At 27.4% G+C, this 57671-nt stretch carries 50 protein-coding genes (1 of these 50 running past the window's edge); 14 read left to right on the plus strand and 36 right to left on the minus strand.

Annotation, left to right across the window (positions count from 1 at the left end; all coding sequences use genetic code 11):
• A partial coding sequence (locus I4V51_RS08785; RefSeq protein WP_195988060.1) for an InlB B-repeat-containing protein occupies positions 1-676 on the plus strand: 676 nt, incomplete at its 5' end.
• Between the two features lie 126 nt (positions 677-802).
• Here I4V51_RS08785 and I4V51_RS08790 read toward each other — a convergent pair.
• From I4V51_RS08790 to I4V51_RS08815, 6 genes are all read right to left on the minus strand, one after another.
• Positions 803-2302: a DUF362 domain-containing protein gene (locus tag I4V51_RS08790; RefSeq protein WP_195988061.1), complete on the minus strand. Its 1500-nt coding sequence runs from the start codon at positions 2300-2302 to the stop codon at positions 803-805.
• A 170-nt stretch (positions 2303-2472) separates the two neighbouring features.
• Positions 2473-3582: an anaerobic sulfatase maturase gene (locus tag I4V51_RS08795; protein WP_195988062.1), complete on the minus strand. Its 1110-nt coding sequence runs from the start codon at positions 3580-3582 to the stop codon at positions 2473-2475.
• A gap of 66 nt (positions 3583-3648) precedes the next feature.
• Complete coding sequence (locus I4V51_RS08800) at positions 3649-5139, minus strand: sulfatase-like hydrolase/transferase (RefSeq protein ID WP_195988063.1); 1491 nt, start codon at positions 5137-5139, stop codon at positions 3649-3651.
• 51 nt (positions 5140-5190) lie between these two features.
• Positions 5191-6567 carry a sulfatase-like hydrolase/transferase gene (locus I4V51_RS08805; protein ID WP_195988064.1) on the minus strand — a complete coding sequence of 459 codons (1377 nt, stop codon included), beginning with the start codon at positions 6565-6567 and terminating at the stop codon, positions 5191-5193.
• A 286-nt stretch (positions 6568-6853) separates the two neighbouring features.
• Complete coding sequence (gene codA / locus I4V51_RS08810; protein ID WP_195988065.1) at positions 6854-8101, minus strand: cytosine deaminase; 1248 nt, start codon at positions 8099-8101, stop codon at positions 6854-6856.
• A 36-nt stretch (positions 8102-8137) separates the two neighbouring features.
• Positions 8138-8875, minus strand: coding sequence for a creatininase (locus tag I4V51_RS08815; RefSeq protein ID WP_195988066.1), 738 nt, complete (start codon positions 8873-8875; stop codon positions 8138-8140).
• Positions 8876-9180: 305 nt separating this feature from the next.
• Here I4V51_RS08815 and I4V51_RS08820 point away from each other — a divergent pair, with 305 nt between their 5' ends.
• Together I4V51_RS08820 and I4V51_RS08825 are read left to right on the plus strand one after the other, a co-directional pair.
• Positions 9181-10368, plus strand: a complete 1188-nt coding sequence (locus tag I4V51_RS08820; protein WP_195988067.1) for a PucR family transcriptional regulator — start codon at positions 9181-9183, stop codon at positions 10366-10368.
• A 165-nt stretch (positions 10369-10533) separates the two neighbouring features.
• Positions 10534-10884: a DUF6568 family protein gene (locus I4V51_RS08825; RefSeq protein ID WP_195988068.1), complete on the plus strand. Its 351-nt coding sequence runs from the start codon at positions 10534-10536 to the stop codon at positions 10882-10884.
• 164 nt (positions 10885-11048) lie between these two features.
• Here the strand turns inward: I4V51_RS08825 and I4V51_RS08830 are convergent, their stop codons facing one another.
• From I4V51_RS08830 to I4V51_RS08855, 6 genes are all read right to left on the minus strand, one after another.
• On the minus strand, positions 11049-11957 hold the full coding sequence (locus I4V51_RS08830) for a Ppx/GppA family phosphatase (RefSeq protein ID WP_195988069.1): 909 nt from the start codon (positions 11955-11957) through the stop codon (positions 11049-11051).
• Positions 11958-12104: 147 nt separating this feature from the next.
• Positions 12105-13232, minus strand: coding sequence for an ABC transporter permease (locus tag I4V51_RS08835; RefSeq protein WP_195988070.1), 1128 nt, complete (start codon positions 13230-13232; stop codon positions 12105-12107).
• Positions 13225-14376 carry an ABC transporter permease gene (locus I4V51_RS08840; protein ID WP_195988071.1) on the minus strand — a complete coding sequence of 384 codons (1152 nt, stop codon included), beginning with the start codon at positions 14374-14376 and terminating at the stop codon, positions 13225-13227. Before I4V51_RS08840 ends, I4V51_RS08835 begins: the two co-directional genes overlap by 8 nt.
• Before the next feature lie 14 nt (positions 14377-14390).
• The gene (locus I4V51_RS08845; RefSeq protein ID WP_195988072.1) at positions 14391-15320 is read right to left on the minus strand and encodes an ABC transporter ATP-binding protein; all 930 of its coding nucleotides are present in this window, start codon (positions 15318-15320) and stop codon (positions 14391-14393) included.
• A 122-nt stretch (positions 15321-15442) separates the two neighbouring features.
• Positions 15443-16063 (minus strand): response regulator transcription factor, encoded by a 621-nt coding sequence (locus I4V51_RS08850; protein ID WP_195988073.1) that lies wholly within the window; start codon positions 16061-16063, stop codon positions 15443-15445.
• On the minus strand, positions 16053-17207 hold the full coding sequence (locus I4V51_RS08855) for a histidine kinase (RefSeq protein WP_195988074.1): 1155 nt from the start codon (positions 17205-17207) through the stop codon (positions 16053-16055). The genes I4V51_RS08850 and I4V51_RS08855 overlap by 11 nt, the downstream gene beginning before the upstream one ends.
• Positions 17208-17584: 377 nt before the next feature.
• Here I4V51_RS08855 and I4V51_RS08860 point away from each other — a divergent pair, with 377 nt between their 5' ends.
• Positions 17585-18619 (plus strand): low specificity L-threonine aldolase, encoded by a 1035-nt coding sequence (locus I4V51_RS08860; RefSeq protein WP_195988075.1) that lies wholly within the window; start codon positions 17585-17587, stop codon positions 18617-18619.
• A gap of 238 nt (positions 18620-18857) precedes the next feature.
• Positions 18858-20597 (plus strand): ABC-F family ATP-binding cassette domain-containing protein, encoded by a 1740-nt coding sequence (locus I4V51_RS08865; RefSeq protein WP_195988076.1) that lies wholly within the window; start codon positions 18858-18860, stop codon positions 20595-20597.
• Positions 20598-20659: 62 nt separating this feature from the next.
• Here I4V51_RS08865 and I4V51_RS08870 read toward each other — a convergent pair whose 3' ends face one another.
• From I4V51_RS08870 to I4V51_RS08900, 7 genes are all read right to left on the minus strand, one after another.
• On the minus strand, positions 20660-21496 hold the full coding sequence (locus I4V51_RS08870) for a hypothetical protein (protein ID WP_195988077.1): 837 nt from the start codon (positions 21494-21496) through the stop codon (positions 20660-20662).
• Between the two features lie 19 nt (positions 21497-21515).
• Positions 21516-23462 carry a ribosomal protection-like ABC-F family protein gene (gene abc-f / locus I4V51_RS08875; RefSeq protein ID WP_195988078.1) on the minus strand — a complete coding sequence of 649 codons (1947 nt, stop codon included), beginning with the start codon at positions 23460-23462 and terminating at the stop codon, positions 21516-21518.
• 537 nt (positions 23463-23999) lie between these two features.
• Positions 24000-25172, minus strand: coding sequence for an MFS transporter (locus tag I4V51_RS08880; protein WP_195988079.1), 1173 nt, complete (start codon positions 25170-25172; stop codon positions 24000-24002).
• A 69-nt stretch (positions 25173-25241) separates the two neighbouring features.
• Entirely contained in the window at positions 25242-26906 is a 1665-nt protein-coding gene (locus I4V51_RS08885; RefSeq protein ID WP_195988080.1) for an alpha-glucosidase, read from the minus strand.
• Positions 26907-26969: 63 nt separating this feature from the next.
• Positions 26970-27869 (minus strand): helix-turn-helix domain-containing protein, encoded by a 900-nt coding sequence (locus I4V51_RS08890; protein WP_195988081.1) that lies wholly within the window; start codon positions 27867-27869, stop codon positions 26970-26972.
• Positions 27870-28144: 275 nt separating this feature from the next.
• On the minus strand, positions 28145-29638 hold the full coding sequence (locus I4V51_RS08895; protein WP_195988082.1) for an NAD(P)H-hydrate dehydratase: 1494 nt from the start codon (positions 29636-29638) through the stop codon (positions 28145-28147).
• A gap of 94 nt (positions 29639-29732) precedes the next feature.
• On the minus strand, positions 29733-30359 hold the full coding sequence (locus I4V51_RS08900; RefSeq protein WP_195988083.1) for a sugar O-acetyltransferase: 627 nt from the start codon (positions 30357-30359) through the stop codon (positions 29733-29735).
• 175 nt (positions 30360-30534) lie between these two features.
• Between I4V51_RS08900 and I4V51_RS08905 the strand changes: the two genes are divergently transcribed.
• Positions 30535-31431 carry an AraC family transcriptional regulator gene (locus tag I4V51_RS08905; RefSeq protein WP_195988084.1) on the plus strand — a complete coding sequence of 299 codons (897 nt, stop codon included), beginning with the start codon at positions 30535-30537 and terminating at the stop codon, positions 31429-31431.
• A 74-nt stretch (positions 31432-31505) separates the two neighbouring features.
• Here the strand turns inward: I4V51_RS08905 and I4V51_RS08910 are convergent, their stop codons facing one another.
• From I4V51_RS08910 to I4V51_RS08925, 4 genes are all read right to left on the minus strand, one after another.
• Entirely contained in the window at positions 31506-31796 is a 291-nt protein-coding gene (locus I4V51_RS08910) for a hypothetical protein (RefSeq protein ID WP_195988085.1), read from the minus strand.
• A gap of 44 nt (positions 31797-31840) precedes the next feature.
• Positions 31841-32173: a DUF1622 domain-containing protein gene (locus I4V51_RS08915; protein WP_195988086.1), complete on the minus strand. Its 333-nt coding sequence runs from the start codon at positions 32171-32173 to the stop codon at positions 31841-31843.
• A 105-nt stretch (positions 32174-32278) separates the two neighbouring features.
• Positions 32279-34438, minus strand: a complete 2160-nt coding sequence (locus I4V51_RS08920) for a YhgE/Pip domain-containing protein (RefSeq protein ID WP_195988087.1) — start codon at positions 34436-34438, stop codon at positions 32279-32281.
• 9 nt (positions 34439-34447) lie between these two features.
• Complete coding sequence (locus I4V51_RS08925; RefSeq protein ID WP_195988088.1) at positions 34448-36616, minus strand: YhgE/Pip domain-containing protein; 2169 nt, start codon at positions 36614-36616, stop codon at positions 34448-34450.
• Positions 36617-36811: 195 nt separating this feature from the next.
• Between I4V51_RS08925 and I4V51_RS08930 the strand changes: the two genes are divergently transcribed.
• From I4V51_RS08930 to I4V51_RS08945, 4 genes are all read left to right on the plus strand, one after another.
• Positions 36812-37477 (plus strand): hypothetical protein, encoded by a 666-nt coding sequence (locus tag I4V51_RS08930; protein WP_347708653.1) that lies wholly within the window; start codon positions 36812-36814, stop codon positions 37475-37477.
• A gap of 191 nt (positions 37478-37668) precedes the next feature.
• On the plus strand, positions 37669-39099 hold the full coding sequence (locus I4V51_RS08935; RefSeq protein ID WP_195988089.1) for a choice-of-anchor A family protein: 1431 nt from the start codon (positions 37669-37671) through the stop codon (positions 39097-39099).
• Positions 39100-39258: 159 nt separating this feature from the next.
• The gene (gene mscL / locus I4V51_RS08940; RefSeq protein WP_195988090.1) at positions 39259-39672 is read left to right on the plus strand and encodes a large-conductance mechanosensitive channel protein MscL; all 414 of its coding nucleotides are present in this window, start codon (positions 39259-39261) and stop codon (positions 39670-39672) included.
• Between the two features lie 128 nt (positions 39673-39800).
• Positions 39801-40448 carry a hypothetical protein gene (locus I4V51_RS08945; protein WP_195988091.1) on the plus strand — a complete coding sequence of 216 codons (648 nt, stop codon included), beginning with the start codon at positions 39801-39803 and terminating at the stop codon, positions 40446-40448.
• Between the two features lie 52 nt (positions 40449-40500).
• Here the strand turns inward: I4V51_RS08945 and I4V51_RS08950 are convergent, their stop codons facing one another.
• The 4 genes from I4V51_RS08950 to I4V51_RS08965 all read right to left on the minus strand — a co-directional run bounded on the left by I4V51_RS08950 (position 40501) and on the right by I4V51_RS08965 (position 43508).
• The gene (locus I4V51_RS08950; protein WP_195988092.1) at positions 40501-41472 is read right to left on the minus strand and encodes a Gfo/Idh/MocA family oxidoreductase; all 972 of its coding nucleotides are present in this window, start codon (positions 41470-41472) and stop codon (positions 40501-40503) included.
• Between the two features lie 161 nt (positions 41473-41633).
• Complete coding sequence (locus tag I4V51_RS08955) at positions 41634-42461, minus strand: SDR family NAD(P)-dependent oxidoreductase (protein WP_195988093.1); 828 nt, start codon at positions 42459-42461, stop codon at positions 41634-41636.
• 132 nt (positions 42462-42593) lie between these two features.
• On the minus strand, positions 42594-42875 hold the full coding sequence (locus tag I4V51_RS08960; RefSeq protein WP_195988094.1) for a hypothetical protein: 282 nt from the start codon (positions 42873-42875) through the stop codon (positions 42594-42596).
• Positions 42876-42959: 84 nt separating this feature from the next.
• Complete coding sequence (locus I4V51_RS08965) at positions 42960-43508, minus strand: CPBP family intramembrane glutamic endopeptidase (protein ID WP_195988095.1); 549 nt, start codon at positions 43506-43508, stop codon at positions 42960-42962.
• A gap of 284 nt (positions 43509-43792) precedes the next feature.
• Here I4V51_RS08965 and I4V51_RS08970 point away from each other — a divergent pair, with 284 nt between their 5' ends.
• The gene (locus tag I4V51_RS08970; protein ID WP_195988096.1) at positions 43793-45208 is read left to right on the plus strand and encodes a spore germination protein; all 1416 of its coding nucleotides are present in this window, start codon (positions 43793-43795) and stop codon (positions 45206-45208) included.
• A 75-nt stretch (positions 45209-45283) separates the two neighbouring features.
• Here I4V51_RS08970 and I4V51_RS08975 read toward each other — a convergent pair whose 3' ends face one another.
• The gene (locus tag I4V51_RS08975) at positions 45284-45787 is read right to left on the minus strand and encodes a hypothetical protein (RefSeq protein WP_195988097.1); all 504 of its coding nucleotides are present in this window, start codon (positions 45785-45787) and stop codon (positions 45284-45286) included.
• Positions 45788-46069: 282 nt separating this feature from the next.
• Between I4V51_RS08975 and I4V51_RS08980 the strand changes: the two genes are divergently transcribed.
• Positions 46070-46252: a transcriptional regulator gene (locus tag I4V51_RS08980; RefSeq protein WP_195988098.1), complete on the plus strand. Its 183-nt coding sequence runs from the start codon at positions 46070-46072 to the stop codon at positions 46250-46252.
• A gap of 115 nt (positions 46253-46367) precedes the next feature.
• Here the strand turns inward: I4V51_RS08980 and I4V51_RS08985 are convergent, their stop codons facing one another.
• Positions 46368-47024 (minus strand): NAD(P)H-dependent oxidoreductase, encoded by a 657-nt coding sequence (locus tag I4V51_RS08985; RefSeq protein WP_195988099.1) that lies wholly within the window; start codon positions 47022-47024, stop codon positions 46368-46370.
• 118 nt (positions 47025-47142) lie between these two features.
• Between I4V51_RS08985 and I4V51_RS08990 the strand changes: the two genes are divergently transcribed.
• Together I4V51_RS08990 and I4V51_RS08995 are read left to right on the plus strand one after the other, a co-directional pair.
• Positions 47143-47562: a ribonuclease Z gene (locus I4V51_RS08990; protein WP_195988100.1), complete on the plus strand. Its 420-nt coding sequence runs from the start codon at positions 47143-47145 to the stop codon at positions 47560-47562.
• Positions 47562-48536 carry a DNA/RNA non-specific endonuclease gene (locus I4V51_RS08995; protein WP_195988101.1) on the plus strand — a complete coding sequence of 325 codons (975 nt, stop codon included), beginning with the start codon at positions 47562-47564 and terminating at the stop codon, positions 48534-48536. The genes I4V51_RS08990 and I4V51_RS08995 overlap by 1 nt, the downstream gene beginning before the upstream one ends.
• 64 nt (positions 48537-48600) lie before the next feature.
• Here I4V51_RS08995 and I4V51_RS09000 read toward each other — a convergent pair whose 3' ends face one another.
• From I4V51_RS09000 to I4V51_RS09030, 7 genes are all read right to left on the minus strand, one after another.
• Positions 48601-49230, minus strand: a complete 630-nt coding sequence (locus tag I4V51_RS09000; RefSeq protein ID WP_195988102.1) for a histidine phosphatase family protein — start codon at positions 49228-49230, stop codon at positions 48601-48603.
• Between the two features lie 55 nt (positions 49231-49285).
• Positions 49286-49822, minus strand: a complete 537-nt coding sequence (locus I4V51_RS09005) for a hypothetical protein (RefSeq protein WP_195988103.1) — start codon at positions 49820-49822, stop codon at positions 49286-49288.
• A gap of 348 nt (positions 49823-50170) precedes the next feature.
• Complete coding sequence (locus tag I4V51_RS09010) at positions 50171-52123, minus strand: beta-galactosidase (RefSeq protein WP_195988104.1); 1953 nt, start codon at positions 52121-52123, stop codon at positions 50171-50173.
• Positions 52124-52276: 153 nt separating this feature from the next.
• Positions 52277-53647: a melibiose:sodium transporter MelB gene (melB, locus tag I4V51_RS09015; protein ID WP_195988105.1), complete on the minus strand. Its 1371-nt coding sequence runs from the start codon at positions 53645-53647 to the stop codon at positions 52277-52279.
• 282 nt (positions 53648-53929) lie between these two features.
• Positions 53930-55996, minus strand: coding sequence for an alpha-galactosidase (locus I4V51_RS09020; RefSeq protein WP_195988106.1), 2067 nt, complete (start codon positions 55994-55996; stop codon positions 53930-53932).
• Positions 55997-56093: 97 nt separating this feature from the next.
• Positions 56094-57062, minus strand: a complete 969-nt coding sequence (locus I4V51_RS09025; protein WP_195988107.1) for an alpha/beta hydrolase — start codon at positions 57060-57062, stop codon at positions 56094-56096.
• A 136-nt stretch (positions 57063-57198) separates the two neighbouring features.
• Positions 57199-57671, minus strand: partial view of a LacI family DNA-binding transcriptional regulator gene (locus I4V51_RS09030; protein WP_195988108.1) — the end only. Its footprint extends 541 nt past the window's final position; the window shows 473 of its 1014 coding nt (coding positions 542-1014); its start codon lies off the right edge, out of view; it ends in the stop codon at positions 57199-57201.

A 57671-nucleotide genomic window follows, 5' to 3' on the forward strand; every position in this document is an offset into this window, starting at 1 on the left:
TGTTACTGTTTTAGGTAATATTAATAACCTTGCCAAAACTGGTTATACATTTATCGGTTGGAACACCTCTCCTTTAGGTACTGGTACTAATTATCTTCCTGGTAATACTTTTCCAATGGGTATTAATAATGTTGCTTTATATGCTATGTGGAAAGCTCTTCCTACTTATACTGTAACTTATAATGGTAATGGCAATACTTCTGGTTCCGCTCCTATTGATAATAATCATTACCTTACCGGTAATCCTGTTACTGTTTTAGGTAATATTAATAACCTTGCCAAAACTGGTTATACATTTATCGGTTGGAACACCTCTCCTTTAGGTACTGGTACTAATTATCTTCCTGGTAATACTTTTCCAATGGGTATTAATAATGTTGCTTTATATGCTATGTGGAAAGCTCTTCCTACTTATACTGTAACTTATAATGGTAATGGCAATACTTCAGGTTCCGTTCCTATTGATAATAATTATTATTTTGAAGGTGGTACTGTAACTGTATTAGATAATCCATATTCATTAGCTAAAAATGGATTTAGTTTTGCTGGATGGAGTATCTCTCCTTTAGGCAATGGAAAGATATATCATGAAGGTAATACTTTTATAATTGGAAATTCTGATGTGGTGTTTTATTCTATATGGTGTAGAATAATTCGTGGTATTAAAATATTTTAAATAATTTATATTTATTATACTTCTCCTTTTTGTATTCATAGTATATTACTCATGAAGGAGAAGTATATTTTATTTAATGATACTTCTATATATAATAATTAACCTAAGCTAACGACCTTAAAACAATTATACTTTTAATAAATATTCATTAGACTCCTTAGAATTAAAAAGCCTGTCATATATTATTACAGCAATATCAATTATATATCCCTTAGGATAAGTATACTTTTCTATATCTAAAATAAACATATTTGTATCACTTATAAAATCTTCCCCTGATTTAATTACCTTGTAATCTATAAGACTACCATTTATCCTTAATTCAGCTCTTACTATAGGTGTACCTTTGCTGTTTACTCTATTGATTTTATACCCTATAACATATTTACTCTCGCTAATCTTTTTTGCTCCAATACAATTGACTTCATATCCCAAATTTTGTCTATTAGCTACTCTTGCTCCTCCAAAACCATCAGGAAATGGATATCTACCATCTTTGTAAATATTACATAAATATTGCCTGTGCTTAAAAAAATCATTACTCTCTCCAACTCTAATATAACTTGGATCCATTGTTCCTAAACCATTTTCATAAGCTTTCTCCAATAAGCCTATTGACCTTGGATCATACCCTCCTAATACAGCCTCAACAGTATCTATTGCTACACTATCCTTTGATGCCATTATTGCATTTGTTACAATATAATCTACTGGGCTATCAGAAAAATAATTTTCACCTATATGCCCTGTATTATTTAAAGGACCTTGTCTATTTCCAGTTAAACAATCCATAATAACAAAATCATAACTTCTAATTAAATGCTGAGCACATAAATATTGATAAAGACCTTCCTTATTATGAACTCCAGTCTCATCAATATATAATCCATTATGTCCTAATCTCCCACTGTCACCATCTATATAATTTCCATGCCTTATCCCATAATGTAGCTTAATTGCACCTGTCATTCCAGCTAATCCATGACTCTTAAATATCGGAAGTCCAATAAATATATCACAATATTCATCTGGATATAAACCTGACTTTTCTGCTTCCTCCTTTGTTCTTAAGAAACAAGGAAAACTAACTATAATATCATTTGAATCTTTAACCTTTACACTATAAGTCTTGCGATGTAAATTAGGATCCTCTAGATTTACTAATTTAGCCACAGAAGTTCCATCAAGATAACCATCAGCATTTGAGTCATAACACACATCCCCTTCATCTACTGAATTATCTCCTGTTCTCTCAAGTCTTGCCCAATAAAAGCTTTTTGAGTTGTACTTAGATGATGGATTTGCTTCTGGGTAAAAAACAGTATCAATAACCTTCAAGTCTGCAGTACCTTCTGTACCTATTATTTCTCTTATCTTTTCAGCTACATACCTTGTAATTCTTGCATCTGTATTGCATCCTCTACCTTTATCACCATATGCCCCTATATCGCTACCAAGTACATTTACCTTTATTACAACCTTGTCCCCTTTTTTTATAATTGAATTTAATCCAGCATTACCTAATACCTGATAAATAGCTTTATCAATCATATCACATACTTCTCTATCATTAGGCTCTGCCTGTTGTGCTGCAAATCCAACCTGTACTAACTTCTGCTTATCCATGAACTTTTTCCTCCATCACAATATTAATCCTTGTATTTTTAATGATTTACAATACATTAATATTCTCTACATAATACTTTTGTGTATAAAATAAATTATTATATATTTATAAAGGAGCTTAAACTGAAAAATATTAGGAGCCTCAAAAACGTTGAAGCTCCCTTTTCCTTTTAAAATCTTAAATTTTTAACTACATCATAAAACTTATCTAAATTTTTTGAGAAAAATTCATAATATGCTTCACAATAATAATTGCTATTTTCCTTATTATTTTCTCTATTTCTTCTACATCCACCTCTACATATATTTTTAAACCTGCATAAATTACACTTTGGACTTTTATTTAAAGATTCCTTAATAAAGTTTATAGTAATTTCTTTTTTGTGGATATCATCAAAACTTTCTTCTAATATATTTCCTATTGCATATTTTTCATAAGTATAAAAATCACATGGATACATAGACCCATCACTTTCAATAATATGTTGACATGAACATACTCCCCTCATATCACAGGATTCATATTCTCTACCTAAAAGTAATGATAGTATATTATCAAAATATCTTATGCTTACATAATTACCTTCCATAGCATCCTTATACCAAAGATTAAATAGTTTACATAAAAACTGTGAATACTCTTGTGGTGTTAATGAATAACTACTTGTCCCATTATCATTTTCTAATGGATCTAAACAAGGTATAAACTGTAAATACTTAAAATTATTTTTCTTAAAAAATTTATAAGTACTATCAATCTTCTTGCTCATAACAGATGTTACAACTGTAAGAATATTAAAATCAACATCATACTTCTTTAAAAAATTAATACCCCTCATTACATCATTGAAAGTATCTCTCTTTAACGAATCAACTCTATTTAAATTATGAATATCCTTATTACCATCAAGTGAAATACCTACTAAAAAGTTATTTTCCTTAAAAAATTGTGCTATTTCATCATTTATAAGAGTTCCATTAGTCTGAATATGATAATTAAATTTAGTTTTATTCTTAGTTTCGCTAGTACACCTTACTAATTCTTTATAATAATCTAGCCCAACTAAAAGAGATTCTCCACCTTGAAAGCCTATTGTACAGCTTCCACCGCTACAATATTCATCAACTTTTTTTATTACTTCTCTTAATGTTTCCTTACTCATAAATCCATAATCTCTAACATCACGTGCATCTGCAATAGAATTATAAAAACAGTATTTACATCTTAAGTTGCACTTGCTGGATGATGGCTTTATCATTAAACTTATATTTTTTTTCATCTGCATATACCTCTCATTTGATTTTTAAATTTACTCTTTTATATGCCCTTAACTACTTTATATTATTTATTTTTCTCTTGTAGCATCTACCATAGTAAGTCCTGTTGCATAATCTAACTGACGATTTTCATCATAATCTTCTTCTCTCTGTCTTGTTACTCCAGTATAAGCCCAAGTTGCTTCTCTAGCATCCTTTCTCCAAGGCCTTTGTTCCCAATAATATCCTCTAAATGGATCTCTAGTTTCATTCATCCATTGTAAAATATCATTATGAAGAGAATCACGAATCTCTTTCATACTATCATCTAATATTAAATTATTCATTTCAGCAGGATCTTTTTCTAAATCATATAACTCATCTGAAGTTAATAAATTAATTACTAATTTATATCTTCCATCAAATACACATCTAATAGGCTGGAATCCTCCAAAACCATCATGGTCCACTTCATACCTTCCGAACTCTAAGAATACTTTATCATTTATTTTAACTGATACGTCTTCCGTTAATGGCATTAATGACTTACCAGGCATCATCTTATATTTCTCTATTCCAAAGAAATCTAGAATAGTTGGTGCTAAGTCAATATGAGAAATAGGATGTTTATAAAGTGTGTTTTTATCCTTAATAGACTTTCCAGACATTATAAATGGTATGTTAACTATTTCTTGATACATTGATGGCCCCTTATTATCTAATTGATGTGAATGTAAATGATCACCATGGTCTGATGTATAGCATACTAAAGCATCTGGCGCATAGTTTCTATAGGCATCTAAAATTCTTCCTATCTCATAATCTACAAATGTATTACTTCCAAAATATACAGGCACTTTAATTTGAAGTTTTTCTCTATCTACTTCACTCTGATCCTTTGCCCATACTTTATGATGTTCTGGCTTATTCTCTAAAGTGTCATATATATTCTCACTTTTAGGGAATTCATAATCCTCATATAATTCAGCATACTCTTTTGGACAAATAAAGGGATGATGTGGTTCATCATATGATACAACTAATAAAAAATCTTTATCTTTATTTTCTTCTAAAAACTCTATAGCTCTGTTAGAACATCTATGAGCAAAAGTAAAATCCACCTTATATCCTTCCCCTTCATAAATTGTACTAGGAATTCTTGATTTAACTCTTTCCTCTTCTGTTAATTCATCTAAATAATTTTTCATATCATACCAATAATCTGGATTCCATTCTTCAGGACATTTTCCCTCTCCAAAATAATCTCCTCCATCTAAGTGCCATTTTCCTATATACCCATTTGCAATTCCGGAATCTTTAATTCTTTTTCCTATAGTCTTAACCGTTTTATCTATACCCACACAGTTTGTCCACGCTCCACTTGAATGAGGATATAATCCTGTAAACAATGCTGCTCTTGCTGGTCCGCAAACTGGTTGAGCTGTATAAGCATTTTCAAATAAGATCCCTTCTTCACTTAATTTATCAAGATTAGGTGTCTTCATATCTTTATTACCATAACAGCCAACCATATCTTTTCTTTGGGTGTCTGTCATTATAAATATAAATTGTTTTGCCATAAAACTCTCCCCTTTATACTCCCATAAATTCAAATTTTTATACTATGTTATCTAATTTTCAACATGTTCTTTTGCCGGTACTATTTTCGGGGCTTCTTCTCCGGCTTCTATCATATGCCTGCATAAACTTTCTGCTAATTTTGCACGTATATCCTTGTAACTTTCATCTCTTACTAGATTATTTAGTTCATATGGATCATTTTTCAAATCATATAAAAAGTCTTCTTCATATAGGTCACTTCCTGAAAACTCCCAACCATTTTTATTTGGTGCGTAAACACTATACAGATAATCTTCTGTACGAATACATCTACCTACACGACTTTCGCTTATTTGTGCAAATACTTCATTTACACGATTTTCAGTTTGTCCATTTGCTACACTTTTTAAATCTTCTCCAGCCATATCTTCTCCAACATTTACTCCTGCCATTGATAAGAATGTTTTTGGAAGACTTACTGTACTTACTAAATCTTTAACCCTATTTCCACCTCTAAATCCTGGTCCTGATATTATTAGAGGTACATGTAAACAACCTGAATGACATGAACGCTTATAATCATCATGTCCATTTAAATTTTCATCTGTATTTCTTGTTTTGAAATGAGAACCATGATCGGAAGCATATACTATTATAGTATTTTCATATATTCCCATATCTTTTAACTTATCTACTAATCTCCCTAAATTATCATCTAAGCTCTTACAGCAACCTAAGTAATCTGGATATTCTTCTCTTGCATTTCCACCTAAAGCTTCTAAATCACCTGGTAATTTACAATTATTGTATATTTCTTTAGAACCATCTGGTCCTTCATATCTATCTCTATCATTTTGATGATGTGGTTCAATATGAGATATTGTCATAAAGAAAGGCTTTTCACCTTTATATCCATCTAAAAATTCTAAAGCATAATCAGTTATACAATCTACACGGTACCCTTTAAATTCACATTTATTCATATTTTCATCAAAAACATAACCATCATATCCATGAGAAGTAAATTCTAAAACATCTGAAGCTCTCCAGAAACCATTATATCCTCCTCTTCTATCTAATGGCACCGCCACTGTTGTATAATCCACTTTAGGTGTTTCTTCAAATCCACCATTACTTGCTAAATGCCATTTACCAATATATGCAGTATCATAATTTGCTTCATTAAAATAATCAGCCAAGGTCTTTATATTCCTTGGTAACTCTATATTATTTCTGAAACATCCAATTTGAGTTGGATATTTTCCTGTTTGGAATATTGCCCTACAAGGTCCACATACCGGTTGAGCTGTATAAGCTTCTTCAAACAATACTCCATCTTCTGCTAATTTATCTAAATTAGGTGTTATATCTAGTTCTTGTCCATAAGCACCTATAGTATCCCACCTTTGTTGATCCGAAAAATAAAATATAATATTTGGTTTATTCATAAAAACTCTCTCCTCTTTCTATTATCCCCTTAATTTCTATACCTCTTCAACCTTACTTATCATCTCTCAACTTAATTGTAACATAATACTCTTTTGTCTTAAATTAACAATACCTACTTTTTAAATTTTAAGCTTATTATGAAATCTTTTTTAAAATATATTCACCTTATATTTTTATAATAATAAACAATTAAAAGGTGTAAAATTAAATAAAAGAGGAGCCTCAAAATATTGAAGCTCCCACTTTATTCATACTATAATTTAAATTATAGTCCATACATCATATTTATTTTAATATTTCAACCTCAGTTTTAACTACCTGTGGTTCTTTCCAAAATAAAGTTTTTCCATTTCTTATAGATGCTAATACTCCTGCCCTTTCACATACTGCTTCAAATTCTGATTTTGCATTTAAAACTATAAAATTAGCAGGCTTTCCTTCTTCTATTCCATATTGATCTTGAATATTCATTGTTATTGCACCATTAGTTGTTATTAAATCTAAAGCATTATCTATTTCTTCAAAAGACATCATTTGAGCTATATGAATTCCATGATCTAAAATCATCATCATATTTCCATTACCTAAAGGATACCATGGATCTGACATTGAGTCTTGAGCAAAACAAACATTAATATTTGCATCATTTAATTCCTTTACTCTTGTTAATCCTCTACGCTTTGGATAAGTATCTTGTCTTCCTTGCAGATAAATATTTTCTGTTGGGCAAGCTATGAAGTTTACTTTAGATTGTTTTAATAACTTCATAAGCTTAAAAGCATAAGCATTATTTACTGAACCAAAAGAACAGGTATGGCTAGCAGTTGTTAAGTGCCCAATATCATTCATATATGCTAAAGCTGCTAAAAGCTCTAAAAATCTTGATTGATCATCATCTGTTTCATCACAATGAACATCTATTAATTTATTATACTTTAATGCAAGCTCTACAGTTTTGTGTATTGATTTTTCTCCAAACTCTCTTGCGAACTCAAAATGTGGAATAGCTCCTACACAATCAGCCCCCATTTTTAATGCCTCTTCTACTAATAAATCTCCACCTTTATATGCGTACATACCTTCTTGTGGAAATGCTACAACTTGTATAGTAACTATATCTTTAAGCTCTTCTCTTAACTCTAATAATGCTTTAAGAGATGTTAATGATGGATCTGTTACATCTGCATGAGTTCTTATAAACTGAACACCATTTAACATTTCCTTCTTTATTCCAAGCCTTGCTCTTTCTTTTATTTCTTCTATTGTTAAATCTGATTTTGTTTCACTCCATCTTTGAATCCCTTCAAATAATGTTCCTGTTCCATTTAATGCCCCATCTTTCCTTGCTGTAAAAACATAATCTAAATGAATATGTGGATCAACATAAGGTGGAAGTACTAAATTTCCTTTTAAATCAACTTCTTTATCACCTTGAATATTATTGCCTATTTTTTTAAATACACCATCTTCTACTAATATATCAATTAAATCTTTTTTACCCTTTAATCTAACATTTTTATATACACAATTCATAAATATCCCCCTTAAAATCAAATTTTCATAAGAATTTTATTTAAACTCTCTTTTACATATCTTAATTAACTCTGGAATAACATTATCTACTATTACTTTACCCTTTTCACTTGATGATGATTTTGCACTAGCTAAAGCTCCTGTTTCTGGTACATCATCCTTATATAATGGATATCTAAAGTACGGAAGAGCTTCTGTTTCTTCAACTTCAACATTTCTTTCGAACTTAACTAATTCTGGTGCAAAATACATCATTAATGATGTTTCTGTAACTGCAGCATGTTCGAAAGCCCATCCTGGAAATGGTACTTCATTAAATATTTCATCAATAGCTTTCTTTGGTAGTGGATCCCACCAATTTGAAGCAACCATTGTAGCTTTACCATTAGTATCTCTATTTACTAAATCCATTGCTTCTACTACAAATGCTTCGTTTTCATAGTGAGCATTCATAATAAAAATCTTTGTAAATCCATCTTTGACTATTTCCATTAAAATATCATAAACAAGTCTTATTACTGTTTCTCCATTTAAATCTATAGTTCCTGGAAATAAAGGGCCACCCCCACTTAAAGGTTTTGATTTGTACCCATAGCTTAAAGTTGGCATAATTACTCCATCAATCTCTTTTGCTAAACTTAATGCAAATCCTTCTGCTATTTTGCTATCTGTACATAATGGAAGATGCATTGCATGTTGCTCTGTTGCACCTATAGGTAAAATAATAACCTTATCCTTACTTTTATCAAATTCACTCCATGTCATATCATTCATAAAATAACTCATTGCTCTTCTTATCTACCTTCCGTATATTTTTAATCTCCACTTTTTGTTTTTACTTTTTAATTGATTAAATGAAAAAGGCTCTAAGCGAATAAATCACTTAGAACCAAATTGTTCTTTCTTTATAATTTATATGATAATTAAATTAAGTAACATAGTCAAACTTATCACTATTTTTGTTCATTTATTACAAAAATGATATTATTTTTTATCATTAAGTACCATAGAAATATTTATAAATACATTATAAAATAAAAGCAATAATTAATATAAAATTTGTACTAGGAGGCTTACTAATGTTTCAATGTAAAGATTTATTCACTCTACCATCTTTATTTAATATTAAATTAATTTGTGGCAATAATGGTCTTAATAACATAATCCGCTGGGCATATAAAGCGGAAAGTCTTGATTTATCTAACTGGGTTAAAGGTGGCGAGCTTCTTATAGTTAGTGGTGCTGTTATTGAAAGAAATGATTTTAATCTATCAGCTTTAATAAATTTAGCAATTAATTTAAAACTAAGTGGAGCTTTGTTACTAGTAGGTGATAATTATATTAAATCAATTCCTAAGCAATTACTAAATCTTTGCAATAAAAATAATTTTCCTATTTTTATAATTCCCTGGAGTACTCCTCTTGTAAATATTTTTGAGGAATTAGGTCATGCAATTGTAACAAGCAATATGAATAAAAATAATGAAAACTTTGTTGCTAATATTGTTTTTGGAAAAGAATATTCAAAAGAGGAGCTTTTATTAAAAGCTGATAATTTAAATTATAATTTAGAAAATCCTCAAACTGTTTTTTTAATTCGCTTTCATGATAATATTAATTCTAAACTTAATAAAATATCCTTAAATGAATTTGAAATAAATGAATTTACTTCTTATCTTACCTCTTTATTTGAAAGTAATGATATGAATATTATTATTTCATCTTATGGAAATAACATAATAGGACTTTTTTCCTCTAATAAAGGTACTAATATCTTAAATAGCATTTTTAATTCCTTTATTTTAGATGTCACAAAAAAAATTCAACAGCTATCAATTACTATAGGTATTGGTAAAACCTATAACAGTGCTTCAAATATTCAAAAAAGTTTTAAAGAAGCTTCAAAATGTATGGAAATAGCAGCTAAACTAAACAAATCAAATAATATACTTTATTATGAAGAACTCGGTATACTTTCTTTATTCTTTGAATTAGATAGAAAAGATCTTCTAAAGGAATTTTCTAATCAAGTGTTAGGTGGATTAATTGATTATGATAAAAAGCATAAAGGCGAGCTTCTAAAAACAGTTGAAGTTTATCTTAATAACAATTGTAATATTATTAAAACTTCTGAAGAATTATCTACCCATAGAAATACTATAAAATATAGACTAAAGAAAGTTGAAACTATTTGTGAGTCTTCTTTAAACAATCATTTATTTAGAGTTAATATTCAAAATGCATTATTAATTCATACTTTTATATAATTAACCTTTAACCAATTTAATAACCTTATACTATAAATAAGTAGTAGAGATATTAATTTTCAAACTCCCCTTATTTATTAAATAATTATTGTAATATTATATTTCAAGGTTGATTGGGAATATTAATTTTGATATGATAGTCTAAAAAAACTAGGAGGTTTTTTTATGTTTGAAGAAAATTCATATAAAGAAAATGTAGAACTATTTGAAAATATTCTTTCTGAAGAAGCAGATAAACTACTATCTAATGAAAATTTAGCCATTGTTTATATAGGTAGAGAAACATGTCCATACTGCCGTAAATTTGCTAAAAAGCTAAGCGACTTAGTTAATGAAATTAATACAACTATTTATTATATAGATAGTTCTAATAGTTCAGATAATTATATTAATTCTTTTAGAGAAAAATATAATATTGTAACTGTTCCTGGATTTATTGTTGGTAAAAATGGAGATATTCAAGTTCGTTGTGATTCTTCAACTCCTGAAGAGGAAATTTTAGAAATGATACAATAAATATAATTTATCTTTAAATTTAACATTAAAAACTAGCTATGCGTAAAATCTATACATAGCTAGTTTTATTATTCTCACTTAAAAATTTAATAAATATACTACTAAATACAATAGCAATAATACTCATAATTGTAAATAGTAATGCTACATGATAAAAATAATATTTATGAAAGTAAGCTTTCGTAAATTATACCTTCCCTAAGTCCTACTGCACTTATAATATACTTTTCTGAATTTAAATATTGTATTATTGTTAAAATAGCTCCAAGTGGTGCTGCAAATATATCTGCTCTATTTCTTGATAAGCCCTTTAAATTATATCTTTCATTAATTGATAGTTTTAAAAATTCATCATATATTTGTGAAATTTCAGCTTTTGTCATACTATAGCTATGAAGCAATTGCTTTGGATAATTTTCATCACCTTTAGATACTCTTCCTATATGCTTTGCAATGCCACCAATACCTATTACATTCATTTTATTATTTTTCTTAATCCAAGGTATCTCTTCAAGTTTATTATTGATAAATGAATTAAGTTCTATATTTTTCTCCTCTGTCTCAATATTATTAAACATATTAGTAAGAGGAATACATCCTAATGATAAGCTTATACTATCCTTTAACTCTCCATTTTCCATAAGAGTAATTTCCATACTTGAGCCACCTAAATCTAATAATATAGCATTCTTTTCTATCATAGAATTTTTAATTGCTAAATATCCATATCTAGCCTCTTCTTTACCTGATAAAATATTTACTGAATATCCAAGCTCTCTTTTAATTTTATTACATACCTCTTCTCCATTAGTTGCTCTTCTAACAGCCTCTGTTGCAACTACATAATTATCTATAACTTTATAATTTTCACAAATAATCTTAAAATTACTTAATACATCAAGAGCTATATCTGTTCCTTCATCAATCAAATAATTATCTTCTGTTAAGTAACTACCTAATCTAATAGTTTTTTTTGATTCATTAATTATTTTAAATATTGAGCCGTCATTTATTTCATAAATTATTAACCTTAAAGAATTTGATCCAATATCTATTATTGCTCGTCTTTCCACTTTAATTACCCCCATATTCCTCAAAATTAAATAGATTATATAACTCTTCTTTATAAATATATTATACCACTTACATACATATCATTATAAAATTAAAGCGTCTCCTATAAAATATAGAACACACTTTAATATTTTTGAATATTAACTTTATTTCAATTCCCTCACTAATATAATTTTATTTTTAGTACAGAAAACACTTAATAAGAACAACACTAATGTTAATAATAATAGACATGCTATTAATGGCACTATACTTATAAAGCCTTCATTTGCCATTAGCTTTTCAAATATTATATAAAGCCATCTTATTGGCAAGGCATTTCCTAGCTTTTGCATTCCTTCACTCATCATTTCAAAAGGCCAATATGATCCACTTAGCATAAATACAGGTATAGTAAATGTAGTCATTACAAGAGTAAATATCATTTTATTTTTTATTATGGATGATAAGAATAAACCTAAAGAAATAGCCATTAATACTAAAATTAACATTAATAACACTACAATAAAGTCATATTTAAATCCAAAATCAAAATTAGCTACTTTGCAAATAATATAATACTCTATTGCTGGTATACAGCTTACTAAAAAATACACTATTAATTGTGCTCCATAATATTGCCTTTCACTTACTTTGCTTAATAATATTCTTTCCTTAGTATTTTGTCTTTCATCTTCTAATATAAACCCACAACTCATAGCAGCTGTAATAAATATAATATATAAAACCATCCCCATAGAATTATATGGATCTTTACTTTTATTAACTTCACTTATAATATTATATTCTGGTTTAGAATTGTTAAAAGTGTCTAAAACTTTATCTATACCATCTTTTTCAACATCTACATTGTTACATATCATTGCTAAAGAAGAAACTTCACCTTCTAAATATGCTGTTACTATAGGAGCAGCTTCTCCAGCACTTATTGATTTTACTTTTATTATATTTTCTTTTCCATTTAAAATATCTTCAGTAAAATTCTTATCTATTATTACAACTACTGAACATTCCTCAAAAATCAGATTACTAGTATACTCTTCCTCACTATCTACAAAGCTAATATTGGCTCCACTCATATTACCTAATTTTTCTTCTATAGCTTTACCAAACTCACCATTATCTTTATTATAAATACCAATATTTATTGAGCCCATTGATTCACCAAATGATGTAAAGAAAAATATTAAAATAGCAGGTAAAATAAAAGTTATAAATAAAAAGCTTTTTCTCTTAAGTAATATTTTTAATGTATTTTTTATTATTCTAAACATCTATTGTTGCACCTCTCTTCTTCATAACTATGCTATATAAAATTAACAGTAAAATTGATAATACAATTGGAATAATTATTGCTACTAAATATAAATTAGATTTTAATCCGCATATCATTGAACTTGTAGCTGTATTAATCCAGTAAATTGGACTTAAATACATTAACTTATTAAGCACAGGAACTGTAGTAATCATTGCTCTTGTAGTATAACATCCCCCTAATGCACAAATTGCAAAAGTTGCACCATTTAATATTCCAGAAACTGCAGTATCAGTTTTGCAAGTTATACCTATAATAGCTCCAAACATTGATGAAAATAATCCAAATACCACAAATAACAATATAAATTTCAATGTGTTTTCTCCCCAATTAACCTTTAATATTAAGCTTGTATAAATATAAACTAATATTATTTGTAAAATACTAATTATAGTTCCTAAAGCAACCTTAGAAAGTATCATTGTTCTTTCAGTAGCCTTTGACATTTTTATTCTATTAATTGTGTTTAATTGTCTTTCTTTATATACCAACTCACCAATTACTGCTGCCCCATTTAAAATAATTAATGCTAGCTCTGCAAAAGTATAATATTCAGCAGCAGTTACAGTTCTTTTACCACCAACATCTTCACTAACTACATATTCATCATAAGCATTTTCAACTAAATTACTAAAGCTTTGTGGACTTAAAACTCCTATGGTTTCATAAGTAGCATATTGATTAAATAATGATTCCAACATACTTTTAAAAACTTTAGATTTCATAGTGTCACCACTTTTAGAAGTATATATGTCAAATTTATCTTTTTTTAAATCTATATAAGCAATAGCCTTCCTTTTATCTACTTTATCTTTAACTTCTTCTAAGTCATTAACTTCTTTAAAATCTATATTAATTTCTTTTTTAATTCCTTCCATAAATGCAAAAAATCCATCTTTATATTTTGAATCCTCACTTATTGTATAGTAAACTATTGAATCTTTATCCTTGTCTCCAAATATCTCTACTTCTGTGCTCATCATATTTTTTAAACTTAAACTTAAAGTAGTTATTAATATTATTGGAAAAAGAAATAGCATCATTATATTTCCTTTTGACCTAAAGAACATTTTTAGCTCTTTTTTTAGCATTACTAAAAACATAGTCTCACCCCCTCCTAATCTCTAAGTTTTTTACCTGTTAATGCTAAGAATACATTTTCTAAAGTTGGCTCTGAATTTTCAATATTACTAATTTCGCCGCCTAAGCTTAATGTAGTTTCTATTATTTTAGTAAGTAAATTACTATTTTTTATTGTCGATATTTTATACTCATTTTCACTATTAACTACTTTTTCTATACCTGTTATTTCTAATAATTTGTCTTCAAATCCATTTATTTTTTCTTTAACCTTTATATTAAAAATTCTCTTATTTCCTATTAAATTTTTAAGCTCTTCACTTGTCCCTTCTGCAATTACATTTCCTTTATCAACTATTGCAATCCTATCACAAATTTCATCTACTTCTTGCATATAGTGAGACGTATATATTACAGTTGCCCCCTCATCTCTTAACCTTAATACAGATTTTAAGATATGATTTCTTGATTGTGGATCAATTCCTACAGTTGGTTCATCCATAATTATTAATTTTGGAGAATGTGCTATAGCACAAGCAATATTTAATCTTCTTTTCATTCCTCCTGAAAATTCTGATGCTTTTTTACTTCTAACATCAGTTAAACCAACAAAATCTAAAACCTTGTTAACTCGTGCTTTTAAATCTGCTCCTCTAAAACCATATAATGAACAGAAAAATTCAATATTTTCTTCAGCTGTTAAATCCCAATAAAGAGCAAAATCCTGCGGTACTATTCCTATATTTTCTTTAAACTTTCTTGTTTTAGTTTCCTTTTCTTCATAAATTATTTGCCCTGAAGTTCTTTTTATTAGGCCGCATATCATTCCAATAAGTGTGCTTTTACCAGCTCCATTAGGACCAAGTATTCCAAAAATTTCTCCTTTATTTACTTCTAAATCAATATCATTTACTGCTATCATATCCCCATATTCTTTAGATATCTTTTTTATTTCAAGCATTTTCATACACCTAAACCTCCATTTTCTTTATACTTTTATTATATAAAAAAAGGTAATATCCCCCTACTGAAGAATATCACCTTCTATATATTACATTTGTCATATTTATCTGTTGTCTAAAAATCAATTTATAAATTTCCCTTTAAATAATTAACAGCAATGGCTGTTCTATGATCTAAATCTGTTTTATCTAATATCATAGTTATATAATTTCTAATAGTTCCTTCAGAAATAAATAGCTTTTTACTTATTTCTTTATTACTAAGCCCTTCGCTTATTGCAATAATAATATCCTTTTCCCTATCTGTAAAATCATATTTAGTAAACTGTGGACCACTTGCTTTACCTTGAAATTTATTTAATACATTTTCATTCATTACAATAGTGTTACTATAAACTGAAGTAATACTTTGAGCAATTTGATCTGGAGTACTATTTTTTAAGATATATCCTTTAGCCCCATATTCCATTGCTTCATTAATATAATCTTCTTCGTCAAAAGTAGTTAAAATCAAACATTTAGTATCTGTTTTGTTCACAATTTCTTTTACTGCTTCAACTCCAGACAATTTCGGCATTCTAATATCTAAAAGTGCTACATCTATTTTTTCTTTCATGCATATATTTATAGCCGCTTGTCCATCTTCAGCTACCGCAGTAATCTCAATATCACCTTTTAATGGTAATAATACCTTTAAGCTTTCTCTTATTAAACTATCATCATCACATATCAATACTTTAATGCTCATTTTTTCTCCTCTTATTTATAATCATATTTACAACAAAACCATTATCGTTATAATATTCAACTCTGCCATTAATCTCTTCTAATCTTTCTTCTATTCCTCTTAGTCCTAATCCCTTTGATAATTTTTCAAATCCATTACCATTATCTCTTATTTCAACTCTATAAAACATATTAAATACTAATATAGCTACAGTTATCTTAGTTGCATTTGAATACTTCGCCGCATTAGTTAATGTTTCTTTAATGTTTTCTTCCATAATCCTAAGATCTATCAACTTAATAGTGGAAGTATCGCCCTCACATAAAAAAGCTGTTTCTATTCCACTTACATATTGAAATTTTAATACAAGCTCCTTTATTGTCTCAATTCCTATAACTGATTGTCCTGGTTTCACTTGCCTCAAGAACTCACGTATTTCTTCCATTCCCTGTCTTAAATTAGTCATAGATGTTTCTAATGACTTCTTTGCAATTTCATCTTCCTTTCCTATCATTTCTTTAGTTACTTCTAATTGCATAATAGAGCTTGTTATCCTATGACCTAAATGATCATGTAGCTTTTGTGCTATAAAATTACGCTCCTTTAGAACCGTTATAATATTATTTTGATCTAAGTACTTTTCTAACTCATCAATCTTTTTTTCCATAACTATTTTACTATTACTGCTATCTTTATTTAACTTCTTATACTTTTCTTCTCTAACAAATTTATCTTTAATTTCGCATAAATACAAATTCGTAATAACAATAATTATGCTAATTATTGTTAACTCTTTAATACTAATATATTCTAAACTAGTAATAAATAAAATGGATATTGATATTACCATATTAATATATGGCATAAGCTTATCTTCAAATAAATCAAATAATAATGCTGTTAATAATAATGCTGTATATGTATATCCTATAAACATGCTAATAATTACTAGTATAATCTCCACTACTGTTATTACCTTATAATTTACTTTAATTATATTTTTTGTTAGTTGAATACAATCTATTAAAAGTATAAATAATATTGCATAAATAATATGATCAAATCTTTTCCATGATACGCCTGTTAATATTATAATTCCTATAGACACTAAAATCATAAATATAGTTATTGTCTTTTTTATATACCTCTCCTCCTTTTGAAACAAATTTCCAATATATCTCTATTACAAGGATTTTTTCATTCCCGATATATATTTAAATTCATATACTCTATCTATACGTCTTAATCTTTATTAATTATAACATATTTAAAAAATTCTACTGTTAAGTCTAAATCAATATGCAATGTATATAAATTTATATACATTTATTATTTCAAATCCAACTACTTAAATCATGAAATTTTATATATAAAAACTAATAAAACTTTAATTTATATACTGGTTTCTCACTATAAATATCATTTAAACACTGACATTTTATAACTATTACCAATCTACTCTATATACAATAACTATCAATTCATGTATAGTATAATAAGTATAATTATACATTATATATACACACTAAGGAGGATATACCTATGATAAGATTTGAATGCGATTATTTGGAAGGTGCTCACCCTAAAATTTTAGAACTTTTATTAGAAACAAATTTTGTACAAGCACCTGGCTATGGAAAAGATGTATACTGTGAAAAAGCACGCTCTATTATTAGAGAAAAATGTGATTCACAAGATGCTGATATTCACTTTCTAGTTGGTGGAACTCAAACTAATAAAACAGTTATTGACTCTATCCTTCGTCCATATCAAGGCGTTTTATCTGCAAATACTGGACATATAAATGTACACGAGACCGGTGCAATAGAAAGCTCTGGACATAAAGTTTTATCTCTACATAGTGATAATGGTAAAATCACAGCAACTCAAGTAAAAGATGCATATGATGAACATTTTAGCGATAGTAGTCCTGAGCATCTTGTTCAACCTGGAATGGTTTATATTTCACATCCAACAGAAGTTGGAACACTTTATACAAAAAATGAATTAGAAGAATTAAGCACAACATGTAAAGCTTTAGGTCTACCTTTATTCTTAGATGGGGCTAGACTTGGATATGGACTTACTGCAGAAGGTACTGATTTAACTTTATCTGACATTGCTAGATTATGTGATGTTTTTTATATTGGAGGTACTAAAGTAGGTGCATTATTTGGTGAGGCTATTGTTATAACTAATCCTAAACTAAAAAACGATTTTAGATATTACATAAAACAAAATGGTGGACTTCTTGCTAAAGGAAGACTTCTTGGGCTTCAATTTTTAGCTTTATTTGAGGATAATCTTTATTATGAAATTTCAGTTCATGCAAATAAACTTGCAATGAAAATTAAAAATGCATTTATGAATAAGGGATATTCTTTCTTTATTGATTCATCAACGAATCAACAATTCCCTATTATTCCAAATGATAAAATTAGAATACTACAAGAAAAATATTCTTTCTCATTCTGGGAAAAAATAGACGATAACCATAGTGCAGTTCGTTTCTGTACCTGTTGGGCAACAAAACATGAAGATGTAGAACAACTAGTTAAAGATATTGAAAATTTATAATCTTAAATATTAATGGAAAGTGAGAATTTACAATAAGGAATATATACTATTGTAAATTCTCATTTTTTTACTTATATGAAATCATTGAACTTAGTCAAAAAAGGTGTTATTCTATCAATATTAAAATCAATAAATTTTTACTAAAGAAAATCAACTAGAGAGTTTAAATTGATAAAATAATAATATTGAGGAGCTTATTTTTATAGGCTCTTTTTTACTGATAAAGAGAGGTACTGACATGATAAAAATTGATAAATTATCCTACTCATTTCCACAAAAAAATTTATACAATGATATTTCCTTTACATTAGAAGAAGGTCACCATTGTGCATTTATAGGATCAAATGGTACTGGTAAAAGTACACTTATAGATATAATTATGGATTCTGAAAAATATATGTATGATGGTCTATTAGAAATAGCACCAAATTGTAGAATGGGCTATGTACGTCAATTCCAAGAAGTAGATAAAACAAAAGACATTACAGTTTTTGAATATCTAGCAGAAGATTTTATTAAATTACAAAATGAAATAGCAGCTATATGTACTGAAATGGAAACATCTTCTGATATTGAAACATTACTTGAAAAATATCAAGAAGCTTTAGATGCCTTTGAATCAATTAATGGTGATGATTTTGAAAATATTATTGATAAAAAATTAAATCTTATAGAATTAATTAAATCTAAAGACTTACTTATCTCTGAACTTAGTGGTGGAGAATTTAAGCTTATTCAAGTAATTAAATCAATGTTAACTAGTCCTGATTTACTTATTATGGACGAACCAGATGTATTTTTAGACTTTAAAAATCTTAAGGCTCTTAAAGACTTAATTAATTCACATAAAGGAACAATGTTAGTTATTACTCATAATAGATATTTATTAAATCATTGTTTCAATAAAATTATTCACCTTGAAAATATGGAATTACAAGAATTTGATGGTGGTTATGTTGAATATAACTTCTCATTACTTCAAACTAAAATTGAATTGCAAGAACTTGCAGCTGCTGATACTGAAGAAATTGAAAGAAATGAAATATTAATAGATAGATTAAGAGAACTAGCAAGTGAAAATAAAGAACAATTTAGAGGAAAAACTTTAAGAGCTAGAGTTAAATTCCAAGAAAGATTAGAAAAGCGTAGAATTAAAGCTCCATTTGTAGATATTAAACAACCTACTATAATGTTTACTACAGCTAATGAAATAGAAGAAAAAACTACTTTAAAAGTTACTGACTATAGTGTTGCTTTTGATGATGTACTTTTAGAAAATGTTAGCTTTGAAATTAATTCTACTGATAAAGTAGCTATTGTTGGAGCAAATGGTACAGGTAAAACTACACTATTCCAAGAAATATTAAAAAATAATAATCCTTCTATTGAAATAGATAGTAATCTTAAAGTTGGTTATTTCTCTCAACTTCAAGGTCAAACATTAAATTATTCTAATACTATACTTGAAGAGTTCTTTGATATTGGTTTTAAAACTTATGATAATATTAAATCATATTTAGAACTATATAATTTTGATGAAGAATTACTTAATCAAAAAATAGGAACTTTATCTGGCGGTGAAAAAAATATACTTCAATTAGCTAAAATTTCTGAAGTTGGAGCAGACCTTTTACTTCTTGATGAGCCAACAAGCCATTTAGATACATATTCACAAATAGCCTTAGAAAAAGCTATTAAAAATTATAAAGGTGCTATTTTAATGATTTCTCATGATTACTATACTATATCAAATTGTATGGATTATGTTTTACTTGTTGAAGATAAAAAAATTAGAAAAATCAATATTCAACATTTTAGAGATATGATTTATATGAATCATTTTAATAAAGATTATTTAAAACTTGAACAAAAGAAAAAAGAAGTTGAAACAAAAATTGAATTAGCTTTAAGAGATAATAATTTTATTCTTGCAAAAGAGTTATCTGAAAAATTAGAAACTATTGTTAATTCACTTTAAATTATACTAAGAAGCGTAGATAGATTTGTGTTTTACACAAATTCACCTACGCTTCTTTAATACTATCTTTTAATTATAGTTACTGGAACATCTAACTTTTTTATCATTAATTTATCTAACCTAAGTCTTTCCCTACAAAAAGAAATTACACCTTCTATTCCCTTCAATTTATGACTCTTACCAAAATTGATATTACTAACCCACTCTGCAATTTCATCAATCCAATCTGCCCTTGAAACATCAGGTGATTTTCTCTCATTTGCAGCCTGAATTATTATATCTTCTACACTTGATGGATCAATATAAACTATATATGGCTCCAAAGCTTTTACTGTTTCTAGTAAGTTTCTAAGATATAAATATATCTCCTCATCACTTTTTTCATATACACCTAATAACTCAAATATGTGATTTTGAAGAAATGCACATTCAAAAATATAAATAGTATCATTTAATAAAGCTTCCTTAGCGAACCTACTCCATCTTTTTAAATGTATTCCTCTAAACTCATCTAAACTTTTTCTTCCATCACATATTTCCTTTGAGGCAACATCATCTATTAAACTCCAATAAATCTCTTCCGGAAAATCTATTCTAGTATAAGCCAAAATCACATTACTATCTTCTATTCTAGCTTGATTTTGAATTCTATAAATTAATTCTTCTTTACTTATACTCTTTTTTGATACTTCCCACAATTCAGAACACCTCTTAATAAACTCATTATATTCCTCTTCTTTTAAATATGCATTCCAAGCCATATCTGCTGGATGTGATACGCCTTCTTCATAAAGAATTACCTCTTTACCCTGTTCTATTAAGTTTTCTTTTATTTTTCTTGCAGTTGTAGTTTTACCTGCCCCTGGTATACCCTCTACTAATATTAGTCTACTCTTCATACCCTTTACCTCCTTACTTCTATATGCTAATATTCATCCATTCTTCCATAACACACTCTAATTCTTCATTTAATTCTTCTTTTCTTAAAAACAATTTATTAAATTCTTCATAATTTAACTCTGCATTAGCCATAGCTGCTTCAACATCTTCAAGTTCCTTTTCAATCTTTTGAATCCTAGTTTCAATCTTCTTTATTTCACTTTCTCTCTTTTTTACTTCATCTATTTCTTTTTTCTTATTTTCTTTTTTTATAACCTTCTCTTTTTGTACAGTACTATTCTCTTTTTCTAGTTTTAATCTATCTTGTATTTCCTTATAATAATCATAATTCCCAAGATAACTTTTAAATTTATAATCTTCAATAGCAATTACTCTTTCAGCAATCTTATTAATAAAATATCTATCATGTGATATAAAGAAAATAGTTCCTTTAAAATCTTCTAACGCTTCTTCAAAGGTTTCAATAGAGTCTATATCAAGATGGTTAGTTGGTTCATCTAATATTAATAAATTAACATCTTGATATAAAAGCATTGAAAGTTTCAATCTTATTCTTTCTCCACCAGATAAAGCTTTAACCTTTTTAAATACACTGTTACCAAAGAACATAAACTTAGATAAATACTGCCTTGCTTGCCCTTCTAATATTGAAATATCATCTCTAAAAGCTTGAAGCACAGTATGATCTTCATTCATAAAATTAATCACTTGTGGTAAATAACCTACCTTTACATTTGCTCCTAATTGCACTACACCTTTATCTGGGTATTCTTCTCCTAATAACATCCTTAAAAATGTTGTTTTTCCACTTCCATTAGGTCCAATTAAAGCAACTCTTTCTTTAAAATTAATTAATAAATTACCTTCATTAAAAATTTCCTTATCAATATAATTTTTGCATACCCCTTCAGCTTTTATAGTTTCTTCTCCTGATCTTCCACTATTTTTAAAATTTAGCTTCATAGTATTATTTTCAACCTTTGGCTTTTGTGAATCTTCACTATTTTTCATTTTTTCAAGCCTTTTTCCCATACTAGCAGCTCTCTTAAAGAATTTACTGTTATCAGCTCTCATTGCCCAATCTCTAAGCTCTTTTATTGTATTTTCCATACTTTTAATTTCTTTTTGCTGCTCCTTATAGTTATGCATTTGTTCAAGTAGCTTTTCTTCTTTTTGCTTAACATAACTTGAGTAATTCCCCTTATAAGTTACGCTTTCCATATCTTCAATTTCTATAATTTTACTTACTACATTATCTAAAAAGTATCTATCATGAGATACTATAATTACAATCCCATCATAACTATTTAAATATCCTTCAAGCCATTCAATAGAATCCATATCTAAATGATTTGTTGGTTCATCTAATAATAAAATATCAGGATTATCCATTAACAACTTTCCTAATATAACTGTAGTTTTTTCACCACCACTTAATAAATTAAATTCCTTATCCAAAAAGCTTTCTGTAAACTTTAATCCTGTACATATCTTTGCTAATTTTTCTTCAGTACTATACCCTCCTTTAACCTCATAATTTTGAAGTAAATTACTATATTGTTTTAATGTTCTCTCTAGTTCTTCGCCTTGTAGTACCTTCATATTTTCTTCTAATTTGTGCATTTTTTCTTCTATCTTATAAACCTCATCAAATGCCATCTTTAAAACATCAATAACCTTTATTCCATCTTCATATTGTGGAATTTGTTCTAAATATGCGCAAGTAGCTCCACTTGGTTTATTTAGAAATCCTTCATCATATCCAGGACTAGTAGCCCCTGGATATCCAACACAATAATCCATTGGTAATATTCCTGCAATTAACTTTAAAATGGTACTCTTCCCACTTCCATTAACTCCAACAATACCAACTCTTTCTCCTGAATACACTTGAAAATTAATATTCTTAAGAATAAGTGTTGCTTCCATATATTTTTTCACATTAACTAACGATAATTCAAACATAAATATCCCTTCTTTCTTTTTTAGTAAAACTCTAAATAGAAAGGCACAAATCAATAAAAAACAAAAAACTGTAAGAAGATTCACTCTTCCTACAGTCTGAAATCACATTATTAACCTATAAGCTCTAAATATTTATGGTTCCCCAATTAATTATATTCCTCAAAAAAACATTATAAAAGAATGTAAAACCTTTAGTTACATTAATTCATAATAATTTACTAATATACAATTAATATATTATTTATTTAAACTTATATCTAAAAACTATAATGCCTATATTCAGTAAAGTAAGTTACCTTCTAAATGCCTTATTCCATAAAGAGCATGACAATGAAACCTATAATTTAGGTCATTTTTTACTCATTATAAAATCAATATAAAATTAAAATTTAATTTATATTAGCAATTAGCTGGTATCATAACTTACATTCCCCTTTCAGCATATTTTCCTTTATTATACCATATTATGGTTTTAAATCAAATATAAAACACCCATTTTGTAAAACTTTAACACCTTTTATTTCACTCTTCTTACACTTATACAACTTTTACTTTTTCACATATCTTACTAACTATCTCAGATGAAACTAACATTATTACAAGTAATATTAATAAGAAATATGGTAATATACCAAATCCAGTTACTCTTGATAATGCTCCAAATAATGGTGGTACTAAAGTACTTCCTACATAGGCTGTAGCCATTTGAATTCCCATTATACCTTGTGATAATTCTTTTCCAAATCTATTTGGAGTTTCATGAAGCATTGCAGGATATATTGGAGCACATCCCAAACCTATTAATATTAATCCTGCCAATTGAAGATTATTATGTATTGGCATAATTAATAATGTAGCCCCCATAATACATATAACTTGTCCTATTCTAATCATTTGTTTATTATTTAATTTCATAGCAATGAAGCCTGATAAAAATCTTCCAACTGTAATACCTAAATAATATAGAGATACCCATTTTGCTGCTGATTCTGCAGATAAACCATTGTTAGTAACTAAAAGAGAACTTGCCCATAATCCTGTTGTTAATTCAATTGCACAGTAACAGAAAAAGGAAATAAGAGCTGGTTTTGCACCAGGTAGCTTTATTAGTGTGGATACCTTAACATCACTATGAGCTTCTTCATCCGCCTCATTACTTACCTCAAACTTTTTCCATAATGGTAATGATAAAAATAAACAAATAACTAATATAGCTTGAACTGTTCCTATAGTTGCATATCCCATTCTCCATCCATTTTCTTTTAATAAGTAAAATGACATTATAAATGGTCCAGATGTAGCACCTATTCCCCAGAAACAATGAAGCCAATTCATATGCTTTGCTTTATAATGAAGTGCTACAAAGTTATTTAATGCAGAATCTACTGCTCCTGTACCTATTCCTAATGGAACTCCTAATAAACAAATCCATAAAAAGCTTGGTGCAAAATAAATACCAATTAAACCTGCTGCAGTTAAAAATACACTAAATGTTGTTACTTTACCTGTCCCAAACTTTCTTATAACCTTTCCACTAAAAAAGCTTGAAACTATAGTTCCTCCAGAAATAATCATCGTTGCAATTCCTGCATAAGAAATTGGAACATTTAAGTTTTGATGAATCATAGGCCACGCAGAACCTAATATAGCATCTGGTAGCCCTAAGCTAATAAAAGCTATATAAATTATTACTAATAAAATTGTTAACATTTATAATTCCCCTTATATTTTTTTATTTAACACTTGTACCACTTTACTATATATATCCAATAAATATTCTTAAAAATGTATAACATATACTTCACAAGATTTTACTACTAATTTATTTTCAACTTCTCCTACCTTATCCATGTTAGATAAAATAACTTCACCGTGTTCCTCTAAGTTTAATGAAACTTCTGCTTCTCCAAAGTTTGCAACTACTAATATCTTTTTATTATATAGCTTTCTATAATAAGCAAATACTTTATGCTCTTCTAAATAAGCAGGTTCAAAATGTCCATTAGTAAAAATATCACTATATTCTTCAGACTTTCTTAAAGCTATAAGCTTTTGATAGTATCTTAAAACTGAATTTTCATTTTCTAATTGATTTTCAACATTTATATCTGTATAATTTGGATTTACTTTAAGCCATGGTTTACCATCTGTAAATCCTGCATTTTTACTAGAGTTCCATTGCATTGGAGTTCTTGCATTATCTCTGCTAATTCTATAACACATATAAAGAGCTTCTTTTTCACTCATGCCACTCTTTATTCCTTCATTATAAGAATTAATTGTTGAAATATCATCATATTTATCAATACTTTCCATCATACAATTTCTCATACCAATTTCTTGACCTTGATAAATAAATGGAAGACCTCTTAATAAAACACTAGTTGTTGCAATCATTTTTATACCATCTTCATTTTGAGCATATTCTGGCAAGTATGTTGATGCACCTCTTGGTTCATCATGATTTTCTATAATATTAGCTTTAAATCCAATCTTTTCTGTATCAATTTGAGATTTAAATAATGCATCTCTCCACTTATAAAAATCCATTCCCTTTTCAATACTCCAAGCTGCTTCATCAAACTTTAGTGAAGTTGCTGCAAAATCAAACATAGTAGAAAAATGTCCATTATCTCCTATAAATTCTTTTAACTCTTCATTTGTAATATTAAATACTTCTCCAACAGTAAGTGCATTATATTTTTCAAAGGTTTCATGCTTTAATTCTTCAAGAAACTCTCCTACACCTTCTGCTTCTTCTACCATTTTAGTAACATGAACAAGCCCATCATCTCCATCTGCTTCATAATTAGGAAAATCTAAAACCTTTTTAATATTTATAATAGCATCAATACGGAAGCCTGCTAGTCCCTTATCTAGCCACCAATTAATCATTTTATATAATTCTTCACGAACCTTTGGATTCTCCCAATTTAAATCTGGTTGCTCCTTGGCAAAGAAATGTAAATAATACTTTTCAGTACCAGGTATCTTCTCCCATACGCTACCCCCAAAATAAGAACGATAATTACTAGGTGGATTTCCATCCTTCCCTTCTCTAAAATAGAAGTAATCTGCATATTCTCCATCTGGATCTGCTAATGCCCTTTGGAACCATTCATGTTTATCTGAGCAGTGATTTATTACTAAATCCATTAATATATACATATCTCTTTTTTTTGCCTCTACTAAAAGTTCATCAAACTCTTCCATAGTACCAAATTCTTCTGCAATACTATAATAATCAGATATATCATAACCTTGATCTACAAAAGGTGATTTATACATAGGTGATATCCATATAATATCTATTCCTAAATTCTTTAAATAATCTAATTTATTTATAATACCTCTAATATCTCCAATTCCATCTCCATTTGTGTCATAAAAACTTTTTGGATATATTTGATATGCCACTTTATTGTGCCACCATTTCTTTTCCATAATAAAAAACCCCTTTCACATTTATTAATTTCATTATAAATACATAGAAAGAGGTTTTCTTATTTAATTTTGACAAAACATTACACTATTTTGACTTTTTATTTGTTTTCTATATTGAGAAGGACTCATATGCTTTTGCTCTTCAAAACGTTTAATAAAATATCCTATATTGTCATATCCACAAGCTATGGCAATATCTATAATCTTATCATCACTTTCAGCCAAAAGCTCTTTAGCTTTTTCTATCCGTACATCATTTATATATTCTGTAGGTGTCTTCCCAACTAATTTCTTAAAATACCTGCAAAAATATTGAGTATTCATTCCAAGTAGCTTGGACATATCATCTAAATATATCTTTTGCTTATAATTATCATGGATATACCTTAGAACTTTCTTTACATTATCTATCTTATAATCATTAGCTTTATCTTTCTTCTCTAAATAATTAAACTTATTATTTTCATATAAAAGTGCAATTAATTCATATAAATATGATTTAACTCTAATAAATCTAGTTAAACCCTCCTTATCTGCTTCTTTTATTATTTTGTTATATATATTTACCAACTCATTCCATATAGAATCATCATTATTAATTAATGGTGGAAAATATATTTTCTGCTCAATTAACGGTCTAATAATTTCATATTGAATTCCATCAAAATACTCAAAACTAAGCATCTTTAAATCAAATACTAAAGCACTTTCTTCGCATACCTCTTCCCCTATAATATAATGAGTATCTCCAGATGTAATAAACATAAAGGCAGGAGCTTCTATTTCATACTTCATCATATTAATATGTACAGTAAACTTTCCTTTTTTAAAATATACTAGCTCCATTTCATCGTGCCAATGAAAATTAACAAGAAATGTACCATTCCTCTTCCATTTATAACATGCTAACGGAAATCTAACTGTCCCATGATTAATATCTTCTTTAAGTTTTATATTATCCATACTTTTTAACCTTTCACTTATAATCATTTACCCTATTAAATAATTTTCTATACATATCCTCTTTTATTATTTCTGTAGTTTATATTAGCCTAAAAACTAATATTTTTCCATTATAAATAACATTCTTTATTTTGTATTATTATTCACAAGCTAATATCAAAAAAGGTCAAGCGATGCTTAACCTTTTTGCTGCGTATCAAATAGCTAATACGTACTATTTTAATTAGTATTATTTAATAATAAATTAGAAATTAATTCTATTCCCCAAACTTTTTTTAATTTAATATAGTTTCAAGTGCATATGTTAGGTTTTCAATAACATGAGAAGCATTAACACAAAACATATCCTTTGATAACACATCTCCACAATAACCATGAAGAAATGCTCCTAATATTACAGCTTTAAAAGGTTCATATCCTTGTCCTATAAAAGAAGCAATAATTCCTGTAAGTGCATCTCCCATTCCACCAGATGCCATTTTACTATTTCCAGTTGGGTTTACATAAACTTCTTTCCCATCAGTTATTATAGTATTATATCCCTTCAACAATACAATAACCCCATACTTCTTAGCAAAATCAACTGCAATAGCTATTCTATTATCAACTAATTCATTAATAGGAATACCTGTAAGCGTAGACATTTCTCCCATATGAGGTGTTATTATAATTTTTCTCTTACTATTCTTTAATAAGTCTAAATTTTCTTTAAGTACATTTAAGGCATCGGCATCAAGAACTACTGGACATCCTTCCATAGAAAGAATTTTAATTACCTGTTTAAAAGTAAATTCATCATTTCCCATACCTGGTCCCATTGCAATACTATCACTATTTAATATAACAGTTTCAAATCTATCATCTTCATATGACATAGTCATAGCTTCTACTAATTTACTTTTTAAAATATCTAATATACACTTCTTAGTACAAAGTGTAATAAGACCACCGCCACTCCTTACTGCTGCCTGTGTTGAAATATATGCTGCACCTGTAAAACTTTCAGCTCCTGCCATAATAGTTATTCTTCCAAAATCCCCTTTATGTTCGTATTTCTTTCTCTTTTTTATAATACTTTTTATATAATCTATTTCAATTAAATATTCTTTAGAATGAAATTTATCAACAACATAACCTGGTACCCCAATTTTTTCTACTATTATACTTCCTGTATATTGCTCACCTTCATAATCTAAAAATCCTTTTTTATAAGTTTCAAATGAAATAGTAATATCTGCTTCAACTGCAACTCCTAAAATCCCCCAACTATCACATTTCATTCCTGAAGGTATATCTATTGCAAGTATAGATTTACTTTTTTCATTTATAATATTAATAACTTCTTCATATATTCCTTCAACCCTTCGAGTTAATCCTATACCAAAAATTGCATCAATAGTCATATCATTTTTACATAAAGTTTCATTTAATGCCTTTATATCTTCACTTTTAATAATATGATTAATATTTATCCCCATATTTTTTAATATATCATAATTTACATTACAATCTTTACTCATAGAGTGATTACCAACTATGAATACATCAATCTGCATATTCATACTAAAAAGCTGACGTGCTACAGCAAGACCATCTCCGCCATTATTTCCAGTTCCACAAACTATGGTAAATGATTTAAACTTTTCAAAATCTATATTTTTAACAACCTTTATTGCTGCATTTTCCATAAGAACTATTGAAGGAATCTTTAATTCATTTATACAATAATTATCTATATTTCTTGTTAATTCTGAACTACCTATTCTCAAAATATCATCACCTTTTATAACATTTATTATTAATTATAACATTATTTAATTAAATTCATGCAAATAAATAAAGCTAGCCTTATAGTTTACTATATTATTTTTTATTATTTATATTAGCCCAAACCTCTTCATCAAACACCCTATCTTTATAATAATATTTTCTATCAGCTTCAGTAATTTCCTTAATTACTCTGCAAGGATTTCCTGCTGCTACTACATTATCGGGGATATCACGTGTAACAACACTTCCAGCTCCAATAACCACATTATCCCCAATAGTTACTCCTGGTGTTATTACAACATTTCCACCTATCCATACATTATTGCCAATAGTTATTCCAATCCCATATTCATAAGCTGAATTTCTTGAATCTGGATGAATAGGATGACCTGCAGTATAAATTGCAACATTAGGAGCTAACATTACATTATTCCCTATCTTAACTTTTGCTACATCAATAATTGTACAATTATAATTAGCAAAAAAGTTGTCTCCTACTTCAATATGCTTTCCATAATCACAGAAAAATGGTGGATTTATAAATACTCCATTTCCCGTTTTACCTAGTAATTCTTTTGCCATCTTAGTAATGGTATCAAAATCTGAACGATCTGCATTATTAAAGGCTTGCATTAATTTTCTCGTAACTTTTTGCTCCTCAAATACCATCTCATCAGAAATATACGGTAATTCTAAATCTCTTCTTTCTATGTTATTCATATAAATATCCTCTCACTTTCAAACTAATTCTTCACTTAATTATTATATTTTTATTTTCTAAAAACAATCAAAATGTTAATATAATTATATTAACATTCTAACTTAATTTTATAGGAATATAACTTCTTTTTATATAATTATATTCTCATATTATATATTTTATAGGAGACTATTTATGGAGAAATCACTTATTGAAACTGATCATACCTTAAAACAATTAACTGAACACGGAACTAAAGATTATCCAATACTAATTTCATGTCGTCTTACACTATCATTAGATAGAGGAATAGTTTCTTGGCATTGGCATAATGACTTCGAACTAACTTACGTTGAATCTGGTCACCTTGAATTTTCTGTAGGTTCTGATACTTTTATACTAAACCCAGGAGAAGCTATTTTTATTAACTCAAAATCTCTTCATCAGGTCAAACCATTAAAAAATGAAAAGCCTATTTACTATAGCTATGCATTTGCCCCTGAACTAATTTGTGAATCTATGGAAAGCTTAATATCAACAAAATATATACTTCCTATAATACATAATAGTAATTTCCCTTATTATATATTTCATAGTAGTATAACTTGGGAAAAAAACTGTCTATTAAATATTCATAAATTAAATAATGCTGCAAGTTCACAAAATATATCCCGTGAATTTCAAATTAAACATTATCTACAGTCTGTATTTATAGACATTATTGAAAACATACCTTACATTTGTGATAAATCCATTAACTCTAATAATAGCGAAAATTATAGCATAATGAAAATTATGTTATATATTAAAGAGCATTATTCTGAAACAATTACCTTATTAGATATTGCAAATTCAGCAAATATTAGTAAAAGTAGTTGTAATAGAATTTTTAATAAAACATTAAAAATGACTCCTTTTCAATATCTGCTTAGTTTTAGAATAAATCAAAGTATACAATTATTAATTAATAGTAATAAAACTATTTCAGAAATTGCTTATTCTTGTGGTTTCCAAGATACTAGTTATTACTGTAGAATATTTCGCAAATATAATGGAATTTCTCCTCAAAAATATCGTAATAATAATAAATAATTAAAGAGAGTCAAAATATAACTTTCGTAATACTTTGACTCTCTTTAACTATTAAAATCTAACAATTTCTAAACTTATTTACTTTTTAATGCTTTAGAAACAGCTCCCTCTAAAACTAATGTAACTAATGCTAAAATTGATAATATTGGATTAGGGAATGTACCTAATTGTTTGAATGTAAAAAAGTCTGATAAGAAGAATATCCATATTGCTGCTGTAATAACATGTAAAGTTACTCTCACCCATTTTTTAGTCATAAAACTCATAAATGGTCCACTTACTTTTATATTCTTTTCTTCTTTAACAACCTTTTTATTATTAGTTTTCTTATTTGTATTATTCTTACGTTTCTTACTATTTGCCATTACTAATTCCTCATTTCTTAGTTAATACTTTCAATATTTTACTATTAAGCTTTTTTTACGTGCCCTTCAGCCTTTATTTCCCAATGAATTACAAAGGCTAATATTGCCCTTAGTAAAATTATAGCTGCTAATATATACATTTCATCTAACGATCTTACTATCACTGTCTTTAATATCTCTGCCCCCATTTTAAATTCTAAAGCTAAAGTTAATGCTTCTGCAAATTGAATCTTTATTGGATAGTTTGTCTTATTGATTAAGTTACAAAAATACTTCCAAAATGCTTTAATAGCTCCTATAAAAATTATAATTACTCCCATAGCCTCAAGTAAATGAATAATTTCTGGTATTGCTATTTCTAAAAAGTTACTTAACATTATTATTCCTCCTATGTTATTATTACCAGGAATAATTATACATGATATGATTTTTATCTTCAATTTTATGAACATATTGTAAATTAAGTATTTTATTATTTATTATTACATTCCACTCTCTCTAAACTTATGGTCCATTTTACTAGATAACTTATGAAATGGCTTTTTAACTAGTGATAAAACTAAAAATATACATATAAATCCTAATAATGCTAATACATATGACTTAACATGTGTCTTTAAAGCCCCTGATATTCCTTCCCTAAATCCCTTTATTGCATAAGTAAATGGCCATAATGGCTCTAATACTCCAAATATTTCAGGATTAGTTTGTATCGGATATATACCTCCTGCCCCTGCTATCTGGAATACCATCATTATTACTGTTATCGCTTTTCCCACATTTCCAAACATAGAAACTAATGTAAATATAATAGTAGTAAATGTTATAGAGGTTATTATAGTAAATAAAAATAATATTTTCATATTTTCTGGTTTAACACCAAGAATATATATATCTCCAGCAACTATAATAAATGATTGAATTAAGGAAATAGTCAAAAAGAGTAATAACTTTCCAAAATGATCTTGAAATATATTGGCTTTTAATTCTATCTTTATCTTTTCATCACAAACTACAGATAATAAGCAACAAGCTAATAATGCACCAATCCAAATTGCTAATACTGAATAAAAAGGTGTAAGTCCAACTCCAAATATTCCACTATCATAAATTTCCTCTTCCTCCAAATGTATAGGTGAAGAAATAAAAGATGCTATATCATCTGGATTATTAAATATAAAGCCAATCATTTCATCTATACTTTCACTAGTAAATCCCTTAGTTTCATCATTTAAACTTTTTAATTTATCATTTAAAGAAATCAGCTTACTATTTAATTCATTAATTTCCTTAATGGATAAGCTATTAGTACTAATCATAAAATTAGATATTGCTTTAAGCTCTGGAACTATAACTTTTGTGCTCTCTAAAACATTATCAACACTGTCTAATTTAAAGCTTAAACTGTCTGTAAGGTTATTACATACTGATACAACCCATGAGTAATAGTAGTTAGAAGCTTCAGTTAAATAATTAGATATATTATTTGCTGATTCTGATACCATATCTAAAAGCATAATAATATTTTCAGTTGTTTCACCACTTTCTATAGCTATAATTAAATCTTCTACAATATCTCCTCTATTTATTATTTCATTTTCAATAGCTATTAAAAAATTAATTTGTGCTAGAATTATATCACTATTAGTAAAATTATAAATAGTTTGTAATAACTTGATATCTTCTTCTAAGAAAGCTCTTACCTTATTATTTAAATTAGTAATTTTATTTAAATACTTTAACATATCTTCATTATTATTATTTTTAATATCCTGCTCAATTTTACTTATTAAACTTTTTATATCATTATTAGTAGTTTGTATCTTTATTATATCTGTGTCCATATTATTAGCTGTTAAATTAATCATATTATTAGTATATTCAGTTATGTTTTTTGTAACTTCAATAACATTTTGCAAATTACTTATTTCATCTGTTATTTTAGGTAAATCATTTTGTATTTTTTTTAAATAATCTTGAAAATTCTTGGACTCCTCTGCTGCATTGGTCATATATTGAGAAACATTATCTAAATCTATTGTTGTTGAAACCATAGTTTCTTTTAAACTTAATATTTGTGATTTATTTATCTGTAAGTTTTCAGCTAATTCTTTTATCGCTTTTATTGCTGTTTTATTAACTGTATCTACGAAATTTGTTTTTATTTCTCTAACAACACTTTCCTTAGCAACATCTGTTATTTTTGTAGCAATAGCATTTGCTTTTTCATTTGCCTTATATATAATTTGTGGTTTTCTTGGTGATGTTGTAGTTATACTTATTAATCCTTCAGTAAAATTTTCCGGTATTTCTATTAATGCATAATACTCTCCTCTATTTAACCCATCATTAGCTTGCCATTCATCCTTAAATACCCATCCTATAGATTTATTTTCTTTCAAATTATTAACTACTTCATCCCCAACATTAATATATTCTCCATTTAACTCCTTACCTTCATCATTATTTACAACAACTATTGGTAAATTTCCAGTATTAGCGTATGGATCCCAACAAGCTTTGATATTTATCCATGCATACAAAGATGGAAGTATACAAAGTCCTACTACAATAAAAATAGCTACAGGACTTTTTATTAAATTTTTTATATCTATTTTAAAAATATTAAATACTTTTTTCATATACTTCACCTACTCTTCCGCTTCTGCAATTCCAGACTCTTTAAATTTTCTCTCAAACTTACTAACCATTGGATGTAGTGGTTCTTTTAAATAATAGCCAAATAATATAAATAATATAGCTATTGCACCTAAAACTACAAAATCAATAATTACGCTTGATGCTAACGGTCCTGCAATAGCTTCTCTAAATCCACCTAAACTATAGGTAAATGGAAAAAATGGTTGAAGTATTCTAAATATCATAGGGTCAACTTGAATAGGATATGTTCCACCACTTCCTGCTAATTGAATTATCATAAATATTATTGATAACGCCTTTCCTACATTTCCAAAGGTTGCTACTAATGTATAAATAATTATTGAAAATGTAAAAGAGCTTACTAAAGCAAATAATATCATTAATAAAGTATTTACTGTATAAACCTTTAATATTACTTTATTTCCAACTGATACAATTAATCCTTGAATAAGAGCTAAAACAACAAAAGTAATCATTTTGCCAAAATATTTTTGCCTTATTGTAAGGTTCTCACTCCCTTTAAAATCAGCAACTTCTGTTTTTAATATTGCCGTTAGCATTAATCCCCCCACCCATAATGCTAACACAGTATAAACTGGCGCCATTGCTGAACCATAGTTTGGAATTTCATATATTGGTTCATCTACTATATTAAATGGTTCAGCTATAAAATCTCCCATAAAACTTGGATTGCTCTGTAAAATTGAAACTATAGTAACTAAATCATTATTTTCAACAAGCTTAAATTTTTCACTTAATACATGTATAGGCTCTTTAAACTCTAGTAAACTTTCTGACATCTTTTTAGTCATTTCTGACGTTAATTTACTACCTTCACTTGATATATTAATGAAATTATTAATTTGATTTATTAGCCCATTAGATTCATTTATTACATAATTAGCATCATCAATTGAAGTAATTAAACTATTAACTATATTATTTAACTGTGGCTTAACCTCATAGTTATAATGTTGCATTTCTGAAATAATACTATCATTTATATTTATAAAATTATTTATTGGATCAATTAATATTAATGATAAATCTTCATGTATTGTAGTAATATTTTGTTGGAGATTATCTATTTCTTCTTGCTGATTTTTTAATTTACTTTGTAAATTATTTAAGGATACTATCATATTTGATACTTCAACATTTTGTACATTACTATTTATTTTCTCTAAAAAACTAATCGTGCTACTTATGGATTTATTTATAGTAATTATTGTTTTACTTATTTCATTTAATGTTGATTTTACCTCATTTAATAATTTATTTTCTGAATTATTCTGTAAAACTTCTAATTGAGTTTGTATCCTTTCATTAGCATCATTAATAATTCCTAAATTAAGTTCTATATTATTAATAGTATTATTTAATATATTCTTTGAATTTTCTACTGAAATTACTGTATTGTTATTTATATTAATGGCTTCTTCTAATCCACTACTTAATTGTGGTAAGATGCTTTCAATTTCCTTTAAGAAATCACTAATATTTATTGAAGTACTATTAGCTCCATCTAATGCACTTAATACTAAATCCATATTTTCATCTAAAAGAATTATGGAATCTTTTAGCTTTATTATTTTATCCTTGTTTTCGTTAACTTTATATCCAATTTCATTTGCAGTTGAAAATATTGTTTTATTTACTGTTTCTATAAATTTTGAGGTTACTTCATCTATTAAACTAGTTTTAGCTGCACCTGCAATCTTAACAGCTACTGGATTAGATTTTGTTTGTACCTTATATATTATTTCTGGCTTTACTATATTCCCTGATATAATACTTGTTAAATCCCTAGAAAAATCTTCTGGTATTTGAATCATAGCATAATAAGTACCATCTACTAATCCTAAATTAGCTTCCTTCTCACTAACAAATTTCCATCCTATTTTCTTATTTTCTTTTAGCTCTTTAACTACATCTCTACCTACATTTATTTCTTTATTATTTATCTTTCCACCCCTATCATTATTAACAATTGCAATAGGAATAGTACTAGTATTCTTATATGTATCCCAACATGCTTTTATATTTACCCAAGCATATAATGATGGAATAATACAAATACCTAAAATAATTATTATAGCAATTGGATTTCTAATAATACTTTTTACATCTCTTTTAAATACCAATAAAGCATTTTTCATTAACCATATCCTCCATTATTCTTTTAAACTCTCTTCACCTTTATTCTTTTCCATTTTATTACATTTATTATATTATATCAACATTTCGTAAACTCATTAAAAATACGCTAATTACTTTAACTATGATTTTTACTTTTGCTTTTTTTCCAATACTTTGCTATACTTATGTGACTTTAATCAAAATGAATTAATGAGGTGTTGAAATTGAATAAAAATACTAACAATATAGGAAATTATTATGAAATTAAGGATAATGTTGCTTATATAACAATTTTAAAAAAAGATGGAACTGAACTTATTACCACAATTGATTCAGAAAACTTAGAAACCATAACTAACATGGGAACTTGGTTCGCTGAATGGAATAAAGACTATAATGATTATATTGTTCAAAATATAAGCTCAACAAAGAAAAATAAAAAATCTAAACCATTAAAACAAAGTCTTCAAAGTGTCATCTTAAATGTAAATCCTAAAGCGCCAATAAGATATATTAATGGTGATACATTAGATAATAGAAAATGTAATTTAGAAATTTTTAATCAAAATGCTATCAATGAATACGAAGAAAAAGATGGTGTTATTTCAATTGTTTTAAAAGATAAGTATGGCAAAAAAGAAGGAGTTGCATTTATTTCTCACGAAGACTTAAGTTCCGTTATCAATGATAAATATAGCTGGGTACTTCATAAAACTCATAATAAAATTTCTGTAGTAGCTAATACTCCTGAAGGAAGAATTCATCTTGAGGATATTATTATCTCAGTTATAGAAAATCATAAAATAGAACACATAAATAATAACCCCCTTGATAATAGAAGAAATAATTTAAAATTAACTCCATTAGAAATTGAAAACTAATAAAAATTTAATAAGTTTAATATGTAAAAAGAGCTATATTCATATTTAATTAAAGTATTTAATATGATATAGCTCCTTTTTTTATTAATGTATTGTATTGACCTAAACAAAGCCAATCACAAATATATAAAAAAATACATATTGTATAATATATTTAAACAAATGAAAAAATATTAAAAGGAGATAGTTTTATGTCAATAGTATCTAATATAAATAATAATAAATGTCAAAGTTTTAGTCCATTTGATGAATATAACTTATTTACAATAGGCGATGTTGTACAATCTGATGTAGATTGGCAAGGAAGAGGTGCCATAGGAGGCAATGCAACACTAACTAACTTTGGAATCGGAAAAAACATCTCACCATTGCCTCCAAAAGGAACTGATTCAACTCTAATTGTTAAGGGAAATTTAACATGGAATGGTGGAACTAATTTTGCTGGTAACACAGTAATGTTGCCTACAACTCAATATAATGTTACAGATGTTAGTTATCCTAATGCTTATTTAAATTATCAGCCTATACGAAAATCTACCTTACCGATTGATTTCACTAAAATCTATGAATATGCACAATGTTTATCCAAAAATTTATTTAAGGAAAATAGTTTAGGAGACACATTAATCTTAAACTGCTTTGGAAATATATTCTTAATAGGAAACTCATCAGATATTAATATTTTCAAATTTAATGCTAATTTTATAGCAGATCCCCCTAATATAGTTGGCAGTTCTGGAAATTCATTAAATAGTATATCTAGTTTAACTATTTTGACTCCAGAAGACTCTACTAATATATTAAACATTTCAGGTACTGATATAAAATTTGGTAATTATAGTATACTTAGGAATACTTCTGTACCAAATATATTACCGCCTAGCGATATAACAGGATGTAATTTATTAAAAGAAGGTGTTGCACCTTCTAATTCACAAATTAGAAAAATATTATGGAACTTCTATGAAGCTACATCTATAACTATGTCTACTATAAGCTTACAAGGTAGCTTACTTGCACCATTTGCTGAATTGAAAGCAGTTAATGGAAATATACAAGGAAATGTTATAGTTAAATCCTTTATGCCTAATGATGGAGATTCTAATAATCATACAGAACTTCATAACTTTCCTTTTAATGGCTGCTTACCTAATGTTAATTGCAAAATACCTCTTAATACTGCTCCTAGTATACCAGATAAACACCCTACTCCTAGTATACCAGATAAACACCCTATTCCAACTATACCTGGCAGACCACACTCCCACCATAAATCATATGTACCAGGTAAAGTAAAAAATTGTAAGCATAGTTGTAGAAATACCAATTGCTTGTGTTGTATTAAAGGAATTGTGTGGTATGACTGTAATAAAAATAGATGCAAGGAAGCTTGTGAAAAAGGAATGGAAAATGTAATAGTTGATTTATATAATTATGATGGTATATGTATAAGTAGAACACTAACTGATTCACTAGGTAGATATTTTTTTATAGATATAGATCCAGGTAATTATTATTTATTATTTAGCAACCTAAATAATGAAGTAGATAAATATGTTAATACAGGATGTTTTAATTTATATCCATGTAAAAGTTGCTTTAATATAAGTTTACCTCTTTAAAATTAAATAATAATATATTAAAATAGCTTTTAATACTACTTTTAAATATAAGGAGAATTCACATTAGAATTCTCCTTTTTAAATATTATTATTTATCTTTAATTTATATTATAATAAACTCTGCTACTAAATATATAAATATTTATGGAGGTATACATTATGAAGAAATTTTTAAACGAATTTAAGAGCTTTGCTCTAAAAGGTAATATTTTCAACCTTGCTATAGGTGTAGTTATTGGAGGAGCCTTTAATAAAATTGTTTCCTCTTTAGTTACTGATATAATTATGCCTATAATAGGTTTTTTAACTGGTGGAATAAATTTTGCAGAATATAAAATAACCCTAGTTGAGGCTACTAAAAATACTAGTGCCATAACATTAAATATAGGATTATTTATTCAAAACGTAGCTGATTTTCTAATCATATCTTTATCTATATTTTTAGCTATTAAATTAGTTGCTAAAATAGAAAATAAAATAAATATCCATAAAGAAGTAGAAGAAAAAACTATTCCACAAAACATTCAATTATTATCGGAAATTCGTGATTTACTTAAAGAATCCACAAAGTAATTTATAACTTTATACATAATTCCTTTTAGCTACACTTTACAAGTAATATTAATATAATTTTCACTATGTATTTGAAACATGCTATAATATACAAATCAGATACTATAAAAATAAAAAAGGTGCTTATTATGAATAAATTATTTGTATTAGTTGGGCCATCGGCTGCAGGAAAAACTTTAATATCCAACTTTTTAGTACATAAAGATATTTCTATCTTAAAAAATCTAATTGATGTAGTTAATGATTCTGATAGATTATCAATGTTAGAAAATTTAAATATAATTGCTAACACTTTAAAAACTTCTCCCTTTAATAAAATTATTACTTCTACCTCAAGAAGTCCACGAGAAAAAGAAACTCATGGAATTGATTATTATTTTTATAATAGAGATACTTTTGAAAGAAAAATTATCAATGGAGATTTTCTAGAGTATGTTGAAAACTTTGGAAATTACTATGGTACTTGTTTAGAATCTATAAAAAATTCTTTAACTCTTGGAAATTCAATTATTGTTTTAGATGATAAAGGTGCTATTAAAATGAAAGAACTATTAAATTCTCAAGCAATTACTATTTATCTAGATGTTCCTGTAGATGTTATGGAAAAAAGAATGAATTTTAGAAATGATGATATTAAATCATTAATAACAAGAACTACTAATTTACATATTATGAATTATAAATATAAATCAGATTTTATTATTAATGCTAATAATAGAATTGATCTTGTTCTATTAGATATAATTGAAATTATAAAAAATACTATTGCCAAATAATCTTATATTGGCAATAGTATTTTTTTGCTCATTAATTTTTCATATCTTTTTCTTACTCAAATGGATATATTAATCCTATTTGCTTTCTAATTTCATCCATTATTACCTCTAAGTTTAAAGTAAAATCATGCGATGCTATATTGCTTTCTAACCTATTACAAAGTATGCATTCATTAGCTTCTATAATCTCATGCTTATATCCAGCTTCATTATAATTATCTTCAAATTTTTCTTCCTTGTTATTACTATATAACATAGCTTCCTTTGCCATCCAAAAGTTTGGTATTACGATTTTTCCTTGTTCACCATAAATAATAGCTGTATTATCAGTATCAGCTTTAATAGAACATGTTAATGATGCCAATGTTCCATCTTCATATCTAAAATTAATAATATCAGTATCATCTACATTAGTTTTAGTCATTATTGCTGTTGCTTTTATTTCTTTAGGCATATCATTAGTTATAAAATTTGAAAATAATATTGGATATATACCAACATCTAATAATGCTCCTCCTGCTAAGCTTGGATTATATAACCTTGAATTAATATCTTCTTTACTACTGAATCCAAAATTTGCTGTTATTAACTTTACTTTTCCTATTCTATTTTCTTCTATCCATGTTTTTACTTGATTAATTGCTGGTAAAAACAAAGTCCATAATGCTTCCATTATAAACACATTATTTTTCTTTGCTAAATCTAATACTTCTTTACTAGTTTCATAATTATATGAAAATGGTTTTTCACATAATATATGCTTCTTTGCCTCAATACACTTTTTAGCATATTCCACATGATAATTATGTGGTGTAGCTATATATACCGCCTCTATATTATCATCATTTAAAAATTTATCTATATCAGTATAATACTTTTGTATATTATATTTTTCTGAAAAACTTTTAGTTCTTTCTTGATTTCTACCATATACTGCAACAAGCTTTCCATTCTTAGTATTATCTATCTCCTTTGCAAAAGCATTGGCAATAGTTCCTGGTGCTATAATTCCCCATTTTATCATAATCTCTAATTATATTAGCATAAAAAACTAATATATCTCCCTTCTTTAATTTATTATATACTTATATTTAAAATTAATTTTATAATCTTATCCTCTTAAAATCAACTTTAAAACAAAAAAACGTAACATCAGTTACGTTTTTTACTATAATATATACTCTCCTAAAATGATGTCCATCCACCATCTGTTTGTACTGTTGCTCCAGTCATATGTGTTGAGTCATCTGAAGCTAAAAATAATATAGATGCAGCTTGCTCTTCTGCTGTTGCTTGTCTTTGTTGAATAGTTTTTGTTTTTTGTCCTGCCATAGATTGTGATTGTGCTGGATCCATACCATTAGCTATTGCTTCTGCCATTCTAGCTTTAACAAAGGCAAACGCTTCTCTAACCATAGGAGTATCAGTTCCTGCAGGATTAACAGAGTTAATTCTTATATTAAACTTTGAATAATCTAAAGCTAAATTTTTTGTTAATCCATTTACAGCATGTTTTGATGCCACATATGCAGCATTTCCTGGTAACCCTGTTAATCCGGCAATTGATGCATTATTTACTATTACTCCACCATTGTTTTGTTCTATAAATTTATTAATTTCATGTTTACAACAGAAATAAACACTATAAAAATTATTTGCCATTGTATAATCCATATTTTCTTTTGGTAATTCATGTACTGGACTTGGATTCCCCATAACGCCCGCATTATTTATAGCAATATCTAACTTACCATACTTTGAAATAGTTTCCCTCACCATAGTTTCACAATTTTCTTCAATAGATAAATCTAAATTTAAAAATATAGCATCTCCACCATTATCAATTATAGACTGTAAAGTTTCTTCGCCTTCTGATTTTAATCTATCAACAACTACAACCTTAGCTCCTTCTTTGGCAGCTCTTATTGCTGTAGCTTTTCCGATTCCTCTAGCCCCACCAGTAACAATCATTACTTTATCTTCAAATCTTCCCACAAAAAATTTCTTTTCCATAATAAACTCAACTCCTATTTATATCTTCTGTATCATTTATTATTTTACTTGCTAAAATTATCCTCCTGATGAACATTTAATTACTTTTTTGTTAATTATAATAATTTAACCTATTTTATTGCAAATATTTGTTTATTTATATATTTCTTTTACTGATAAACATTTTATTAAAGATTCTTTTTTTATTAATATAAAACAAATAATCCCTACAATAATAAAACCACATCCCCCTATTATACCTACTGGTAGAGGACCAATAAATGGGTTTGTATTATTATTAACAGATAAAAATAATGTGCTTACACTTGCAAAACCATTTATCATTCCATGAGCAATTGCAGCTGGTATTGAACTTTTCACTTTTAATGTTATATAAGATAAAAAGCTACCTACAAAAATGCAAAATATTATCATTGCAAGTATTCCTCCCCACGGAGCAAATTTATATCCTAATCCATAATTATGCCCCATAGCTATTAATGGAGCATGCCATATTCCTCATATTAATCCTGTAGCTATTGTTGCAATAAAAGGCGAATATTTTTTACATAAATTTGGAAGCAAATATCCTCTCCACCCTAACTCTTCTCCCATTGTAGTAATTATATTTAATACTGGTGCTAATAATAATGCTGTTACTATTTGAATATATAATGTCATTTTTATTTGTTCATCAGTAATTACTTGCCCTAAATCTGCTGTTTGCCCTTTAAATATATTAATCATTAAAGTCATATTTGCATCAAAATTAGAAGGATATATACAATAATATAATATTGCTCCTAATACTATTAATATTGCTGGTAAAAACCAAGCTAAGATATAATATTTTATATTCCCTTTCAAATTTGGTTTAATCCATACATCTTTAAACTTATCTTTAGTAATTAATGTAGTAATAATTACTGAAATTGCAGGTACTAACATACATAAACTAAGTATAGCTGTAGTAAGTGAATTACTATATCCTCCATTTGCCATTAATACAAATGCTAAAGTCCATGTAGCTAAAAAAGTAATTGCTAAAAATATAAATATTTTTTTCATTTTCTTTCCCCCTCTCTTTTATATTTTTATTTTACCATATTATTACTTTTTTAATCCAAAAGTATTTAACTTTCTTTATAGAAAAATAAATCAATAATCATTTTACTCTTGTATAACCTTCACATAAAAATTTATATTTCTATTTTCCAAACTTCATAACAATATAATACCTCTTACTCCGTTTCTAAAATCAATACCATAAAATACTATTTATTTTAATTTTGTATATTATAGAAAAAATAGCAAAACATATATAGTGTAATTATTATACAAAGGAGATAAATATGAAGTTAACTAATGATATTAATTTTAATGTTAAAAAGCTAAGGGAAGAATTGAATTTAGGTAAGAGCTTTGATGTAATTGAAAGAATCATAGAGATTCATAATCATAAATATTACTTTTATTTTCTTGATGGTTTTGTAAAAGATACTAATATGGAATATGTTCGTAGAGATATTTATAATCTAAGTGAAAAAGATTTTACTAGTATAAAAACAGCTAATGAACTAATAGAAAAAGCTTTATCCTCAATCGAAGCTTCCACTGATAATGATATTGGTAACATTATTACCGCTATTCTTTGTGGGCAAACTGCTATGTTATGTGAAAATTTTAATGAAGCAGTAATTTTAGATTATAGAACCTATCCTGCAAGAGGAGTAGAAGAACCTGAAAAGGAAAAAGTTCTTAGGGGTTCTCATGATGGTTTTGTTGAAACAATTGTTTTTAATACAGCATTAATTAGAAGAAGAATTCGTGATCCTCATCTTACTTTTGAAATGCATAATATAGGAAGTATTTCAAAAACTGATATTGCCATTGGCTTCTTAGCTGGCACTGTCAAAGAAGATACACTAAGCAAAATTAGAGATATGATTGATAACTTAAAGGTCAAATCATTGACTTTAGGAGATCAAAGCTTAATAGAGTTATTAAACTCTTCTAGTTGGCTTAACCCATTACCTAAGGTACGATTTACTGAAAGACCTGATGTTGCTGCTGCTCAAATAATTGAAGGAAGCGTTGTTATTTTAATAGATAATATGCCGTCAGCTTTAATTTTCCCTTCAAATATTTTTGATTTTATTCAATCTATAGATGATTATTATATGCCTGTATTTACTGGCAACTATCAAAAATTAATTAGAGCTATAGTACTTTTAGTAAATTTATTTTTAACACCAGTATATGTACTACTAACTGATAATCCTAATTGGCTTATTGGTCCCCTTAGTTTCTTATTACCTAAGGATCCATATACAATACCATTATTTTTGCAGTTTATTATTGGTGAATTTGCAATTGATGGTCTTAAGCTAGCCTCTTTAAATACACCTAATGTTTTTGGAACATCCTTGTCAATTATAGGTGGCTTAATCTTAGGTGACTATGCAGTTCAATCAGGCTGGTTTATTCCTCAAAGTATATTATATATGGCAATTGTTGCTCTTTCAAGCTTTGTTCAACCAAGTGTAGAACTAACATTTGCACTAAAATTTGTTAGATTATTATTACTTGTTACTACCGGACTTTTTGGTACTTGGGGATTTGTTATTGGTATAATTATAAGTATAGCAGTAGTTGCTTCAACTAAAACACTTACAGGAGAAAGCTATCTTTATCCATTAATTCCTTTTAATTGGGATGCACTAAAACATTTAATGTTCAGAACTAAAAAAACAGCTAGTAAAAAATAATATATTTATTTTTATAAAAATAGTAGTAACTTTTTATGAATTACTACTATTTTTTGTACTTATATATTTATTGAGCTATTTTTCATTATAATCTTTTTTCTTGTTATCATTAATGGAATGTATCTTTATCATAACAAACCTTGCTATAGGTTGAGCTATTAAAATTTCAACTGCAAATGCAATTGCAAAGTTTCTTGGCCATTTATAGAAAAACATTCTAATTGGTTCCATACTAATATTTCTCATTCCAATCCAGCTTCCTATAACGGTTAAAAATATAGACATTAAAAATACAGTACATATAGTATTAACTATAATATGAGCATTAAAGCTATCATCCCTTTTTACAATCTTTTCAGTCATTATCTCAGCTGGTTTAAATGTAAGCAAAACAAGTACAACAACACTTGTCCATATTAATGGTAATACCTTTAATACATCTACCCATACTGCAATACTAAATCCAATTTCAAAACAAGTAATTAATGGTGCAATTATATTAACAGATATAATTGATATTATTACAATAAAAATTGCTGTCTCCTTATTATTTCTAGGTAATTTCATGTAAAAGTCCATAATTAAACTCCTCTTTTTTTATAATATTTTGAAAAATAAAGACAAAAAAATAAGCGTGAGATCAATCCCTTGATCTCACGCTGAACAATTATACGCGTTATTTTTCCTTTCACATTATAAATCACAATTTTAATATTTGCAAATATATTTTGATAAATTTATCTGATTTAAAATTATCAAAATATATTAACTTTGCTTTTTATATTGATTATAATTATTGATTTATGTTAATAATAAATATATAATATTATATAATAATTATTATTAAAGGAGGATATCTTAATGAATATTAAAGAAACTATTTTAAATGTTATGAGAGAAGCCGGAAAACCAGTTAGCGCAGGTGACGTTGAAAAATTATCAGGACTTGATCGTAAAGATATAGACAAGGCGTTTAAAGAATTAAAAAAAGAAGAAGCTATCATCTCTCCAGTTCGTTGCAAATGGGAACCGGCATCTAAATAGACTTTTCTTATTAACTCCTTAGGGAGTTTTTATTTACCTAAAAAGCGAACTGAAACCTACTGTTTTAAAGGCTTCAGTTCAATATATTAATATTATATTTAACTTATATAATTAACTACTCTAAATCTATTCCAACTAACACCGACTCAATTTTTTCCTTTGCTTTATTTATAGCATTTTTTCTTTCTTCTTCAGTTGTCCCTGTACCATCTACCTTAAGCTCTTGAATATGTTTAATTCCAATAACTTTCATTATCTTAGCTATATAATTTTCTCCCTTATCCATTATAGGATCTAATACCCAAGGTATATTACCACCTGAAGATTCTATATACACTAATGCTCTTTTTTTATCATTTAATAATCCCTTCGGCTTTTTACCTTTTTCTAAAGAAATTGTTTTATCTGTTTGAACTATGCAGTCTATATATTCTTTTAAAGGTGCTGGAAATGATAAACTCCACATGGGTGCTGCTATTACATACATTTCTGCACTTATAAATTGATCACATAATTCTCTTATTTTTCTTATTTCCCTTTGATCCTTTTCTGGTAATTTTTTTGCATCTTCTTCACTAATAACACAATTTCTATCTTGGAAATATTGATATTCTAATCTTGGTATATGCTCTTTATATAAGTCTACCTCTTCAACCTTAAAATCATTATATTTTTCTAAAAAACTATTTATAAAACTTCTGGCTACAGTCTTAGATGCTGATAATTCTTCTGGCTTCGAATTAACACTTATATATAATAATTTTTTCTCCATTTTCTACACCTCTTTTCATTATTATTATTTACTTTTTAATGATAATTTAATTCATCTATAACTATATCAATCAAATTTTGATATAATATTACAAAGAATACTTAAAGGAGGATAGTAAATGAATATAATTGTTTGTTTAGATGACAAAAATGGACTAATGTTTAATAAAAGAAGACAAAGTCAAGATAGAATTCTTAGGGATAATATAAAAGAAACTATTAAAGATAAAACCCTTTTTATGAATGAATATTCTTATAAACTTTATAAAGATATTGATCTTGGAAATATAAAGGTTTGTGAGAATTTTTTAAGTGAATGCCCAGATGATGATTTTTCTTTAGTTGAAAATAAAGAATTAAAAAATTATCTAAATAAAATAAACACTATAATTATTTATAAATGGAATCGTCTTTATCCTGCCGACTTTTATTTTGATATTAATCTAAATAAAGATTCTTGGAAAATAATTAACATAGAAGAATTTCAAGGGTCATCTCACGACAAAATAACAAAAGAAACCTATAGGAGAGTACATTAATGAAAAACTTATTTAAATTTAAGAAAACACTTATTATGATAATTGGTGTTCTAATATGTTTAAGTGGATTTATTGGTTGTTCTGCAACTTATTATCCATCTACAAATTCGTCCGGACAAGCCATTGAAAATTCTAATTCCAACAATATACTTTTAACTAATCCAAATGCTAATGATAATATCAATATTTCAAATATTCCAGCATACTCTGGTGAAGATTATATAATATTGAATAATAATATACCTAATTTTTCTGATGCTGACTTAACAACTACTTCATTTGAAGAATATAGCCAACTAGATAGCTTAGGCAGATGCGGAGTTGCATTTGCAAATATAGGAACTGATATAATGCCAACTGAAAAAAGAGAATCTATTAGTTCTGTTAAACCAAGTGGTTGGAAATCAACTGAATATCCTACCGATGTTATAAAAGGAAAATATCTTTATAATAGATCTCACTTAATTGGTTTCCAGTTAACTGCTGAAAATGCAAATGAAAGAAACTTAATTACCGGGACAAGATACTTTAATGCAACTCTAATGTTGCCATATGAAAATATGGTTGCTGACTATATAAAAGAAACAAATAATCATGTTTTATATAGAGTAACTCCTGTATTTGAAGGTAGTAATCTTGTTGCTACTGGTGTTCAAATAGAAGCTAAATCTGTTGAAGATAATGGTGAAGGTATTGAATTTAACGTATTTATATATAATATCCAACCTGGTATCACAATAGACTATGAGACTGGTGATAGTGCACTTAGTGGTGAGGAAATAACTAAAACTGAATCATCAAATAATTCTAACTCTTCTACTGAAGAAACTGTAATAAGAGGAAACTCTAATTCAAAAATATATCACTGCCCTGGTCAAAGAGATTATGAAAACATGGCTGATTCTAAATTCCTTGTTAATTTTAATAGTGAACAAGAAGCAATTAATGCTGGCTATAGAAAAGCTTCTAGGTAGTATTATATTTTACTCAATAAAAAAATTCCTACAGTAAAACTACTGTAGGAATTTTTCTATACAACTACCAACCTAAAATTTGTTCTTTTATGGAAAAGTGGCTATTATCATTTTTAAATTCTATATAAAATTTATTATTTTCATCCACATTTACTTTTGTTAAAGTAGCTTGCCCCATAACATCCGAATTAACTTCTTCATCTTTAAAATAATACATAATAGCCTTTAATGTTATTCCATGAGCTACTATTAAAATAGTCTTTCCTTTATTTTCTTCAATAATTCTATCCATTGCATTAGCTACTCTATTTCTAACTTCTGCTAAATTTTCCCCATTTGGCGCTGCTAGTTCAGTGTTTCCCTTCATAATAAGGCTTATATCCCAATTAGGATTTTCTTTCATAACTTCATCTGTTATTTTACCTTCATAATCACCAAAACACATTTCCATAAGACCATTATCTGTCACTACTTCTACACTTTTATCACCTTTAATTATATTTGCAGTAGTAAGCGCTCTCTCTATAGGACTAGAGTATATAACATCTAATTTTATATCTTTTATTCTATCTCGTAGTTCCTTAGCTCTTTCTATGCCATCTTCAGTTAATGGTGAGTTTCCTCTTCCTTGTAGCCTTTTCTCTATGTTCCACATAGTTTGTCCATGTCTTGTTAAATATATTACTGTATTCATTAATCGTATATCTCCAAAATTTCAAATTTTAATTTTATATTTTAAATTGTTTATATTATTCCCTATCACTTACTATTTCAGCTTCAACATAAGGAATTTCATTTTTTCCATACTCTTTTCTAATTACTTCAGTATCTATATCTATTCCTCCAAAAGCTACTTCAACTTCTTTATCTACTATTGACACATCTATAACTTGTACTCTATTTAAATCAATAAATCTTTGTTCCTTATAGTATTTATTAACTAATGTTGCAACCTCTAATTTAAAGTCATTTCCCTCAAATGTAACACCTTCTATATCAGTAAATGCATTAATTACATAATTAAATACCCTTTTAGATATTGGGTTTACTATGTTCATCTTTAAAATCTTAAAGCTCTTTATATTAACATAAATATTATTGTTTTGAACTTTAGAAAAACTCAATTCAGCCTCTATATTTATGTTCATTCCAACTACTTGTACAGTTCCTATCAATCTTAAATCATCATTAATAAAAATATCACTTATATTAATTTTATTTTGTAACTTTAAAAAATTTCTTATATCACCTTTTGTTATACAAACTATCATCTTTTTTAATTTCATATTTTTCCCTCCCTAATTATAATTAAACAAATTCTTTAATTAAACTCCCCTCATGTCATTATAAAACTTTTTAACGCTATATTATATATTTACATCAAAGGAGCAAACACCAAGAAAATTTACTATTTTAGGATATATTTCTATTTTATTGATATTATTATTTTTATCATAACTATTTCTTAATTCTTATAGCATATTAATTATAATAATATTCCTCCTATATAAATAAATCAATTTATTTATAGTTAATTTATTATTAAAATATAATAAATATAAAAAATAGCCTTAACCACTAAATAAATGGTTAAAGCTATTAATTTAATTTTAATCTAACATAATTTTATAATATTATTTCCTAATTACTTTACTTTCATAAGGACTTAAATAAATTCCATTAAACTCCTTTTTCCTAGCGGTATGATTCATAACAAAATAATACTCTTCTTTATTAACTACCCTCTTAACAACCTCAACACCTGGCTCTGACTCAATAATTTCTATATTAGCTTCTTTTAATATTTTCATAGCTATAATATCCATAATAGCATTATCTAACCCTGTACCAATATAATAAGCCTCTCCATTTTCATATTTATTTAAAGTTACTGCCGAAAACTCCTTATAGAATTCATCGTTATACATAAATAAACTTTCTGCAGTAGTAGTTTTTAGCATATCTCTAAATACAGTTCCACTACCTATAGTTCCTTTAAATTCATTTATCCCTTTAACTTCAACACATTGCCCTTCTTGAAGTGATTCTATTTCTTCAACAAATCCTCCTATTAACTCTGTGTAGTAACTTGGATTAAACTGTCCTAGTGTTAAATTGTTATAGTAATCCTTAATAGCAGTTCTAAAGCTAAATACCACCTTACCGCCATTTTTAACAAATTCTCTAATTCTTTCTTGCACTTCAGTTTTAAATACTATCATTGTAGGTATTAATAAAACTTTATACCCACTAAAATCAACATATGATGGTATTACATCTATATTTACGTTATTTTTGTAGAAAGGTCTATATAATCTATACACTTCATTTTTATAATCCATTAAAAAGCTTTGTTTCTGAATTCTAAAGGATGCCATAGATTCATAGTCATAAATAACTGCTACCTCTGCTTTTATTTCACTATTTATAACTTCTTCATTTTTTTTCATATCATTAAAGAAGCTTTGAACTTCATAAAACTTTCTTCTTTTTTGATTATCTTGATCTATTATTCCATAACAATATTGCTCAGCACCTTGGGTTGCTCCTCTATATCTAAAATACATAAGAGAATTGCACCCGTGAGCCATTGCTTGATATGACCACATCTTAGCTTGATTTGGCCTTGGTAAATATCCTATAACATCATGGCCTTGTGCTCCCATTATAGCTTCTGTAATCCAGAAATTCTTTCTTTTAGCACCTCTCATATAATCTAATCCACAAGCAATTTCATGAGCAGGAATTGGTTCCTTTTGCCCTCCCCATACAGGATAATTATTATATGCAACTACATCTATATGCTTTGCTACCTTTGAGAAATCAAAGCTCTTATCAAAATATCCACCTGAAAAATCATGAATTATTAGTGAATCTTCACCTAATATTTCTTTTAATATTTTTACTTGAAGTGCTGCATAATTCTCAACACTTATACTTCTAAATCTTTCCCATTCCATTCTAAGACTTGGATTATGTGTTGTTATTGTCTTTTTTGGAACTGGTATTTCATCAAAATCGTTATATGTTTGAGACCAGAATCTAGTTCCCCAAGTTTCATTTAATTTATTTATATCATTATTGTAAGTATTTCTTAAATATTCTCTAAAAACATTCTTACATTCATTACAATAACATACATCACTACCTTCATGTCCAAATTCATTATCTATTTGCCATGCTACTATAGCTTCTTCATTCTTATAATGGTTTGCAAGTTCTCTTATTATTACTTCGCTATATTTATGATAAGTTTTACTATTAAAGCAATACTGTCTTCTTCCACCAAAAACTCTCTTGGTATTATCTTCAAACTCTCCTAAAACATCTGGATGTTTTTTAGAAAGCCACGCTGGCATAGTTGCTGTTGGAGTACCAAATATAACATTTAGTCCTTTTTTCTTAGCCTCATTTATTACATGATCAAAGTAAGAAAAATCAAACCTTCCTTCTTCACTTTCCATCATATGCCATGCAAATTCACCAATTCTTATTACATTGCTTCCTAATTCTATAATATTATTTAAATCCTCTTCTAACATATTTTCATTCCAGTGTTCTGGATAATAATCTACTCCTAAAAACATTTTGCTCCATCCTTTTTTACTGTAAATTTTACTAAAATATTATACCAAAAATACTATTGTGTTAATATATTTTTATATAACAAATAGCAAATCGGAGAGTAAAACCTTCAATTTGCCATTTATTAAATTATAATTACATATTATTTATATTTATTAAGCAATTATTTCTCTCTTTTTATTTAGCTCATTCATTATTTTTTCTTGATATTCACCGTGTAACTTGTACCCCTTAGCATAAATAACAAATCCTAATATTGTTATTACTGAAGGTACTGCTACCATAAGTACTCTCATACCAAATATAGTTCCTGCTGTTTGTGTTATATTCGGAACATAACCTACTATTGTTAATCCAACACCTATTAACCAACCCGAAACTGCTGATGCTGTCTTAACTAACAAAGTTTGGAATGAAGCTATTATACTTTCATTTCTTGAACCAAATCTCACTTCACCGTAATCTATAACATCCGCAAGCATAACTGTTGTTGCACCTAAAGTAAATCCTGAACCTAATTTGACTATTATTCCTGATAAAGCTATTACAAACGCATTCCCTGGAATAAACATTCCACCTAATAGTAATATTATTAATCCTACCGCTGGTAGATAACATGCTAATCTAAACACACCTTTTTTAGTCATATTTTTAGATATTATTGGGAATAACATAAGCGCACCTATTTCAGCAAGCCCAGCAAATGCAGTAAATACTGGATACATATTTTCATTACCTACAACATACTTAAAGTAGTAAATTGCCATTCCACCTGATAATTGAGCAACTAAGTTGTATGCAAGTACAACTCCTATAAATACCATAAGCTGATCATTTTCTTTTATAAGCTTAAATGCTTTCTTCAAACTTGTCTTTTCCACTTTTTTATTTGAATCTGCTTTTTCACTGCTTCTATCCTTAACATTTACAACTGTTATAATAGAAGTCACTACAAAAATCACTGCTATCACTATAGCAAAAGTCCCATAACCTTTAGTTTGATCACCATTTCCTAATTTATTTACTATAGCAAGCCCAAAAGCTCCCATTATTAACCATGCACAACTTGCAAATATTCTCGGTATAACCGACATTTGATCTCTTTCTTCTTTAGTATTAGATAAAGAAGGCAACATTGACCAATAAGGTATATCCATTATTGTATAAGTCATTCCCCATAATATATACATCACTGAATAATACGCATATAAAGAAGTGCCCTGTAACCCTTCGGGTCTTTTAAATAAAAATACTAATACTACTGCATTTACTACTGTTCCTATTAAAATCCAAGGTCTAAATTTTCCCCATTTTGTTCTTGTATTATCAACAATCATTCCCATAGCTGGATCATTAATTGCATCCCACAATCTAGCTACTAAGAACAAACTTCCAACAAAAGCAGGAGCTAGTCCAACCAAATCAGTAAAGTAAATCATTAAGTAACTAGATACTATTGCATAACATAAATCCTTCCCTAATGCTCCAATCCCAAAAGAATATTTTTCTTTAAATGATAATCCCATAATTCTCTTCCTCCATTATAGTATTTAATTTTCAACACCTTGTAATTGTTTTCACATCTTATGTTTATATATTAACATATCAGAAAACGTTTTACAAGTATTTTTACAGTAAAATTTTGTTTTTATTTTACTAATTTTAATGATTTTTTTACTATTTATTATACAACTCAATACTAGACCATATATTTTTATTTAATTAACTTCAAAGCAAAAATAATAGATTATTAATCTCTAAAGAACTGTTACATTCTAACCAGAAACTAATAATCTATATTATTTTCACTAAATTCTATTAACCTTTATAATATCACTAGAATAATCTCCACTTAACTTTATATCCAATCCTCTATTCATTAGATAGCTTCCACTTTTAACTATTTCTTCATCGTTATTTTTTATTAAGTATTTAGAGTCATTTTCTAGCCCCCTAAATCTAACAGTTGTCCCTCTATGACCAATTAAACTTTGAGGTAAGAATACAAATAATAAACTTTCACCACCCTTATTATATTGATAAATACTATAATTATTTTTTGACGTATTTTCTATTCTATAGAAGTCTCCTTCTTGAACAATATGTCTTATTTCCTTGTATTCTTTTACTAACTCTTGAGATAATTTTACTTCCTCTTCGTTAAATTTTAATATATTGCAACCAATTCCTAATGTCCCCATCATAGCACTATGATATCTAAACTTTAATGGTATAACCCTTCCTGATAAGAAGTTTGGACAATCTGTAACCCAAGCTCTCATAGCCTTAATTGGATATATATAGGAATAACTTTCTTGAACAACCAATCTATCATAAGCATCAGTATTATCACTTGTCCAGAAATCATCGAATATACCTAAAATACCATAATCAATTCTTCCACCACCTGATGCACATGCTTCAAATAACACATTTGAATGTTTAACTTTTAACCATTCTACAATATCATAAACCGCTTCTATATGCTTATACCAAATATCTTTTTCTAGATTACTTTGAGATATGGGTCTATTAGCATCCCACTTAATATAATCAATATCATAAGTAGATAGAAGTTCATCTAACATATTGTAAATATATTCTTTCACTTCACTTTTAGTTAAATCTAATACATATTGACCTCTAGATGTATCACTTTTCCTATTTTCAAAATGATATATCCACTCTGGATGCTCCTTATATAATCGAGATAACGGATTTACCATTTCTGGTTCAACCCAAATCCCAAACATCATATCCATACCTTTTACTTCTTTAATTAATGGATCTAACCCCTCTGGAAATTTTTCTTTATTTACATACCAGTCTCCTAATCCATTATCTATTCCATGTCTTTCTCCAAACCACCCATCATCAACTACAAATAACTCTGCACCTATTTCTTTAGCTTTTTTTGCAAGATTTATCTGTTCATCACAATCAACCTTAAACTCAGTTGCTTCCCACGAGTTATATAACACCGGTCTTAGCCCATCTCTTAATATACTATTTTTTGCAAAATTATGAAGATTATGAGTCATAACTTCAAAACCACAATTACTATATCCTGCTATAATTCCCGGCGAAACAAATTCTTCTCCTGGCTCAAGCTTCATTAAGAAATCATGCGAGTTTATTCCCATTTGAACTAAAGTTTCTCCATACTGAGTTTGTTCAATCACTCCGCTAAAATTACCACTTAATTTTAACGCTCCAAAAAATACTTCTCCTGTAGTTTCAGTTGCATTTTTATCTAATATAAAATATGGATTATGATTATGACTTGATATACCCCTTCTATTTTCTATAATTATTTTTCCATAGTTAACTTTTTGAACAAACCTTTGTTGTTCTGCTCCCCAGTGCCCATGAACATTAGAGAAATTTAAATCTTCATATGGAATATGGAACTGTCCACTATGTATCTTTTCAATTTCAATAATATCTTTAGAGTTATTTTTAACTCTTACATATCTTTCCATTAAGTCATACTCATCATAAACCTTATAATGTAAATTAATCTCAAAGTCATAATAATCATCCATCAATTTTATTACTAACTCATTACCATTAATTTCATATTCATGATATTTGTAAACTAACTCTCTACTTCTATCAGCAAAGGTTGCCTTTAAACAATGCTCTTTATATCGCAAACCACCGTATACAGGATACTCCTCTTTTGTAATTTCATATACTGGATCATTTGTTGATACTTCAACTAATATAGGTATATCAAACTCTTCAATATTTTGAATTTTCTTCCCCCAATATAATTGCCTCAATAAACCTTCATTATCTACTCCAAATACATAAGAAACACTTTTACTTTGAATATTAAATATTTTTTCTGATTTATCAACTATAATTCCCATAAATTCAACTACTCCTTTTACTCCAAACTTTAGATAACGTTTTCTTAATGTTATTATATATATTCACAGTAAAATTTTCAATATTTTTAGTAAAATTTTATTTTAAAAATTCTTTTATTATTTTTAGATACTCTATTAGTATTTCATCATTTTCTCCAAATATCTCATGTTTTGCATTATCAAATCTTACTTTACTGCATTTTTTAGCTCTTTCACAAAATTTATTTTGACCTCTATCTTTTACAAAAGTATCTCTTCCCGCTTGAAAAAGCAATATAGGTATATCTATTTTTTCAACATTTTTCTTTCTAACTATTTTATCACTGGCTTTTAATGATTCAAAAACCCACTTAAACGATCCTCCAGATCTCTGAAGCTCTTCATTACTTCTTAATTCAGATAAATGATTTTCATATCTATATTTATTATTAGTTCCAGAGTTCTCTAAATCATATTTACCATCAAAAGGTCCTTGTCCAAATAAATAATCTTCACCTTTCCCAACTGCTATATATAAACTACTTATTATATAAGACATCCACTTCGGAAAATTTCCAGTTTTTATTTCCATCATAGGTGCACTTAAAATAGCTTTTTTAAAATACCCACTATATTCTTCTAAAAACATTGTTCCTACAGCTCCACCCATAGAATGAGCATATAAATATAAGTCAACACCATTCTCAACTACTATTTTATCTAGAAACATCTTTAAATCTTCCACATAATATTTAAATTTCTCTACACTAACTTGACTTTTATCATTTTTACTTAAAAAACCTGATCTCCCATGCCCTCTATGTTCAATTGCATATACCGAATATCCCATTTCTATAAAATAATAAATCATTTCTGTAAATTTCTCTATACACTCTGAAAATCCATGTGATATTACTATTCTCCCTTTTTCATTGTCTATACTATATTTTTCATAATATATATTTTTATTATTTTTTCCTACAAAATATCCTACTTCCTTTATTTTTCTTAATTTACCCCTTGTATCCTTTACTATTTCTTTATCATAGCCATAATTACAAATAAACTTATTACTCTTCTCATACATTTTCCTTTTCTCCTATTCTTATATATATATATATATTATCTCATTTATGTTTTACTTACAATTTTACTGTAAAAAAATAAAAAAATAAGAAAGCACCTTAATTTCTTAAAAACACTTTCTTATTCATAGTTTTATATTATATTTTTCTTACACTATCTCTTAATATAAATTCACTAGGTATTATAACTTTTTTTGCATAACTTCTTCCCTTTAACTTTTCAATCATAAGGTCTACAGCGACTTCTCCTAAATACTCAATGTGCACCCTTATAGCAGTTAATGGCGGATGAGTATATTGTGATATTATAGTATCATTAAAACCTATTATACTTACATCTTCTGGTACTCTTATATTACGTTCATATAGCCCTTTAATTACTCCACTAGCTATAGCATCATTTGCTGTAAAAAATGCTGTTGGCATTTCATTTTTACTATCAATATAATTAATTATAGCTTTATGTCCACCTTCTGCTGTCATATTACTATTAATTATATATTGTTCCTTCAATAATTTATTACTGTCCATGTATTCATAGAAAAATTTTAATCTATCATCAAAACTAGGAACTTTATTATCACCTAGTGTATATTTTTCTCCAATAAATC

The organism is Clostridium sp. D53t1_180928_C8 (genome assembly GCF_015667795.1).
Taxonomy (GTDB): Bacteria; Bacillota; Clostridia; order Clostridiales; family Clostridiaceae; genus Clostridium.

What these genes read in the sequence shown, in the direction of transcription:
- I4V51_RS08790 (WP_195988061.1), bottom strand. Translation starts at nt 2,302, where the DNA reads ATGGATAAGCAGAAGTTAGTACAGGTTGGATTTGCAGCACAACAGGCA.
- I4V51_RS08795 (WP_195988062.1), bottom strand. Translation starts at nt 3,582, where the DNA reads ATGAAAAAAAATATAAGTTTAATGATAAAGCCATCATCCAGCAAGTGC.
- I4V51_RS08800 (WP_195988063.1), bottom strand. Translation starts at nt 5,139, where the DNA reads ATGGCAAAACAATTTATATTTATAATGACAGACACCCAAAGAAAAGAT.
- I4V51_RS08805 (WP_195988064.1), bottom strand. Translation starts at nt 6,567, where the DNA reads ATGAATAAACCAAATATTATATTTTATTTTTCGGATCAACAAAGGTGG.
- codA (WP_195988065.1), bottom strand. Translation starts at nt 8,101, where the DNA reads ATGAATTGTGTATATAAAAATGTTAGATTAAAGGGTAAAAAAGATTTA.
- I4V51_RS08815 (WP_195988066.1), bottom strand. Translation starts at nt 8,875, where the DNA reads ATGAATGATATGACATGGAGTGAATTTGATAAAAGTAAGGATAAGGTT.
- I4V51_RS08820 (WP_195988067.1), top strand. Translation starts at nt 9,181, where the DNA reads ATGTTTCAATGTAAAGATTTATTCACTCTACCATCTTTATTTAATATT.
- I4V51_RS08825 (WP_195988068.1), top strand. Translation starts at nt 10,534, where the DNA reads ATGTTTGAAGAAAATTCATATAAAGAAAATGTAGAACTATTTGAAAAT.
- I4V51_RS08835 (WP_195988070.1), bottom strand. Translation starts at nt 13,232, where the DNA reads ATGTTTAGAATAATAAAAAATACATTAAAAATATTACTTAAGAGAAAA.
- I4V51_RS08840 (WP_195988071.1), bottom strand. Translation starts at nt 14,376, where the DNA reads ATGTTTTTAGTAATGCTAAAAAAAGAGCTAAAAATGTTCTTTAGGTCA.
- I4V51_RS08845 (WP_195988072.1), bottom strand. Translation starts at nt 15,320, where the DNA reads ATGAAAATGCTTGAAATAAAAAAGATATCTAAAGAATATGGGGATATG.
- I4V51_RS08850 (WP_195988073.1), bottom strand. Translation starts at nt 16,063, where the DNA reads ATGAGCATTAAAGTATTGATATGTGATGATGATAGTTTAATAAGAGAA.
- I4V51_RS08860 (WP_195988075.1), top strand. Translation starts at nt 17,585, where the DNA reads ATGATAAGATTTGAATGCGATTATTTGGAAGGTGCTCACCCTAAAATT.
- I4V51_RS08865 (WP_195988076.1), top strand. Translation starts at nt 18,858, where the DNA reads ATGATAAAAATTGATAAATTATCCTACTCATTTCCACAAAAAAATTTA.
- I4V51_RS08870 (WP_195988077.1), bottom strand. Translation starts at nt 21,496, where the DNA reads ATGAAGAGTAGACTAATATTAGTAGAGGGTATACCAGGGGCAGGTAAA.
- abc-f (WP_195988078.1), bottom strand. Translation starts at nt 23,462, where the DNA reads ATGTTTGAATTATCGTTAGTTAATGTGAAAAAATATATGGAAGCAACA.
- I4V51_RS08880 (WP_195988079.1), bottom strand. Translation starts at nt 25,172, where the DNA reads ATGTTAACAATTTTATTAGTAATAATTTATATAGCTTTTATTAGCTTA.
- I4V51_RS08885 (WP_195988080.1), bottom strand. Translation starts at nt 26,906, where the DNA reads ATGGAAAAGAAATGGTGGCACAATAAAGTGGCATATCAAATATATCCA.
- I4V51_RS08890 (WP_195988081.1), bottom strand. Translation starts at nt 27,869, where the DNA reads ATGGATAATATAAAACTTAAAGAAGATATTAATCATGGGACAGTTAGA.
- I4V51_RS08900 (WP_195988083.1), bottom strand. Translation starts at nt 30,359, where the DNA reads ATGAATAACATAGAAAGAAGAGATTTAGAATTACCGTATATTTCTGAT.
- I4V51_RS08905 (WP_195988084.1), top strand. Translation starts at nt 30,535, where the DNA reads ATGGAGAAATCACTTATTGAAACTGATCATACCTTAAAACAATTAACT.
- I4V51_RS08910 (WP_195988085.1), bottom strand. Translation starts at nt 31,796, where the DNA reads ATGGCAAATAGTAAGAAACGTAAGAATAATACAAATAAGAAAACTAAT.
- I4V51_RS08915 (WP_195988086.1), bottom strand. Translation starts at nt 32,173, where the DNA reads ATGTTAAGTAACTTTTTAGAAATAGCAATACCAGAAATTATTCATTTA.
- I4V51_RS08920 (WP_195988087.1), bottom strand. Translation starts at nt 34,438, where the DNA reads ATGAAAAAAGTATTTAATATTTTTAAAATAGATATAAAAAATTTAATA.
- I4V51_RS08925 (WP_195988088.1), bottom strand. Translation starts at nt 36,616, where the DNA reads ATGAAAAATGCTTTATTGGTATTTAAAAGAGATGTAAAAAGTATTATT.
- I4V51_RS08935 (WP_195988089.1), top strand. Translation starts at nt 37,669, where the DNA reads ATGTCAATAGTATCTAATATAAATAATAATAAATGTCAAAGTTTTAGT.
- mscL (WP_195988090.1), top strand. Translation starts at nt 39,259, where the DNA reads ATGAAGAAATTTTTAAACGAATTTAAGAGCTTTGCTCTAAAAGGTAAT.
- I4V51_RS08945 (WP_195988091.1), top strand. Translation starts at nt 39,801, where the DNA reads ATGAATAAATTATTTGTATTAGTTGGGCCATCGGCTGCAGGAAAAACT.
- I4V51_RS08950 (WP_195988092.1), bottom strand. Translation starts at nt 41,472, where the DNA reads ATGATAAAATGGGGAATTATAGCACCAGGAACTATTGCCAATGCTTTT.
- I4V51_RS08955 (WP_195988093.1), bottom strand. Translation starts at nt 42,461, where the DNA reads ATGGAAAAGAAATTTTTTGTGGGAAGATTTGAAGATAAAGTAATGATT.
- I4V51_RS08960 (WP_195988094.1), bottom strand. Translation starts at nt 42,875, where the DNA reads ATGATAATATTTTGCATTTTTGTAGGTAGCTTTTTATCTTATATAACA.
- I4V51_RS08965 (WP_195988095.1), bottom strand. Translation starts at nt 43,508, where the DNA reads ATGAAAAAAATATTTATATTTTTAGCAATTACTTTTTTAGCTACATGG.
- I4V51_RS08970 (WP_195988096.1), top strand. Translation starts at nt 43,793, where the DNA reads ATGAAGTTAACTAATGATATTAATTTTAATGTTAAAAAGCTAAGGGAA.
- I4V51_RS08975 (WP_195988097.1), bottom strand. Translation starts at nt 45,787, where the DNA reads ATGGACTTTTACATGAAATTACCTAGAAATAATAAGGAGACAGCAATT.
- I4V51_RS08980 (WP_195988098.1), top strand. Translation starts at nt 46,070, where the DNA reads ATGAATATTAAAGAAACTATTTTAAATGTTATGAGAGAAGCCGGAAAA.
- I4V51_RS08985 (WP_195988099.1), bottom strand. Translation starts at nt 47,024, where the DNA reads ATGGAGAAAAAATTATTATATATAAGTGTTAATTCGAAGCCAGAAGAA.
- I4V51_RS08990 (WP_195988100.1), top strand. Translation starts at nt 47,143, where the DNA reads ATGAATATAATTGTTTGTTTAGATGACAAAAATGGACTAATGTTTAAT.
- I4V51_RS08995 (WP_195988101.1), top strand. Translation starts at nt 47,562, where the DNA reads ATGAAAAACTTATTTAAATTTAAGAAAACACTTATTATGATAATTGGT.
- I4V51_RS09000 (WP_195988102.1), bottom strand. Translation starts at nt 49,230, where the DNA reads ATGAATACAGTAATATATTTAACAAGACATGGACAAACTATGTGGAAC.
- I4V51_RS09005 (WP_195988103.1), bottom strand. Translation starts at nt 49,822, where the DNA reads ATGAAATTAAAAAAGATGATAGTTTGTATAACAAAAGGTGATATAAGA.
- I4V51_RS09010 (WP_195988104.1), bottom strand. Translation starts at nt 52,123, where the DNA reads ATGTTTTTAGGAGTAGATTATTATCCAGAACACTGGAATGAAAATATG.
- melB (WP_195988105.1), bottom strand. Translation starts at nt 53,647, where the DNA reads ATGGGATTATCATTTAAAGAAAAATATTCTTTTGGGATTGGAGCATTA.
- I4V51_RS09020 (WP_195988106.1), bottom strand. Translation starts at nt 55,996, where the DNA reads ATGGGAATTATAGTTGATAAATCAGAAAAAATATTTAATATTCAAAGT.
- I4V51_RS09025 (WP_195988107.1), bottom strand. Translation starts at nt 57,062, where the DNA reads ATGTATGAGAAGAGTAATAAGTTTATTTGTAATTATGGCTATGATAAA.